Source organism: Rhodococcus mengyinensis, assembly GCF_048381435.1.
GTDB lineage: Bacteria > Actinomycetota > Actinomycetes > Mycobacteriales > Mycobacteriaceae > Rhodococcus_F > Rhodococcus_F opacus_D.
Map to the genome: position 1 here is coordinate 57,089 of NZ_JBLWIT010000115.1, position 57,077 is coordinate 114,165.

At 68.5% G+C, this 57,077-nt stretch carries 54 protein-coding genes (2 of these 54 running past the window's edge); 24 read left to right on the top strand and 30 right to left on the bottom strand.

All coding sequences use genetic code 11. The features are described from left to right. Positions 1–112, bottom strand: partial view of a DUF3710 domain-containing protein gene (locus ACNJ7E_RS24905; RefSeq protein ID WP_280783314.1) — the 5' portion only. Its footprint begins 749 nt before the window's first position; only the first 112 of its 861 coding nucleotides appear in the window; the start codon lies at positions 110–112; its stop codon lies beyond the left edge, outside the window. A gap of 2 nt (positions 113–114) precedes the next feature. Continuing rightward, positions 115–636, bottom strand: a complete 522-nt coding sequence (gene dut, locus ACNJ7E_RS24910; RefSeq protein ID WP_418341201.1) for a dUTP diphosphatase — start codon at positions 634–636, stop codon at positions 115–117. Between the two features lie 86 nt (positions 637–722). Between dut and ACNJ7E_RS24915 the strand changes: the two genes are divergently transcribed. Further along, positions 723–1,193: a DUF3093 domain-containing protein gene (locus ACNJ7E_RS24915; RefSeq protein ID WP_280783357.1), complete on the top strand. Its 471-nt coding sequence runs from the start codon at positions 723–725 to the stop codon at positions 1,191–1,193. Positions 1,194–1,239: 46 nt separating this feature from the next. On the opposite strand, the gene ACNJ7E_RS24920 is transcribed toward ACNJ7E_RS24915, so the two are convergent. After that, positions 1,240–1,542, bottom strand: a complete 303-nt coding sequence (locus tag ACNJ7E_RS24920; RefSeq protein WP_005240850.1) for a DUF4193 domain-containing protein — start codon at positions 1,540–1,542, stop codon at positions 1,240–1,242. A 480-nt stretch (positions 1,543–2,022) separates the two neighbouring features. Between ACNJ7E_RS24920 and cei the strand changes: the two genes are divergently transcribed. Then, entirely contained in the window at positions 2,023–2,712 is a 690-nt protein-coding gene (gene cei / locus ACNJ7E_RS24925) for an envelope integrity protein Cei (RefSeq protein ID WP_105414591.1), read from the top strand. 7 nt (positions 2,713–2,719) lie between these two features. On the opposite strand, the gene ACNJ7E_RS24930 is transcribed toward cei, so the two are convergent. After that, the gene (locus ACNJ7E_RS24930; RefSeq protein WP_283331909.1) at positions 2,720–3,622 is read right to left on the bottom strand and encodes an inositol monophosphatase family protein; all 903 of its coding nucleotides are present in this window, start codon (positions 3,620–3,622) and stop codon (positions 2,720–2,722) included. A gap of 156 nt (positions 3,623–3,778) precedes the next feature. Here ACNJ7E_RS24930 and ppgK point away from each other — a divergent pair, with 156 nt between their 5' ends. Both ppgK and ACNJ7E_RS24940 read left to right on the top strand, forming a co-directional pair. After that, positions 3,779–4,531: a polyphosphate--glucose phosphotransferase gene (gene ppgK, locus ACNJ7E_RS24935; RefSeq protein WP_283331910.1), complete on the top strand. Its 753-nt coding sequence runs from the start codon at positions 3,779–3,781 to the stop codon at positions 4,529–4,531. Between the two features lie 121 nt (positions 4,532–4,652). Continuing rightward, complete coding sequence (locus tag ACNJ7E_RS24940) at positions 4,653–6,026, top strand: RNA polymerase sigma factor (protein ID WP_105414588.1); 1,374 nt, start codon at positions 4,653–4,655, stop codon at positions 6,024–6,026. Between the two features lie 62 nt (positions 6,027–6,088). Here the strand turns inward: ACNJ7E_RS24940 and ACNJ7E_RS24945 are convergent, their stop codons facing one another. From ACNJ7E_RS24945 to ACNJ7E_RS24955, 3 genes are read right to left on the bottom strand one after another with little or no spacing between them, the layout of a single operon-like run. Beyond that, on the bottom strand, positions 6,089–7,261 hold the full coding sequence (locus tag ACNJ7E_RS24945; RefSeq protein WP_005261095.1) for a cation:proton antiporter: 1,173 nt from the start codon (positions 7,259–7,261) through the stop codon (positions 6,089–6,091). Positions 7,262–7,268: 7 nt separating this feature from the next. After that, positions 7,269–7,751: a cation:proton antiporter regulatory subunit gene (locus tag ACNJ7E_RS24950; protein WP_005240833.1), complete on the bottom strand. Its 483-nt coding sequence runs from the start codon at positions 7,749–7,751 to the stop codon at positions 7,269–7,271. 47 nt (positions 7,752–7,798) lie between these two features. Continuing rightward, positions 7,799–8,152 (bottom strand): DUF952 domain-containing protein, encoded by a 354-nt coding sequence (locus ACNJ7E_RS24955; RefSeq protein WP_418341202.1) that lies wholly within the window; start codon positions 8,150–8,152, stop codon positions 7,799–7,801. A 260-nt stretch (positions 8,153–8,412) separates the two neighbouring features. Between ACNJ7E_RS24955 and ACNJ7E_RS24960 the strand changes: the two genes are divergently transcribed. Further along, entirely contained in the window at positions 8,413–8,607 is a 195-nt protein-coding gene (locus tag ACNJ7E_RS24960) for a DUF7455 domain-containing protein (protein WP_005240831.1), read from the top strand. Between the two features lie 107 nt (positions 8,608–8,714). Here the strand turns inward: ACNJ7E_RS24960 and ACNJ7E_RS24965 are convergent, their stop codons facing one another. Beyond that, a complete protein-coding gene (locus ACNJ7E_RS24965) occupies positions 8,715–10,475 on the bottom strand; it encodes a DEAD/DEAH box helicase (protein ID WP_280783356.1) in 1,761 nt (586 codons plus the stop codon). A 255-nt stretch (positions 10,476–10,730) separates the two neighbouring features. Here ACNJ7E_RS24965 and ACNJ7E_RS24970 point away from each other — a divergent pair, with 255 nt between their 5' ends. After that, on the top strand, positions 10,731–11,903 hold the full coding sequence (locus tag ACNJ7E_RS24970; RefSeq protein ID WP_418341203.1) for a YihY/virulence factor BrkB family protein: 1,173 nt from the start codon (positions 10,731–10,733) through the stop codon (positions 11,901–11,903). Here ACNJ7E_RS24970 and ACNJ7E_RS24975 read toward each other — a convergent pair. Continuing rightward, the gene (locus tag ACNJ7E_RS24975) at positions 11,876–12,112 is read right to left on the bottom strand and encodes a DUF3039 domain-containing protein (protein WP_005240826.1); all 237 of its coding nucleotides are present in this window, start codon (positions 12,110–12,112) and stop codon (positions 11,876–11,878) included. The two genes, ACNJ7E_RS24970 and ACNJ7E_RS24975, sit on opposite strands and share 28 nt — an antisense overlap. A gap of 77 nt (positions 12,113–12,189) precedes the next feature. On the opposite strand from ACNJ7E_RS24975, the gene ACNJ7E_RS24980 reads away from it, so the two are divergent. From ACNJ7E_RS24980 to ACNJ7E_RS24990, 3 genes are all read left to right on the top strand, one after another. Continuing rightward, positions 12,190–12,549, top strand: coding sequence for a DUF3099 domain-containing protein (locus ACNJ7E_RS24980; protein WP_005261100.1), 360 nt, complete (start codon positions 12,190–12,192; stop codon positions 12,547–12,549). A gap of 30 nt (positions 12,550–12,579) precedes the next feature. Continuing rightward, positions 12,580–14,058: a DUF7782 domain-containing protein gene (locus ACNJ7E_RS24985; protein WP_418341204.1), complete on the top strand. Its 1,479-nt coding sequence runs from the start codon at positions 12,580–12,582 to the stop codon at positions 14,056–14,058. 166 nt (positions 14,059–14,224) lie between these two features. Continuing rightward, positions 14,225–15,196, top strand: coding sequence for a sigma-70 family RNA polymerase sigma factor (locus ACNJ7E_RS24990; RefSeq protein WP_005261102.1), 972 nt, complete (start codon positions 14,225–14,227; stop codon positions 15,194–15,196). 87 nt (positions 15,197–15,283) lie between these two features. On the opposite strand, the gene ACNJ7E_RS24995 is transcribed toward ACNJ7E_RS24990, so the two are convergent. Beyond that, positions 15,284–18,046: a bifunctional acetate--CoA ligase family protein/GNAT family N-acetyltransferase gene (locus ACNJ7E_RS24995; protein WP_418341205.1), complete on the bottom strand. Its 2,763-nt coding sequence runs from the start codon at positions 18,044–18,046 to the stop codon at positions 15,284–15,286. After that, complete coding sequence (locus ACNJ7E_RS25000; protein ID WP_105414580.1) at positions 18,039–19,310, bottom strand: acetoin utilization protein AcuC; 1,272 nt, start codon at positions 19,308–19,310, stop codon at positions 18,039–18,041. Before ACNJ7E_RS25000 ends, ACNJ7E_RS24995 begins: the two co-directional genes overlap by 8 nt. A gap of 134 nt (positions 19,311–19,444) precedes the next feature. Between ACNJ7E_RS25000 and ACNJ7E_RS25005 the strand changes: the two genes are divergently transcribed. Beyond that, positions 19,445–20,137, top strand: coding sequence for an iron-dependent transcriptional repressor DtxR (locus tag ACNJ7E_RS25005; protein WP_005240804.1), 693 nt, complete (start codon positions 19,445–19,447; stop codon positions 20,135–20,137). 3 nt (positions 20,138–20,140) lie between these two features. Continuing rightward, positions 20,141–21,133, top strand: coding sequence for a UDP-glucose 4-epimerase GalE (gene galE, locus ACNJ7E_RS25010; protein WP_005261105.1), 993 nt, complete (start codon positions 20,141–20,143; stop codon positions 21,131–21,133). A gap of 19 nt (positions 21,134–21,152) precedes the next feature. Here the strand turns inward: galE and ACNJ7E_RS25015 are convergent, their stop codons facing one another. The 3 genes from ACNJ7E_RS25015 to ACNJ7E_RS25025 all read right to left on the bottom strand — a co-directional run bounded on the left by ACNJ7E_RS25015 (position 21,153) and on the right by ACNJ7E_RS25025 (position 23,886). Continuing rightward, a complete protein-coding gene (locus ACNJ7E_RS25015; protein WP_418341206.1) occupies positions 21,153–22,292 on the bottom strand; it encodes a DUF4192 domain-containing protein in 1,140 nt (379 codons plus the stop codon). A 159-nt stretch (positions 22,293–22,451) separates the two neighbouring features. Beyond that, the gene (locus tag ACNJ7E_RS25020) at positions 22,452–23,117 is read right to left on the bottom strand and encodes a DUF5642 family protein (protein WP_283353160.1); all 666 of its coding nucleotides are present in this window, start codon (positions 23,115–23,117) and stop codon (positions 22,452–22,454) included. A 142-nt stretch (positions 23,118–23,259) separates the two neighbouring features. Beyond that, entirely contained in the window at positions 23,260–23,886 is a 627-nt protein-coding gene (locus ACNJ7E_RS25025) for an MBL fold metallo-hydrolase (RefSeq protein WP_283331915.1), read from the bottom strand. Between the two features lie 285 nt (positions 23,887–24,171). On the opposite strand from ACNJ7E_RS25025, the gene ACNJ7E_RS25030 reads away from it, so the two are divergent. From ACNJ7E_RS25030 to ACNJ7E_RS25040, 3 genes are all read left to right on the top strand, one after another. Further along, on the top strand, positions 24,172–25,140 hold the full coding sequence (locus ACNJ7E_RS25030; RefSeq protein WP_418341207.1) for a proteasome assembly chaperone family protein: 969 nt from the start codon (positions 24,172–24,174) through the stop codon (positions 25,138–25,140). Between the two features lie 144 nt (positions 25,141–25,284). Beyond that, complete coding sequence (locus ACNJ7E_RS25035; RefSeq protein ID WP_418341208.1) at positions 25,285–26,322, top strand: alpha/beta fold hydrolase; 1,038 nt, start codon at positions 25,285–25,287, stop codon at positions 26,320–26,322. A 40-nt stretch (positions 26,323–26,362) separates the two neighbouring features. After that, positions 26,363–28,867 (top strand): DEAD/DEAH box helicase, encoded by a 2,505-nt coding sequence (locus ACNJ7E_RS25040; RefSeq protein ID WP_283331916.1) that lies wholly within the window; start codon positions 26,363–26,365, stop codon positions 28,865–28,867. Between the two features lie 3 nt (positions 28,868–28,870). Here ACNJ7E_RS25040 and ACNJ7E_RS25045 read toward each other — a convergent pair whose 3' ends face one another. Next, entirely contained in the window at positions 28,871–29,275 is a 405-nt protein-coding gene (locus ACNJ7E_RS25045) for a DUF5997 family protein (RefSeq protein WP_005240786.1), read from the bottom strand. Positions 29,276–29,333: 58 nt separating this feature from the next. On the opposite strand from ACNJ7E_RS25045, the gene ACNJ7E_RS25050 reads away from it, so the two are divergent. Further along, positions 29,334–30,083 carry a LysR family substrate-binding domain-containing protein gene (locus tag ACNJ7E_RS25050; protein WP_280783300.1) on the top strand — a complete coding sequence of 250 codons (750 nt, stop codon included), beginning with the start codon at positions 29,334–29,336 and terminating at the stop codon, positions 30,081–30,083. Between the two features lie 9 nt (positions 30,084–30,092). On the opposite strand, the gene ACNJ7E_RS25055 is transcribed toward ACNJ7E_RS25050, so the two are convergent. Continuing rightward, a complete protein-coding gene (locus tag ACNJ7E_RS25055) occupies positions 30,093–31,016 on the bottom strand; it encodes a hydrogen peroxide-inducible genes activator (RefSeq protein ID WP_418341209.1) in 924 nt (307 codons plus the stop codon). 111 nt (positions 31,017–31,127) lie between these two features. Between ACNJ7E_RS25055 and ACNJ7E_RS25060 the strand changes: the two genes are divergently transcribed. Next, a complete protein-coding gene (locus tag ACNJ7E_RS25060; protein ID WP_418341210.1) occupies positions 31,128–31,808 on the top strand; it encodes a PhzF family phenazine biosynthesis protein in 681 nt (226 codons plus the stop codon). Here the strand turns inward: ACNJ7E_RS25060 and ACNJ7E_RS25065 are convergent. Beyond that, the gene (locus ACNJ7E_RS25065) at positions 31,794–32,510 is read right to left on the bottom strand and encodes a C40 family peptidase (RefSeq protein ID WP_418341211.1); all 717 of its coding nucleotides are present in this window, start codon (positions 32,508–32,510) and stop codon (positions 31,794–31,796) included. The two genes, ACNJ7E_RS25060 and ACNJ7E_RS25065, sit on opposite strands and share 15 nt — an antisense overlap. A 66-nt stretch (positions 32,511–32,576) precedes the next feature. Between ACNJ7E_RS25065 and ACNJ7E_RS25070 the strand changes: the two genes are divergently transcribed. Continuing rightward, positions 32,577–32,831 carry a hypothetical protein gene (locus ACNJ7E_RS25070; RefSeq protein WP_418341238.1) on the top strand — a complete coding sequence of 85 codons (255 nt, stop codon included), beginning with the start codon at positions 32,577–32,579 and terminating at the stop codon, positions 32,829–32,831. Here ACNJ7E_RS25070 and ACNJ7E_RS25075 read toward each other — a convergent pair. Beyond that, positions 32,795–34,027: an aminotransferase family protein gene (locus ACNJ7E_RS25075; RefSeq protein ID WP_283331923.1), complete on the bottom strand. Its 1,233-nt coding sequence runs from the start codon at positions 34,025–34,027 to the stop codon at positions 32,795–32,797. The genes ACNJ7E_RS25070 and ACNJ7E_RS25075 overlap by 37 nt on opposite strands. A 63-nt stretch (positions 34,028–34,090) precedes the next feature. Next, a complete protein-coding gene (locus ACNJ7E_RS25080) occupies positions 34,091–35,455 on the bottom strand; it encodes an MFS transporter (RefSeq protein ID WP_280783294.1) in 1,365 nt (454 codons plus the stop codon). Between the two features lie 156 nt (positions 35,456–35,611). Between ACNJ7E_RS25080 and ACNJ7E_RS25085 the strand changes: the two genes are divergently transcribed. Continuing rightward, positions 35,612–35,995, top strand: a complete 384-nt coding sequence (locus ACNJ7E_RS25085; RefSeq protein ID WP_280783293.1) for a VOC family protein — start codon at positions 35,612–35,614, stop codon at positions 35,993–35,995. Here the strand turns inward: ACNJ7E_RS25085 and ACNJ7E_RS25090 are convergent. Then, on the bottom strand, positions 35,957–37,036 hold the full coding sequence (locus tag ACNJ7E_RS25090) for an alpha/beta fold hydrolase (protein WP_418341212.1): 1,080 nt from the start codon (positions 37,034–37,036) through the stop codon (positions 35,957–35,959). The two genes, ACNJ7E_RS25085 and ACNJ7E_RS25090, sit on opposite strands and share 39 nt — an antisense overlap. A gap of 97 nt (positions 37,037–37,133) precedes the next feature. Next, positions 37,134–37,778, bottom strand: a complete 645-nt coding sequence (locus tag ACNJ7E_RS25095; protein WP_283353137.1) for a Pr6Pr family membrane protein — start codon at positions 37,776–37,778, stop codon at positions 37,134–37,136. 70 nt (positions 37,779–37,848) lie between these two features. Here ACNJ7E_RS25095 and hrpA point away from each other — a divergent pair, with 70 nt between their 5' ends. Continuing rightward, positions 37,849–41,739, top strand: coding sequence for an ATP-dependent RNA helicase HrpA (hrpA, locus tag ACNJ7E_RS25100; RefSeq protein WP_418341213.1), 3,891 nt, complete (start codon positions 37,849–37,851; stop codon positions 41,737–41,739). Positions 41,740–41,777: 38 nt separating this feature from the next. On the opposite strand, the gene nrdR is transcribed toward hrpA, so the two are convergent. Together nrdR and ACNJ7E_RS25110 are read right to left on the bottom strand one after the other, a co-directional pair. After that, positions 41,778–42,242 carry a transcriptional regulator NrdR gene (gene nrdR, locus ACNJ7E_RS25105; RefSeq protein ID WP_015890458.1) on the bottom strand — a complete coding sequence of 155 codons (465 nt, stop codon included), beginning with the start codon at positions 42,240–42,242 and terminating at the stop codon, positions 41,778–41,780. Between the two features lie 180 nt (positions 42,243–42,422). After that, complete coding sequence (locus tag ACNJ7E_RS25110) at positions 42,423–42,920, bottom strand: LysM peptidoglycan-binding domain-containing protein (protein WP_280783290.1); 498 nt, start codon at positions 42,918–42,920, stop codon at positions 42,423–42,425. Between the two features lie 291 nt (positions 42,921–43,211). Between ACNJ7E_RS25110 and lexA the strand changes: the two genes are divergently transcribed. Beyond that, positions 43,212–43,943: a transcriptional repressor LexA gene (gene lexA, locus ACNJ7E_RS25115; RefSeq protein ID WP_009480043.1), complete on the top strand. Its 732-nt coding sequence runs from the start codon at positions 43,212–43,214 to the stop codon at positions 43,941–43,943. An 88-nt stretch (positions 43,944–44,031) separates the two neighbouring features. On the opposite strand, the gene ACNJ7E_RS25120 is transcribed toward lexA, so the two are convergent. From ACNJ7E_RS25120 to ptsP, 3 genes are all read right to left on the bottom strand, one after another. Continuing rightward, the gene (locus tag ACNJ7E_RS25120) at positions 44,032–45,174 is read right to left on the bottom strand and encodes an acyl-CoA dehydrogenase family protein (protein ID WP_418341214.1); all 1,143 of its coding nucleotides are present in this window, start codon (positions 45,172–45,174) and stop codon (positions 44,032–44,034) included. A 111-nt stretch (positions 45,175–45,285) separates the two neighbouring features. Beyond that, positions 45,286–46,614 carry a uracil-xanthine permease family protein gene (locus ACNJ7E_RS25125; RefSeq protein ID WP_418341215.1) on the bottom strand — a complete coding sequence of 443 codons (1,329 nt, stop codon included), beginning with the start codon at positions 46,612–46,614 and terminating at the stop codon, positions 45,286–45,288. Positions 46,615–46,683: 69 nt separating this feature from the next. Continuing rightward, on the bottom strand, positions 46,684–48,354 hold the full coding sequence (gene ptsP / locus ACNJ7E_RS25130; protein WP_105414561.1) for a phosphoenolpyruvate--protein phosphotransferase: 1,671 nt from the start codon (positions 48,352–48,354) through the stop codon (positions 46,684–46,686). A 197-nt stretch (positions 48,355–48,551) separates the two neighbouring features. Here ptsP and ACNJ7E_RS25135 point away from each other — a divergent pair, with 197 nt between their 5' ends. The 4 genes from ACNJ7E_RS25135 to ACNJ7E_RS25150 are packed head-to-tail and all read left to right on the top strand — an operon-like array spanning position 48,552 to position 52,725. Next, the gene (locus ACNJ7E_RS25135) at positions 48,552–49,319 is read left to right on the top strand and encodes a DeoR/GlpR family DNA-binding transcription regulator (protein WP_105414635.1); all 768 of its coding nucleotides are present in this window, start codon (positions 48,552–48,554) and stop codon (positions 49,317–49,319) included. Continuing rightward, positions 49,316–50,296 carry a 1-phosphofructokinase gene (gene pfkB, locus ACNJ7E_RS25140; protein ID WP_280783287.1) on the top strand — a complete coding sequence of 327 codons (981 nt, stop codon included), beginning with the start codon at positions 49,316–49,318 and terminating at the stop codon, positions 50,294–50,296. Before ACNJ7E_RS25135 ends, pfkB begins: the two co-directional genes overlap by 4 nt. 16 nt (positions 50,297–50,312) lie before the next feature. Continuing rightward, positions 50,313–52,418, top strand: a complete 2,106-nt coding sequence (locus tag ACNJ7E_RS25145) for a PTS fructose transporter subunit IIABC (RefSeq protein WP_418341216.1) — start codon at positions 50,313–50,315, stop codon at positions 52,416–52,418. Between the two features lie 49 nt (positions 52,419–52,467). Beyond that, a complete protein-coding gene (locus ACNJ7E_RS25150) occupies positions 52,468–52,725 on the top strand; it encodes an HPr family phosphocarrier protein (protein WP_418341217.1) in 258 nt (85 codons plus the stop codon). Between the two features lie 14 nt (positions 52,726–52,739). Here ACNJ7E_RS25150 and ACNJ7E_RS25155 read toward each other — a convergent pair whose 3' ends face one another. From ACNJ7E_RS25155 to dapF, 4 genes are all read right to left on the bottom strand, one after another. Beyond that, the gene (locus ACNJ7E_RS25155) at positions 52,740–54,062 is read right to left on the bottom strand and encodes an alpha/beta hydrolase (protein WP_418341239.1); all 1,323 of its coding nucleotides are present in this window, start codon (positions 54,060–54,062) and stop codon (positions 52,740–52,742) included. A gap of 68 nt (positions 54,063–54,130) precedes the next feature. Further along, on the bottom strand, positions 54,131–55,261 hold the full coding sequence (locus tag ACNJ7E_RS25160; protein WP_418341218.1) for a hypothetical protein: 1,131 nt from the start codon (positions 55,259–55,261) through the stop codon (positions 54,131–54,133). Further along, the gene (gene hflX / locus ACNJ7E_RS25165) at positions 55,254–56,708 is read right to left on the bottom strand and encodes a GTPase HflX (RefSeq protein ID WP_283353130.1); all 1,455 of its coding nucleotides are present in this window, start codon (positions 56,706–56,708) and stop codon (positions 55,254–55,256) included. The genes ACNJ7E_RS25160 and hflX overlap by 8 nt, the downstream gene beginning before the upstream one ends. Before the next feature lie 58 nt (positions 56,709–56,766). Then, positions 56,767–57,077 carry the 3' end of a diaminopimelate epimerase gene (gene dapF, locus ACNJ7E_RS25170; protein WP_280783282.1) on the bottom strand. The gene runs 559 nt beyond the window's last position, so 311 of the gene's 870 nt are visible here — the last part of the coding sequence; its start codon lies off the right edge, out of view; the stop codon is at positions 56,767–56,769.

Consider the following 57,077-nt stretch of genomic DNA (forward strand, 5'->3'; position numbering starts at 1 on the left):
CGTCCTCGTAGTCCGCCTCCTCGTAATCCGCGTCGGCGTCGCCGGCCTCGGCGTCCTCGAAGAAACCGGGCCGGTCGTCCTCGGCTTCCTTCTTCTTACGACGTCCGAACATGATCAGGCTCCTTCACTGGCATTGCCGACGAGGCTCGCGTGGCCTCCGCTCGACCCGTGTCCGTCACTGCCGCGGGTGGTGCCGTCGAGCGACGGGACCTCGACGAACGACACCAGTTCGACCCGCTGGACGAGCAGTTGGGCGATCCGGTCGCCCCGGCGGATCTCGATCGGGGTCTCGAGGTCGTGATTGATCAGGCACACCTTGATCTCGCCGCGGTACCCGGCATCGATGGTGCCGGGGGTGTTGACCACCGACAGACCCGACTTCGCGGCCAGCCCGGATCGGGGGTGGATCAGCCCGACCGTGCCCAGGGGCAGCGCGATCGCGATGCCGGTTCCGACGAGGACACGGCGCCCCGGCTCGATGGTCACGTCGACGGTGCTGCACAGGTCGACACCGGCGTCGCCGTCGTGCGCACGCTGCGGTACCGGAATGTCGGGGTCCAGCCGCTGAAGGGCGACGGGCGGAAGGGCGGGGGTCGCGGCGGAAGAAAGGCCGGGAGATAGGTCGCTCACGTGCACCGAGCCTACTCTCAGACACCGACTATCCTGGTCGGGTGTCACAAACGTCCCGGCCCGAAGTCGCGCCCACCGATAACACCTCGCCCGTGCTGTACTCCGAGCGCCTGTGGGTGCCCGTCTGGTGGTGGGCAGTGGGCTTGTTCGTCGCCGGTCTGCTCGCCGCGGAGGTGCACATGGGTGCGCCGGGCCTGCGCGCGTGGCTGCCGTACGTCCTTCTACTGCCCCTGCCCGTGTGGGGACTCGTCTGGCTCAGCCGTCTCCGCGTCGAGGTCGTCGAGGAACCGGACGGTGTCCACCTGCGGGTCGGACAGGCGCACCTGCCGCTGGATGTCATCTCGCGGGTCGCCGAGGTACCCGGTTCGGCGAAGAGTGCGGCGCTCGGTCGTCAGCTCGACCCCGCCGCCTTCGTGCAACACCGGGTGTGGGTCAAGCCGATGGCACTGATCGTGCTCGACGACCCCGAGGACCCGACCCCCTACTGGTTGATCAGCACACGACGGCCGGCCGAATTGCTGGCCGCCGTCAACCGTGCCCGCCCGCATACCGACGGAGACTGATCGGACGGTGGGCCTCCCACCGTCCGCCTCTCGTACTCGCCGCCGCTCAGGCTGCGCAGTCCCTGCACACCAGTACTCCGCCCGCGTCGCTGGCGAGTCGGCTGCGGTGGTGCACCAGGAAACAGCTCGAACACGTGAACTCGTCGGCCTGCTTCGGCACGACCCGCACCGAGAGCTCTTCACCGGACAGATCCGCGCCGGGCAGTTCGAACGATTCCGCGGTGTCGGACTCGTCCACGTCGACAACAGCCGACTGAGCCTCGTTGCGTCGCGCCTTCAGTTCCTCCAGCGAATCCTCCGAAACCTCGTCGGACTCTGTTCGCCGCGGTGCGTCGTAGTCAGTTGCCATGTCGCCTTCCCCTCATCCTCTTCGGTGTATCCCGGCCCGTGCGGTACGTCGAACCGATTGCTGGTCGACCGTCCACACGAAAACCGCCTCGGCGCAGATCACACCCTGCGGCTGCACAACGCTGCAGCGGATGGGTTCGTGCCCGGAACCAGGCTCCGGAAATATGATCTACGCCTCATTTGTCATCTTCTGCCGACCCTCGTCCTGCACGCTTTGAACGACTGGGGCCGCCAGACAGTAGCCGAAGGAAGTACAAAAGTCGTAACCGAATCGACCGTTCGCGCAAATTGTCTGCTAATCGTCACCAACACCACAGCAAGCTGTGACATTCCACAACGGGGACGGGTTCGGGGTTATGACGTGCCCGGGATCTAAGGTAGGTGCCGAACCTGCGCCACGACGTGTGGCCGGGCCCTGTATCGGTGCGCTGTACGGGTGCAACGTACGAAGCGCAGTTCGTAGGAGAGGTCGAGGCACACTGTGGTTTCACTGATCACCGAAGGCAGCCCGCTCGACGACAAGGGTCGTCCGTTCCGGCGGCGGCGGGCGCTGCCGATCCTCGTGGTGTTCGCGGTCCTCGCCCTGCTCGGGGCCGTCGTGTGGGCCGGCGTCCTCGGCGACGACGAGGATCTGGCCACCACGGTCGACTGCAACCCTCCGCAGCCGGCCGCGCAACCCGTCGACCCCGCCGCCCCGCCGCAGCAGGCGCTGGGCGAAAAGGTCGACGGTTCGACCCTGCGGGACGTGGAGCCTGCCGCGCTGTCCGCCACGAAGGTGCGTGTGTTCAACGCCAACGGCGAGCACGGCCAGGCGGCGCAGGTGGCCGCACAGCTCAGCGACTACGGGTTCGCGAGCGCACCCGACGTCCAGGCGGGCAACGACCCGGTCTACGTCGACCAGAACATGCAGTGCCAGGGCCAGCTGCGGTTCGGTCCCAACGGTGCCGCCGCCGCCAGCGCGCTCTGGCTGGTGGCCCCGTGCGCCGAACTCATCCAGGACACCCGCACCGACGACACGGTCGACCTCGCGCTCGGCACCTACTTCCGCAAGATCTCGCCGAACACCGACGCCGAAGAGGTCCTGCGGTCCCTGAAGGATCCGCCGCCCGGAAGCCAGCCCGCCCCCCTCGACATCGACCTGCTGAAGGCGGCGCGCACCGCCCGCTGCTGACCGGCGGTCACCGTTCCGGGATCGGGGCGTCCACCCCGATCTCGGCGAACAGCGCGTCCAGCGCGTCGGCGATGCCGGGGGCCGCGGCCACCACCACGTCGCCGTCCGCACTCGACGTCTGCGGGGAAGGGATTCGCACGCGGGCCCCCGCCTCGGTCGCGATCAGCGACCCCGCGGCCCAGTCCCACGGGCTCAGCCCGTGTTCGAAATGCGCGTCGACCCGGCCGGCCGCGACCATACACAGATCGAGGGCCGCCGAGCCGATCCGGCGGATGTCCCGCACCCTCGGCAGGATGTCCGCGATGAGGGCGCCCTGCGCCTTGCGCCGCGCTGCGCCGTACCCGAATCCGGTGGCGAGCAACGCCATCGACACGTCGGTGACCGGGTTGCACCGGAGGTCGCTCACCCGCCCGTCCGCGTCGGTGAGGGTGGCCCCGCCGCCGCGTGCCGCCGCGTAGGTCGATCGGGCCGCCACGTCGACCACGGCCCCGGCGACGGACACCCCGTCGATCTGGGCCGCCACGGAGACCGCGTACGCGGGGACGCCGTACAGAAAGTTCACGGTGCCGTCGATCGGATCCACGATCCACCGCACCTCGGCGACGGAATCCTCCTCTCCCCCACCTTCTTCGCCGAGGATCGCGTCGTCGGGGCGAAGCTCCGCGAGCCGGTCGCGGATGACCTGCTCGCTCTCGGTGTCGACCACCGTGACCGGGTCGGTCGGGGTGCTCTTCGAGGCGACGGAATCTCCGGATCCCGCTCGCTTCCCGACGATTCCGAAGACCTCGGGCCGTCGCGCCCGGACGTGGGCGGCGGCTTCCTCGGCCACCGCCACGGCGACCTCGAGCAGTCGCCTGGGGTCGGTGCCGACATGGCCTGGCGCGGACTCTGAACTCTGGGGTGCATGCACCCACCCATCGGAACACACTTTCGCTGCCTCACACCACCGCTGACGGTTCGCACGGCTGGTGTCATCGCCCACCGAACACGCGTCGACACACTAGTGTGACGAGCAGCAGAAGAGCGCCGGAGAACACGTCGTCGTCGACACGAAGGAGCACACGCCATGACCAAAACGGGGTTCGGTGTCGACGTCGGAGGCAGTGGCGTCAAGGGTGGCGTCGTGGATCTCGAGACGGGCCAGCTGGTCGGGGACCGCATCAAACTCCTCACTCCCCAGCCGTCCACTCCGGAGGCGGTCGCGGAGACCGTCGCCGAGATCATCCGCCAGGCAGAATGGGACGGACCGGTCGGTATCACCCTGCCGAGCGTCGTCACCGGCGGTGTGGCGCGATCCGCCGCCAACATCGACAAGAAGTGGATCGGGACGGACGCCCGCGCGCTGTTCTCCGAGGCACTCGGCGGCCGGCTCGTTACCGTCCTCAACGACGCGGATGCGGCGGGGATCGGGGAGGACGCGCTCGGCGCAGGCAAGGACGCGAAGGGGGTCGTCATCCTCCTCACGTTCGGCACCGGCATCGGCTCGGCGATCCTCCACGACGGCGTCCTGCTTCCCAACACCGAGTTCGGGCACATGGAGGTGGACGGCAAGGAAGCCGAGCACCGGGCGGCGTCCTCGGTCAAGGAGAAGAAGGACCTGTCGTACAAGGAATGGGCCGGCGAAGTGAGCCGCGTCCTCACCCGGTTCGAGAACCTCCTGTGGCCGGATCTGTTCATCGCCGGCGGCGGAATCAGCCGGAAGAACGAGAAGTGGATCCCGCATCTGACCAACAGGACACCCGTCGTACCTGCTGCGCTGCTGAATACGGCGGGCATCGTCGGTGCTGCGCTCGCAGTGGAAACGGGCATCGCTCCGTAACTAATTCGGATGGGTCGTTACAATGGAAGAGCCCGGCTGCGCGCCGGCGAAACCAGTAGACCTCTCCGCCGGATGACCACTCTGGCGTGACGCCGCACGACACCGTCACGAAAGGGCGTACGTGGCAGCCACCGATACACGTCAGACTGCTGATTCGACTTCGGAGTCAGGACCGGAAGCACCAGTCGGAGCGGCAGCCACCGGCACCGCTCCGGCAGCCGAGGAAGCTCCCGCGAAGAAGCCGGCGGCCAAGAAGGCTCCCGCCAAGAAGGCAGCAGCGAAGAAGGCCCCCGCCAAGAAGGCGGCGGCCAAGAAGGCGGGCGGCAAGAAGGCCACGGCCGGTAAGGGTGCGGACGGCGAAGACCTCGACGAAGACTCCGCCGACATGGAGGACATCGACATCACCGAGGGCGATCTCGCCGAGGTCGAGTCCGATGTCGTCGAGGTCGTCGCAGTCGGCGAGGACGAGGAGACCGAGGAGCCGTCCGAGAAGGACAAGGCCTCCGGCGACTTCGTGTGGGACGAGGAGGAGTCCGAAGCGCTCCGCCAGGCCCGCAAGGACGCCGAACTGACCGCGTCCGCCGACTCGGTCCGTGCCTACCTCAAGCAGATCGGCAAGGTCGCCCTCCTCAACGCCGAAGAGGAGGTCGAGCTCGCCAAGCGGATCGAGGCCGGGCTCTACGCGACCCAGATCATGCAGGAACTGTCCGATTCCGGCGAGAAGCTCCCCGCCGCCCAGCGCCGGGACATGAGCTGGATCTGCCGCGACGGAAACCGCGCCAAGAACCACCTCCTCGAGGCGAACCTCCGCCTCGTCGTCTCGCTCGCCAAGCGCTACACCGGCCGCGGCATGGCCTTCCTCGACCTGATCCAGGAAGGCAACCTGGGCCTCATCCGTGCCGTCGAGAAGTTCGACTACACCAAGGGCTACAAGTTCTCGACCTACGCCACGTGGTGGATCCGTCAGGCCATCACCCGCGCGATGGCCGACCAGGCCCGCACCATCCGCATCCCGGTGCACATGGTCGAGGTCATCAACAAGCTCGGCCGCATCCAGCGTGAACTCCTGCAGGACCTGGGCCGTGAGCCCACTCCCGAAGAGCTCGCCAAGGAAATGGACATCACGCCCGAGAAGGTGCTGGAGATCCAGCAGTACGCTCGTGAGCCCATCTCCCTCGACCAGACGATCGGCGACGAGGGCGACAGCCAGCTCGGCGACTTCATCGAGGACTCCGAGGCCGTCGTCGCCGTCGACGCCGTGTCGTTCACCCTGCTGCAGGATCAGCTGCAGTCGGTGCTCGAGACGCTCTCCGAGCGTGAAGCGGGCGTCGTGCGCCTGCGCTTCGGCCTGACCGACGGTCAGCCCCGCACCCTCGACGAGATCGGGCAGGTCTACGGGGTCACGCGTGAGCGCATCCGTCAGATCGAGTCCAAGACCATGTCGAAGCTGCGCCACCCGTCCCGGTCGCAGGTGCTGCGCGACTACCTGGACTGACGAACACACCTCGATGCCCCCGGACTCCGAGCGAGTCCGGGGGCATCGTCGTCCGTGTCTCGCTACGCGCTGGTGCGGACCCGGATCCAGGCCCCTGCCACCGGTTCGACCACCCGTGCCGCCACCGGGCCGATGACGGCCATCAGGAGCACGTACGCGGTGGCGAGTGCCACGAGTTCGCTCTCCACCGCTCCGGCCGACAATGCCAGGCCTGCGATGACGATGGAAAACTCGCCGCGCGCGATCAGCGCGACCCCCGCCCGGGCCCGGCCCAGCCGCCCGACGCCCTGCTGTTTCGCCGCCCAGGCGCCGGTGACCATCTTCGTCAGCGCGGTGACCACGGCGAGCAGGACGGCCCAGCCGAGAACCGGTGGAATCGCCCGGGGGTCGGTGTTGAGTCCGAACACCACGAAGAACATCGCGGCGAACAGATCGCGGAGCGGTTCGAGGACGCGGCTCGCGTTGTGGGCGGTCGTACCGGAGATCGCGATCCCCAGCAGGAACGCCCCCACGGCGGCCGACACCTGCATCGCCGAACTGATCCCCGCGACGAGGAGCGCGGCGCCGAGCAGTTTCAGGAGCAGCGTCTCGCTGTCCGGGCTGTCCAGCAGGGCGGACACGTAGCGGCCGTACCGCAGTGCGATCACGAGGACGACCGAGATGACGACGAGGGAGATGCCCACCGCCTCGAGTCCACCGGCGAAACTGACGCCGGCGAGCAGCGCCGTCAGGATGGGCAGATACACGGCCATCGCGAGGTCCTCGAACACGAGAATCGAGAGCACGACCGGCGTTTCACGGTTGCCGAGCCGACCCAGGTCGCTCAGCACCTTCGCGATGATGCCCGACGACGAGATGTAGGTGACGCCGGCCATCACAACCGCGCCGGTGGGTCCCCACCCCAGCATCAGTGCGACGACCGCTCCGGGCGCGGCATTGAGAACGGCGTCCACGACCCCGGCCATCCACGACCGTCGCAGCCCGGTGACGAGTTCCGACGCGGTGTATTCCAGCCCCAGCAGCAGCAGGAGGAGGACCACCCCGATCTCGGCCGCCAAGTGACTGAACTCGCTGATGTCGCCGAGGTTGACGAATCCGCCGCTGCCGAAGCAGAGTCCGCCGAGGAGATAGAACGGGATCGGTGACATGCCGAACTGAGCTGCCAGGCGGCCCAGCAATCCGAGCGCGAAGAACACCGCGCCCAGTTCGATGAGCGCGAGCGTGGTGGTGTTCACGGGAATGTCAGCCGTTGGCCAGGAGCTTGGCCGACGCGTCCAGTCCGTCTGTGGTTCCGACAGCGACCAGGAGGTCGCCCGAGGTGAGCAGGAAGTCGGGCTTCGGTGACGGGTAGACCTGACCGGCCCGCATGACCGCGACGATCGAGACCCCGGTGCGGGTGCGCATCGCCGTGTCGCCGAGCGGGCGGCCGTCGAACCGGGAGTCCTCCTTGATGTACAGCTGCTTGGTGCGGATTCCGGGCAGGTCCCGGTGCTCCTCCTCCAGCTGCGCCACCAGTTGCGGCGCCCCTAGCAGGTTGCTGAGGACTGCCGCCTCCTCGGTGGTGAGCGGCACCGACGCAGCGCACGCATCGGGATCGTCGGCCTTCGAGACGATCAGATCGGTGCGACCGTCGCGATGGGTGATGACACCGATGCGGCGACCGGCGGCGAGTTCGAAGTCCTTACGCACCCCGATACCCGGTAGTGGCGTCACTTCAACGTTCATGCCTCCACGGTAGACCGATCGGTGTGACCAACCGCGCAAGGCTCGCGTCAGTGCCGGGCCGGGAACGTTCCGTCGGCGTCGGGGCGGTAATCCTCGACCGCGGTAACCGCCGTGACGGGCAGCGTCCCGTACAGGTGTGGGAACAGCATCGACGCCGGATCGGCCGGCACGCCCGGCTCCCACTTCACCGGCGCATCAAGCGCGGCGGGGTCGAGCCTCAGCAGGACGAGGTCCGTACGCCCGGCGAACAACCTGTTGGCGGGCAGATGCACCTGAGCCGGCGTCGAGAGGTGCACGAAACCGTCCGCGGCGAACGTCGCGGGCACGCGACTGCCTTCGCGTTCCGCGGTGCGCCATTCCTCGCGACTGCAGATGTGGACCAGCTGGTCTTCTGATTTCACACGGTGAGACTAGCGTCACGCCCCGGAACGAATCAGCTGTCAGCGAACTCGGACCGCGCGGTCTGTTCACATCTGCGCTCGTCACGTCCCTGACGGCGCGTTTCCGGCCGGTTTCGTGTGTGATGCAACACTGAGAAACGCCGACGGGAACAACGCGTAAACCCCAAACGTCTGACAGAGTAGATCCACCGCGCCACCCCCGACGCGGCGGACCAAGGCCCCAGGCACTCGGCATCAGTCGAAGCCAGTACGGAGGAGTCATGCCCGGAACACTGACCAGCCCCCCGTTGACCGCAGCCGACCGGTGCGACCGGTGCGGTGCGGGAGCCCGCGTTCGCGCGGTTCTTCCGACCGGAGGAGAGTTGCTCTTCTGCGGTCACCACGCCAACGAGCACGCAGACCGCCTTCGCGAGATGAACGCCACGATCGTGTCCGAAGCCGAAGCTGCAATCTGATACGTCAGCCCGGGTGACCCGTCCCAGGCTCACCTCTTCAGCACAGAGACCGGCGAGTGCGATGCACTCGCCGGTCTCTTCACGTTCCCGTCACCGGGTGACGGCGGTCACCACTGCCGCAGGGTGGAGATCCGCTCGGTGAGCTGCTCGACGGTGGCGATCGCCGTGGGCGGTCCCCCGCAGACGCGGCGCAGTTCGCCGTGGATGGTCCCGTGCGGCTTGCCCGTCCTGTGGTGGTGCATCGCGACGAGACTGTTCAGTTCCCGGCGCAGCTGCGCGAGCTGTCCGGCGGCAGCCACCCGGTCCGCGACCTGGGGCACGGGCGTGTGCACGGGCGCGGCCGCCGGCTCGGCCTTGTCCAGCTGCTCCGACTGACGCTGACGCAGCAGCGCGCGCATCTGATCGGCGTCGAGCAGCCCGGGCAGACCCAGGTAGTCGGCCTCCTCGTCCGAACCCGAGAACGTGGCCGTCCCGAAGGACGAACCGTCGTAGATCACCTGATCGAGCTCAGCGTCCGCGCCGAGCGAGGTGAACGCCTTCTCCTCCTCGCCGAGCTCATCCTTCTGCTTGTTCGCGTCGGCGAGAAGATCGTCATCGAAGCCGTCCTTCTCCCGGTGCGGCTTGCCGAGCACGTGGTCGCGCTGCGCCTCGAGCTGGCTGGCCAGATCGAGCAGCACCGGAACCGACGGGAGGAACACGCTCGCGGTCTCGCCCTTGCGGCGGGACCGCACGAAACGCCCGATCGCCTGCGCGAAATAGAGCGGGGTGGACGCACTGGTGGCGTACACACCGACGGCCAGGCGGGGAACGTCGACGCCTTCCGACACCATGCGGACGGCGACCATCCACTTCTGGGTGCTCGCCCCGAACTCGGCGATCCGCTTGGACGCCGTCGGGTCGTCGGAGAGCACCACGACCGGGTCTTCCCCGGTGACCGCCTTCAGGGTCTGCGCGTACGCGCGGGCCACGGTCTGGTCGGTGGCGATCACAAGACCGCCGGCGTCGGGCATGCCGCCCGTGCGCAGCTGGCCGAGCCGGGTGTCCGCGGCGTGCAGGACCGCGGGAATCCAGTCGCCCGACGGATCCAGGGCCGTTCGCCACGCCCGGGCCGTCTGTTCCGCGCTGAGCGGCTCACCGAGTCGCGCGGAGAACTCCTCGCCCGCGTTGTTCCTCCAGCGTGCCTCGCCGGAGTACGCGAGAAACACGACGGGCCGGACGACGCCGTCGGCGAGGGCGTCCGAGTACCCGTAGGAGTGATCCGCCTTCGAGCGCATCAGACCCTCGCGATCGGGCTCGTACGTCACGAACGGGATCGCACTGTCGTCGCTGCGGAACGGCGTACCGGTCAGGGCGAGGCGGCGGGTGGCGTCACCGAACGCCTCCCGAATGGCGTCACCCCAGCTCTTCGCGTCACCACCGTGGTGGATCTCGTCGAGGATGACCAGCGTGCGGCGGCTCTCGGTACGGACCCGGTGCTTGAACGGGTGCGAGGCGACCTGCGCGTACGTCACCACGACACCCTGGTAGTCGCTGGACGTCTGCCCGGTCGAGTTCGAGAAGTACGAGTCCAGCGCGATGCCGTTGCGCGCGGCGGACTCGGCCCACTGGTGCTTGAGGTGCTCGGTCGGCGCGACCACGGTCACCTGATCGACGGTGCGATCGCGCAGCAACTCCGACGCGACCCGCAGCGCGAACGTGGTCTTACCGGCGCCCGGCGTCGCGACCGCGAGGAAGTCCTGCGGTCCGGTGGACAGATACTTCGTCAGCGCACGACGCTGCCAGGCACGCAGGGATCCTGCGGGTCTGGCCGGTTCCGTCTGTGCGAGGTAGGCCTCGGTGCCCACGATCTGCGCGGCCTCGGTTTCCACTCTCGGCGCCGACTGGGAGCCCACTGTCTCAGCACTCACGGGCTGCCCTCCGCTGGCATGGCACTGTTTGCTCGCACTCCTCGGTATTCGATCGACATGTCCGGGTCCAGACCCGAAGGCGCTGTCCGTCAAGGAGCCTAGCGTCCGGATCCGACGCGAACCGCATTCGCGACATCCGATAGTGACAGATTTGTCGCGACACGAGGACAGCAGCGGTGGGCAACCGGGCGTGTCGTCAGGGATGCTGGAAACATCATGACCGAAACACCCTCGACAACGCCGCAGAGTGGCGGTGACCCACCCCGGTCCGGGTGGCATCCGCTACGTCGCACACTGAGCGTGATCGGTCGCACAGCGAGCAAGGCCTGGGACGATTCCATCTTCGGAAAGGCGGCCACGGCAGCGTTCTGGCAGACGCTGTCGCTGCCCCCGCTCCTGCTGGGGCTCCTCGGAATGCTCGGCTACGTCGGCGGCTGGTTCGGGCCCGACACCGTCGACATCATCCAGTCGAAGATCATCAATTTCAGCGGGACGGTGTTCAGCGACAGCGTCGTCGAACAGATCATCCGCCCGACGGTCGGCGACGTACTCGAACGCGGACGTCCCGAGATCGTGTCACTGAGCTTCCTGCTGTCCCTGTGGGCCGGCTCGTCCGCCATTTCCACGTTCGTGGACTCGATCGTCGAGGCCCACGGCCAGCAGGAGGCGCGGCACCCGGTGTGGCAGCGCGTGTTCGCGTTGCTGCTGTACGTGATGTTCCTGATCCTCGCCGTGTTCACCCTGCCGCTGGTCGCGCTGGGTCCGACGCTCGTCGGCAGGGTGCTCCCGGAGGCGTGGCGCACGATCGGGACGGAGATCGTCGACACGTTCTACTACCCCGGCGTGGGACTGCTGCTCATCGTCGGCCTGACGACGCTGTACAAGGTGGCGCTCCCCCGATCGCTGCCCTGGCACCGGCTGCTCGGCGGCGCACTCGTCGCGGGGGTGTTCTTCCTCGGAGCGAGCACCTGCCTGCGCCGCTACCTTTCCTGGGTGGCCGGAACCGGGTACACGTACGGGGCGCTGGCCACGCCGATCGCGTTCCTGCTGTTCACGTTCTTCCTGGGGTTCGCGGTGGTGCTCGGTGCCGAGTTCAACGCCACCGTCCAGGAGTTCTGGCCCGCCCGTGCGACGCGCATCGACCAGATGCGGGATTGGATCGCCGCGCAGGCCGAGAGTTCGCCGTCGACGGGTCCGGTGACCAGCTTCACACGTCGCATCGCCACCGGTCCGATCAAGGTCGTCGGAGACCGGGCCCGTCCGGATGCGGCAGAGACGGAGTCCGGGAACGACGACGAGCCCGACGGCCCGGTACGAGAATCCCCCGAGCCACCGGGTGTGCGACGAGCGCCGGCGAAGCCTCAGTCGCCCTTGCGCAATCCTTCGTAGATCTTCTTGCAGTCGGGGCAGACCGGCGATCCCGGTTTCGCGGACTTCGTCACCGGAAACACTTCGCCGCACAACGCGACGACGTGAGTGCCCATGACGGCACTCTCCGCGATCTTGTTCTTCTTGACGTAGTGGAAGAACTTGGGAGTGTCGTCATCGGTCGACTCGTCGGTGGTGACGTCGGGCCGTTCCTTGGTTTGAGTGCTCACCCCTCAATAATGCCGCAACCGGCCGACTATCCCACCCCCTGTGTGCATTTGCCGCCCGACAGTGGAACAGTGGAGGCATGGCACGAAGTGCAGGGTTCGGCGGGTCCCACGACGCCGGCTCCCCGAGCAATCCGGTTCTCATCACCGAGGCAGCGCGATCCATCGAGGATCAACATCGCGCCCGTGTCCGCAAGTACCTGCTCATCATGTCCTTCCGGTTCCCCGCGCTGATCTTCGCGGCGGTGGCGTACGGCATCTGGGAGAACCCGTGGATCTCGATGGCGATCATCGGCGTGTCGATCCCGCTGCCGTGGATCGCGGTTCTCATCGCCAACGACCGGCCGCCGCGCACCAAGGACGAGCCCAGCCGGTACGACCACCGCGAGTCGCCCTCCACCGCGCTCCCCGCGCCGCCGCACCACACGATCGAGGGCTGACGCGGTCGGGCGTGCTGCAACAATGCACGGGTGAACCGTGACGAGCTGCTGTCGATCTGCCCCTCTCTGCGTGAGGCCCTCCGCCGCAACCGGTACGACACGGACACCCTGCTCGATGCGCTGGGACCCGAGGTCCATGCGGCGCTGAGCCGCAACGAGCCGGTCCCGGTGCGCCGGGCCAGCGCCGGCTGCGGCGAACTCGGCACCCTGATCCGCCTGTTCCTGCTCACCGACGACTGTCCCGTCGGCGAGGTGGCCGCGGCGCTCTCCCCGCTCCCGGTCGAGGACGCTGTGGCAGCAGGCCTGCTCGAATCCGACGGTGACGTCGTCCGCGCGGCCCTCGACCTCCGTCCGATGGACATCGGCGGGGGCAACCGCTGGGTGCTCTCCGACCTCGACGGCTCCCTCCGCCCCCGCGAGACCCCCGTCGACCACGTCATCGGCGTCGGACACGCGTCGCTGTCGCTGCTGCAGGCCACCCCGACCGCGCCGGTCGGGACACTGCTCGACGTCGGGACCGGTTGCGGCATCCAGGCCCTGCACGGCACGTCCTACGCCGACTCGGTGACGGCCACGGACCTGAATGTCCGTGCCGTCGATCTGGCGGCAGTCACCGTGGCGCTCAACGAGGAGCAGGTGGAACTGCTCGCCGGCTCGTGGTTCGAGCCGGTCGAGGGCCGCACGTTCGATCAGGTGGTGGCCAATCCGCCGTTCGTCGTCAGCCGCGCCCGGGTGGGTCACACCTACCGAGACTCCGGACTCGACCTCGACGGCGCGAGTGAACTGATGATCTCCCGCGTGGCGGACTACCTCGCGCCCGGCGGCACGGCGGCGCTGCTGGCGTCGTGGATCCACGTCGAGGGCGAGGACTGGCGGGCCCGGGTGGCCTCCTGGCTTCCCGCCCACGGGATCGACGCGTGGGTGGTTCAGCGGGATGTCGCGGACCCGGCCCTGTACGTCGGCACCTGGATGCGGGACGGCGGCCTCGACACCCGGGACCCGGCCACCGCGACTATTGCCGAGGACTGGCTGGATCACCTCGCGAGCGCGAACGTCGAGGGGGTCGGCTTCGGGTTCGTCTACCTGCGCCGGACCGACGCACCCACCGATCTGATGGCGGAGGATCTCACCCACGGCTTCAGCGACCCCTTGGGCGCGGAGGCGCTCGCGTACTTCGAGCGAGTGGCGTGGCTGCGCGAGCACGACGTGCTCACCGCACGTTTCCGCGTGGAGGAGAGCACCGCCCTGGAGCGGGTGTTCCTGCCCGGCGACGAGGGATGGACCCAGGTGGTCGCCCGGTTGCACCGCGGGAACGGCCCGGCGTGGCAGCACGAGATCGACGATCTCGTCGCGTCGCTCGTCGCGGGCATGCGCGGCGACGGCCTCGTGCTGGGCGAACTGATCGAGCTTCTCGCCGCCGCCCACGGCGTCGACGCCGAGGACCTCGCGCAGTCGGCCGTGCCACTCGTGCACGCCCTCGTCCGGCACGGACTCGTGCTTCCCGCGTAGCCGTCGGGTTCCCGATCCGTCCCCCTTATACGTGTTCTCAGCAACTTCTCAGGACCGAATCGAGGAACCTGCAGGTCACAGCCTCTTCGCAAATTACCGGCCGGGAACTTTCCCAGGCCTTCGGTGCGTTGATCCATATGAGACACCACCGATGAGGAGGCAAGTCATGACAAGCCCCAGCACCACTACTCGCATTCGCCCCAGCGCTGCCGATCTGGACGCCCAGAGCCCCGCTGCCGACCTGGTCCGGGTCTACCTGAACGGAATCGGCCGCACGGCTCTGCTGACGGCCGCAGACGAGGTAGAACTGTCCAAGCGAATCGAGGCTGGGCTGTACGCCGCGCACATCCTGGAGACCGGGAAGCGACTCTCCCCCGCCAAGAAGCGCGACCTCGCGACGGTCGTCCGTGAAGGACAGTCCGCCCGCGCGCACCTCCTCGAGGCCAACCTGCGGCTCGTCGTCTCGCTCGCGAAGCGGTACACCGGACGCGGAATGCCACTGCTGGACCTCATCCAGGAGGGCAACCTGGGTCTGATCCGCGCGATGGAGAAGTTCGACTACGCGAAGGGGTTCAAGTTCTCGACGTATGCCACCTGGTGGATTCGTCAGGCGATCACCCGCGGCATGGCCGACCAGAGCCGGACGATCCGGCTCCCAGTGCACCTCGTCGAGCAGGTCAACAAGCTGGCCCGTATCAAGCGTGAGCTGCATCAGCAGCTCGGGCGTGAGGCGACGGACGACGAGCTGGCCGAGGAGTCGGGCATCCCGGCGCACAAGATCGCGGATCTCCTCGACCACAGCCGCGACCCGGTGAGCCTCGACATGCCGGTCGGTAACGACGAGGAAGCTCCCCTGGGCGACTTCATCGAGGATTCCGAGGCCACGTCGGCGGAGAACGCCGTGATCGCGGGTCTCCTGCACAGCGACGTGCGCAGCGTGCTGGCCACCCTCGACGAGCGTGAGCAGCAGGTCATCCGCCTCCGTTACGGTCTGGACGACGGTCAGCCGCGCACTCTCGACCAGATCGGCAAGCTCTTCGGGCTCTCCCGTGAGCGTGTCCGTCAGATCGAGCGCGAAGTGATGGGCAAGCTGCGTCAGGGCGACCGCGCCGAGCGGCTGCGCTCCTACGCCAGCTGACGAGAGTCTCCCACCCGGTATCAGCGCCGGTGCCGGTCGTACGCGACCGGCACCGGCGTTGCGCTGTCTGCGGGACCGGGTGACCGGTCAGCGCAGGCGGCGGGGGCCGAGGTCGGCGACGCTGGGTTCCGGGCCGATCCGCACGCGCGAATCGGTGATCTGCGCGCCTTCGGCCGACGCGAGCACGGGTTCGCAGGCCAGTTCCCGTACCTCCGGGAGGTCGTCGGCGAGGGCGGAGATCCGCTGCACGAGGTCGACGAGAGCCGATTTGTTCACCGGTACCGCACTCCGGTAGCCGGACAGCAGCGGCGCCGCTTTCGGTGCGTCGATCAGTTCCGTTGCGGCGTCTTCGGTGAGGGGCAGCACCCGGTAGGCACGGTCGCCGAGGAGATCGGAGATCACGCCGGCAAGTCCGAACGAGATGAGCGAACCGAACGACGGGTCGTCCTGCACGCCCACCACACAGCCGATTCCCTTGGTGGCCATCCGCTGCACGTGGAGTAGCGGTTCACCGGACGCGGCGGCGAGGTCGCGGTAGGCCCAGCGCACCGAATCGGGTCCGACCAGATCGAGGCGGACTCCACCGAGGTCCGGCCGGTGTCGCCACTGCTCCCCCGTCGCCTTCACTGCGACCGGGTATCCCAATTCCTCGGCGGCCTGCACGGCCTCGTCTTCGGTGGTGGCGGAACGGAATTCCACGACGTTCACGCCGTAGCACGCGAGGAGTTGCGATGCCTCGAAGTCCGACAGCCAGCGTCCGGACGACGCCGCGAGCCAGCCGTCGATCATCGCTTTCGCCCGCTCCGGATCGATCCCGTTGGGGCGCACCACTTTCGAGGACGGCTTGCTCTTCCACGCCGAGTACCGCCACGCGCGCGCCAGCGCCAGCGCCGCGCGCTCCGGACCGGGATAGGAGGGAACCGAACCGCGTGTCGGGTGCCCGTCCTCACCCCGGACCGCCAGGACGTCGGGCACACCCTCCGCCGCGAGGAACGTCGTGAGGACGGGCTTGTCGGCTTCCCGCACCGCCTCCCGCAGCGCCTGGGCATAGGGTTCGACCGGAACGGCGACCGGCGGGACGAACACGGCAATCACCGAATCGACGTCGAAGGACGTGAGGGCCGTCCGCACGGCCGCCGCGAACTCCTCGGGACCGGCCTGCGGACCGAGGTCGACGGGGTCGCCGACCTGCAGACCCTCACTGCGCGCCGCATCCGCGGCGAGCACACCGAGCGCGGTGGAGTTTCCGACCACGGCGAGCCGGGGGCCCGCGGGCAGCGGCTGATACCCGAACAGCAGCGCACAGTCGAACAGCTGGGAGATCGACCCGACCTGCACCACACCGGCCTGCTCGAAGAGGGCACGGACGATCGAATCGTCCATCTCGCCACCGCTGGCCGCCAATGCGGGCGGGACGGCGTGCCTGCCGCTCTTGACCGCGACGATCGGCTTGTTCCGCGCCACCCGGCGCGCGATGCGCGAGAACTTGCGGGGATTGCCGAAGCTCTCCAGATACAGCAGCACCACCTCGGTGGCCGGATCCGAATCCCAGTACTGCAGGAGGTCGTTACCGGAGACGTCGGCGCGGTTGCCCGCGGAGACGAAGGCGGACAACCCGATGCGGCTCCGTGCGGCCTCGTCGAGGATGGCGATGCCGAGTGCCCCGGACTGGCAGAAGAATCCGACGTTACCGGGGCTCGGCAGCACCGGTGCGAGGGTGGCGTTCAACGAGACCTCGCTGTCGTTGTTGGCCACGCCGAGCGCGTTGGGCCCGATCAGCCGCATCCCGTGCGCGCGGGCGGCGTGGACGAGGCGACGTTCGGATTGCCGTCCGTCCATGCCGGTTTCACTGAATCCCGAAGACACGACGACGAGGGCCTTCACCCCCTTGACCAGGCAGTCGTCGAGGACGGCATTGATCGATTCAGCGGGTACAGCGACGACGGCGAGATCCACCTCGTCGGGGATGTCGCGGACCGACGGGTACGCGCGCACACCGTGGACCGAACGGTGCTCGGCGTTGACCGGATACACCGGGCCGGTGAATCCCGCCCGCAGCAGGTTGGTCAGCACGGCGTTGCCGACCTTCGCGCGGTCGGTGGACGCGCCGATCACCGCGACCGACCGTGGACTGAGCACGTTCCGCATGCTGCGCGCCTCGGCGGCCCGCTCGCGGGAATTGCGCACGGACACCATCGCTTCGGTGGGGTCGATCGCGAACTCGAGCTTGAGCACTCCGCCCTCGAAACTGCGGCTCACCTGATAGCCCGCCTCACGGAAGACCGTCACCATGTTCCGGTTCTCCGCGAGGACCTCGGCGACGAACATGGTCAGGCCGTTCTCCGCGGCCGCCGCGGCGAGATGCTCGAGCAGAATGGGCCCGAGTCCGCGGCCCTGATGCGCGTCCGCGACGACGAACGCCACCTCGGCGGACTTGCCGTCCCCCTCACCGATGAGTCGCTCGTATCGGCCGACGGCGATGATCTCGTCCCCGAGCAGCACCACGAACGCCACCCGGTCGTGGTGATCGACCGTGGTGAAGTGAACGATGTCCCGTTGCGACATGGTCGGGTAGGGGCCGAAATACCGGAGATAGCGGGTGCGTTCGGAGAGCTTCGAGTGGAACGCGACGAGTTTGTCCGCGTCCTCGGGGACGATCGGCCGCAACGCCACTGCCCCGCCGTCCGCCGCGAGCACGTCGGCGACCCAGTGCCGCGGGTAGTTGTGCGCTGCGTCGGGGGTCCCCTTCGCCTCGGTCGTGACAGCCGCCCCGGCGCTACCCGACGTCTCGGCGCCGTTCGACGCCTCGGCGCCGCCGGTGGTCTCGCTGCCGTGCGTCGGCTCAGTCACGGGGATCCTCCGGGTCGAGTCCGAGTAGGGGGAAGCAGGCGCGGCGAGTGGCGATGACGGCCGAGTCGATCCGCGTCAGGGCGCGGTCGATCGACGGGACCCCGGTTTCCGGTGTGCCACCGGGACCGTCCCAGGGCAGGTAGTCGACCTCGCCGCCGTCGCCCATCGTGTCCGGCAGGTCCACGCTGGGCGCGAGCGCGTGCGCGCGTTCCTGCCAGGCCTCGGGTACGGCACGGCCCGTGTCGATCTCGCGGTCGAGCGCCGCGGCGATGAGGTGGGTCCACGCGCGCGGGACCACCCGGACGAGGCCGTAACCGCCGCCGCCGACGGCGAGCCAGCGTCCTTCGGCGTAGCGGTCGGCGAGATCGCGCATGGCGAGGAACGCGGCCCGCTGGCCGTCGACCGTCAGCGCCAGGTCGGCCAGCGGATCTTCGCGGTGGCTGTCGACACCGCACTGGCTGATCACGATCTGTGGCCGGAACGACGCGAGGGCGCCCGGCACGACGGCGTGGAAACCGCGCAGCCACAACGCATCGACGGTCCCGGGGAGCACGGGGAGGTTGACGGCGGTGCCCTCCCCCGATCCCTCGCCGACCTCGCTCGACCATCCCGTGTTGGGCCAGAGCGTCGCCGGATGCTGGTGGAGCGAGATCGTGAGGACGCGGGGGTCGTGCGCGAACGCGTGCTGCACCCCGTCACCGTGGTGCGCGTCGACGTCGATGTAGGCGATCCGGTCGAACCCGTGGTCCAGCAGCCAGGAGATCGCAATGGCGACATCGTTGTACACACAGAAGCCGGAGGCCCAGTCGGGCATCGCGTGGTGCATGCCGCCGCCGATGCTCACGGCGCGGCGTGTGCGTCCCGCTGCGATCTCCTGCGCCGCGGCGAGGGAACCGCCCGCGAGGATCGCGCTCGCCTCGTGCATCTGGGGGAAGACCGGATTGTCCTCGGTGCCGAGCCCGTGCGGGGCTTCCGCACCGAGCACGCCCGACGTCGCCGAGTGCCCGGCCTGTTTGACTGCTTCGACGTACGCGGGAGTGTGGATCCGCAACAGATCCGCGTCCGAGGCGGCGGCGGGCCGCAACAGTTCGACGCCCTCCAGAATCCCGAGGCTGCGGGCGAGCGACATGGTCAGCTCGAGCCGGGTGGGATTCATCGGGTGGTCCGCACTCCACCGATAACTGAGATAGTCCGGACTCCACACGACTGCACGGTGCGATACCAGTGCAGCCGAATCCTCCCCGGAACTGAACGACGCGGTCATGAACTCACGCTACTGGTCCCCCGCGGAGGGTGCGAGCAGACCCCGGCACGACCGGCACCGACGCGCTGCGGGGACGGACGGCGCCGGTGGCGGGCAATCACCGGTAGAATCAACCGAGACGAAGGGGTGTGAGTGTGAAGGATCTGGTCGACACCACGGAGATGTACCTCCGGACGATCTATGACTTGGAAGAAGAGGGCGTCGTCCCACTTCGAGCACGTATTGCCGAACGACTCGAGCAGAGCGGTCCGACGGTCAGCCAGACCGTCGCCCGGATGGAGCGTGACGGTCTCCTCCTGGTCGCCGGTGACCGCCACCTGGAACTGACGGAGAAGGGCCGCGAACTCGCGGTGTCGGTGATGCGGAAGCACCGCCTCGCCGAACGACTGCTGGTCGATGTCATCGGCCTCAAATGGGAAGAGGTCCATGCGGAGGCGTGCCGGTGGGAGCACGTCATGAGCGAGGAAGTCGAGCGGCGCCTCGTAGAGGTGCTCAACAACCCCACTACCTCGCCGTACGGCAACCCGATTCCGGGGCTCGCGCTGCTCGGGCTGGACCGCCCGGTGGACGCCCCCGAGACGCTCATCCGGCTCACGGACGTGCCGCCCGGCAAGCCGACCGCTGTCGTCGTCCGGCGTCTCGCGGAGCACGTGCAGTCTGATCCGGACGTCATCGGACAGCTGCGCGAGGCGGGTGTCGTCCCGGACGCGCGCGTCACCGTCGAGACCAAGCCCGGTTCGGTCACCATCACGGTGCCCGGCCACAGCGGGTTCGATCTGTCCGAGGAGATGGCACACGCCGTCCAGGTGAAGCAGGTTCAGGGATAGTCGATGAAACTTCTGGTCACCGGCGGCGCCGGCTATGTCGGCAGCGTCTGCAGCACGGTCCTGCTCGAACGCGGGCACGAGGTCGTCATCATCGACGACCTGTCCACGGGTAACGCCGACGCGGTGCCGCTCGGTGCCGAGTTCGTCGAGGGCGACGTCGCGGAGGTGGTGTCGGACGTGCTCGGCACGAGCGGCACACCCCGCTTCGACGGCGTCCTGCACTTCGCGGCGCAGTCGCTCGTCGGCGAGTCCGTCCAGTACCCGGAGAAGTACTGGCGCGGCAACGTCGTCACCACGCTCGAACTTCTGGAGGCCATGCGGCATTCGGGGACGCGGAAACTCGTGTTCTCGTCGACAGCCGCGACGTACGGCGAGCCCGAGCACTCGCCGATCACGGAGGCCGATCCGACCCGTCCCACCAATCCGTACGGGGCGACGAAACTCGCGATCGACCATGCCATCACGTCGTATTCGGTGGCTCATTCGCTCGCGGCGACCAGCCTGCGGTACTTCAATGTCGCGGGAGCGTACAAGTCGGCCGGCGAGAACCGGGTCGTCGAAACGCATTTGATTCCTCTCGTGCTCCAGGTGGCGCTCGGTCAGCGGGAGAAGATCTCGATCTTCGGAACCGACTGGCCGACTCCGGACGGCACGGCGATCCGCGACTACATCCATGTGCTCGACCTCGCCGAGGCACACGTGCTGGCACTGGAGTCGTCGATCGAGGGCAGGCACCGCATCTACAATCTCGGCAGCGGTGCGGGTTTCAGTGTGCGCGAAGTCATCTCGGCGTGCGCGCGGGTCACCGGGCTTCCCATCGCGGTCGAGGACGCACCGCGCCGGGCAGGCGATCCCGCCGTGCTGGTGGCGTCGAGTGATCGGGCGATCGCGGAACTCGGATGGCGGCCGGAGCACACCGACCTCGACGAGATCGTCGCCGACGCCTGGGCCTACCTGCAGGAGCTGGGCGACCGGTCGCACGCGGCACGTCGGTGACGCCGGCGCGGTCCGCGATCTAGCGGGGCAGCACGACACCGCTCGCTTCGGCTCGCTCGTAACCGACGTCGGCCAGGCCCCGCACCTCGGTCGGCCGGAGACCGGAGTGCAGTGCACCGTCGAGCAGGGTGGCCAGTACGTGCCCCGGCTCCGAGTCCAGTGCGGCGGCCAGCGCGATGCCGGCGAACGGCCCGTCGCCACGAAGATAGGCGCTGTATCCGAGCAGCGCCGCCGCGTTCGCGCGTTCCGGGTCCGGGAGGTTGCGGGCGAGGAGAATCCACAGTTGCTCCGCGTCGTCGGCGTACGGGCCGACGGCCAGAGCGAGCGCGCTGTCCCGGACGGTGACATTGTCCAGTGCGAGCGCGAGTTCCGCGTACTCCGGCGCGAGGAGCCGCTCCCCGGACGACACCCGCGCGACGTGCGTCAGCACCAGTTCGAGCTCGAGACGGTGACCACGCTCCGGCGTGGCCGACCGTCCAGCCAATTCCCTTCGCAGAAGCGATGATTGACGACCACGTTCGATGAGGGCGGCGATCTGCATCCGTTCGAGCACCGGGCCCACCTCGATCGTGGCTTCCAGTTCCTCGCGCGAAGAGCGGATGGCCCTGCCCTCGACGACCCGCGCGAGCGCGACCCGCGACGACGTCGGATCGGACTGGACTCCGCACCCACCGCCGCCGAGGAGGCTGAACCATTCGCGGCCGGCGGCGATCTCCGCCGTGACGAACACGTCGAGAAGTTCGGCCGGCGTGAAGTCGAGGAGTTCCTCGAATTCCTCGACGATCGCGGACAGCTCGTCCAGGGAGATCGAGGCCGGGTCGGTGAAGCGGTCGTCGACGAGCACCAGGAGCACCCCGGTGGCCTGCTCCCTCTCGCAGACGGTGGCGAACTGACCCAATGCCGCGTACATCGGCGGGGTCGGCACGTCGCCGCCGCTGAGGACGAGGTCGTGTCTCATGACGGCTCCGACCGACGGGTTGCGCTCCCCGGACAGGCACACCGCCACGATCGACCGGGCAGGCCGGAATCCGAGCAGTGCGGGCACCGAGGCGAGAAGGTCGCCCGGGGCGGACAGCGTGACGGTGTGCTGGTGCGGGGGCGGTCCCCCGCCGGGATCGTCGGAGAATCCGGAACCGTGCGGGAATGCGGGTGTCGTCATGCACCAGACTCTGACGGGTCGACGCGACGGCGCGGGCGGGCGAACTGGGGAAACACAGAGGGCTGTGGATGGCCCGTCGGTTGTGGACAACCGGGTCGCCGCGCCGCACGGACGCGCCGAGCGACCGAGAAGTCGTCGGACCCCTGTGCTAGGGCGCGCTCAGCTGTTCTGCACCTTCTGCACCGCGGCGGTGAACAACTCGTCGAGCGCGACGGTATCGGCCTTCGCGTCGCCGAACGACATGAAGGTCGCAGACACCCGCACGTCGCCCACCTGCGCGATCAACGTGACCATCGACTGGGTGACCTTGTCGCTCCCGTTACCGGACTTGACAGTCCGCCGGAGCGCGAGGGTGTCGTCGGCCCGGACGGGAGGGGCAGGTGTGACCTCGGTGGTGACGGTGGACTCGGCCCCACTGTCCGTCACGGTGACCTCACCGCACTTCTTCGTCTGCGCCGCCAGTTCGTCGAGGAGCGTATCGGTTCTGGTGAGCTCGACCGAGATCGTCGAACGGCTCGCGTTGTCCGTGCCCACCGCCATGACGGTGCCGGTCGGTCCGTAGTCCTGCGCGGGCGGCGCGCAGTCCGCGGGGTCGACCACCGCGCCTTGCGGTACGCCCGTCAGGTCGGGTGCCGCCATCGACACGGCCTGGGCGGGCAGCACGATCGCCTCGTATCGGGCCGGGAAGTCGGCCGGATCCACCAGAAGCTTCGACAGTCCCTTGCCCGACGGCGACCCCGCCGCGATCGTCGTGCTCGGCTGCGCGTCACCGGAGACCGTCGAGGAACATCCGGAGAGAATCGTCACCGCGGCCAGCGAGACCACCGGGACAACCATGGCCGTCCGTACCGCTGTGCGCCGAGACCTCACCGTCGACCTCCCGTGTCGGATGTGTGGTGCTCCCACCCCGGGGAGCCTTTTCCGCCACTCTGCCACGCCGGCGCGCCGACAGCGGGGAGGCTGCGGCTCAGCTGCCGCGGGCGATCCACTCCTCCAGGTGCGGGGATTCGGTCCCGATGGTGGTTCCGTCGCCGTGCCCGGTGCGGACCGTCGTCGACGGCGGCAACGCGAACAAACGGTCGCGGATGGACCCGATGATCGTCGGGAAGTCCGAGTAGGAGCGCCCGGTGGCTCCCGGACCGCCCGAGAACAGGGTGTCGCCACTGAACAACTCCCCCGCCTCCGGCAGAAACAGGCAGCAGGAGCCGGGCGAGTGGCCGGGCGTGTGGAGCACGCGGACGTCGGTCCCGGCCACGGCGATCTGCTGCCCGTCCTCGATCGGCGTGTAGGCGACGGCGGGGTGAGTCTGCCGCCACAACACGTCGTCGGCAGCATGGAGGTAGATCGGGGCGTCCAGCGCCGTAGACAGTTCGGGCGCCACGGTGACGTGGTCGTTGTGGCCGTGTGTGCAGACGATGGCCCTCACGTGCCTGCCGCCGACAGCCTCGACGATCGGGGCGGCGGTGTGGGCGGCGTCGATCACCACCACCTCGGTGTCGTCGCCGACGATCCACACATTGTTGTCGACGTCCCAGGTGCCCCCGTCGAGACTGAAGGTGCCGGAGGTGACCACCCGGTCGATGCGCACGCTCACGACGCGACCGTCGATCGTCGAACCCGGTCCGCATATCTTCGTACCCGTGCCGACATCGCGCACCTCCAGGATCTCGTCCGTCTGGGACCGTGCCGTTCCTCACATTGCCACAGACCGTGCGCGGGATCTCGCTGTGGGCGAACACCGGAACGCCGCAGACGGGAATTATCGGTCGCCCACGCCGTGTTCCCCCAGAGCAGGACCTCCGAGAGCAAAGTCCGACGTATCGATGCCGGAGACGATAGGGGACACTGGAGGCCAGGCACGAAGGAGAAGAGGTCTGTAATGGACGAACAGTCGAAGATGTACGAGCTGGAGTTCCCGGCACCGCAGCTGTCCTCCGCGGACGGCCAGGGACCTGTACTGATCCACGGACTCGAGGGCTTCTCCGACGCAGGCCACGCCGTCAAACTCGCCACGACGCATCTCCGGGAGAGCCTGGAGAGCGAGCTGGTCGCCTCCTTCGCGGTCGACGAACTCGTCGATTACCGCTCACGGCGGCCCACCATGACGTTCAAGGCCGATCACTTCTCGGACTACGACCAGCCCGAGCTGAACCTGTATGCGCTGAAGGACACGGCGGGCACCCCGTTCTTGCTGCTGGCCGGCATGGAGCCCGACCTGCGCTGGGAGCGGTTCACCACGGCGGTCCGCCTGCTGGCCGAGCAGCTCGGTGTGCGCCGGACCGTGGGCATCAATGCCATTCCGATGGCCATCCCGCACACCCGCCCGCTCGGGGTGACCGCGCATTCCACCAACAAAGACCTGATCAAGGATCACCAGCGCTGGTCCGGCGAACTGCAGGTTCCCGGCAGCGCGTCCTCGCTGATCGAGTTGCGGATGGCGCAGCACGGGCACGAGTCGGTCGGGTTCTCGGTTCACGTCCCCCATTACCTGGCTCAGACGGACTATCCGGGCGCCGCCGAGACCCTCCTCGAGAATGTGAGTGACGTCACCGACCTGGACCTGCCGCTGGCCGCGCTCGGCGAGGCCGCCGCACGCGTCCGCGAACAGGTCGACGAGCACATCGCGGGTAACGAGGAGGTACAAACCGTCGTCCACGCCCTGGAACGCCAGTACGATGCGTACGTAACGGCTCAAGAACAGCAGTCCACGCTCCTGGCCAGCGAAGAAGACCTGCCGAGTGGTGACGAACTCGGTGCAGAATTCGAGCGTTTCCTCGCCGAACAGGCCCTGCAGGACGGCGAGGGCGGCGACTCCGACGAGGAGGGGGGATCACCGAACGGGGCGTGACCGAGGAGCTGTTGTGCGGTCGCCACGAGGACACTGTGCGACCGCACGGTCCAGTTGTTCGGCCGAGAGCGGTGCAATAGCGTCGAGATGAAGCGGATGATTGAGCTGTCAACATTCGGGAGTGCACCTAGTTCAGGAGGCGACATGAGCGACACTCGCATTCGTAAGCTCAGGCCCGTTCCGAACGCCGAAACCCGCATGATGTTCCGCACGATCCACGGCTACCGCCGCGCGTTCCGCATGGCAGGCGCGGGTCCCGCACTTCTGCTGATCCACGGCATCGGCGACAACTCGTCCACCTGGACCGAGATCATCCCGCACCTCGCCAAGAACTACACCGTCATCGCCCCCGATCTGCTGGGCCACGGACGCTCCGACAAGCCGCGGGCCGATTACTCGGTCGCGGCGTACGCCAACGGCATGCGCGACCTGCTCTCCACCCTGGGCATCGACAAGGTCACCGTCGTCGGCCACTCCCTCGGCGGCGGTGTCGCGATGCAGTTCTCCTACCAATTCCCGCAGATGGTCGACCGGCTCGTCCTGGTCTCGGCCGGCGGCGTCACCAAGGACGTTCACCCGCTGCTCCGGCTCGCGTCGGTTCCGGTGGTCAACGAGGCGCTGAAACTGCTGCGCATTCCCGGCGCCATGCCCACCGTGCGTCTGGTGGGCAACGTGTTGAGCCAGCTGAACGGAACGCGGTTGCGTCCCGGTGCGATGCTGCACGACACACCCGACCTGGTACGGGTGCTCGCGGAGCTGTACGACCCCACCGCCTACGAGGCGTATCTGCGCACCCTGCGCGCGGTCGTCGACTGGCGCGGCCAGGTCGTCACCATGCTCGACCGATGTTATCTGACCGAGAACCTCCCGGTGCAGCTCATCTGGGGCGATCAGGACGCCGTCATCCCGGTGAGCCACGCCCACCTCGCACACGCGGCGATGCCCGGATCACACCTCGAGATCTTCCGCGGCGCAGGCCATTTCCCGTTCCGCGACGACCCGATGCGGTTCCTGCGCACCATCGAGAAGTTCCTGTCCGTCACTCATCCCCTGCAGTTCGACGAAGCGAAGTGGCGGCAGATGCTCGTCACCGGCGTCGGTGAGAGCACCATCACCGGCAGCGCGTCCACCCGGATGGCGGTTCTGGACGCGATGGGATCGGACGAACGCAGCGCAACGTAGGCCCGGCAGCGGCGCACCGCGTTCCGGCTAGCCTGTAGCAGTGCTTCTCTCCGACCTGCTCCCCGAGAACGCGGATTCCGATTCCGTTTTCGACGCCTTCACCTCCTGGACCGAAGAACGGGGTCTGACGCTCTACCCCGCCCAGGAAGAATCCGTGATGGAGCTGGTGTCCGGGGCCAACGTGATCCTGGCGACGCCCACCGGATCCGGCAAGTCGATGGTGGCGGTCGGCGCCCACTTCTACGCCATGGCCACCGGCAAGCGCACCTTCTACACGGCCCCGATCAAAGCCCTTGTCAGCGAAAAGTTCTTCGCTCTGTGCGAGGTATTCGGCGCGGAGAACGTCGGCATGATGACCGGCGACGCCGCCGTCAACTCACGGGCGCCGATCATCTGCGCGACCGCCGAGATCGTCGCGAACCTCGCACTGCGCGAGGGCCCCGACTCCGACATCGGTCAGGTCGTGATGGACGAGTTCCACTTCTACTCCGAGCCCGACCGGGGCTGGGCGTGGCAGGTCCCCCTGGTCGAACTCCCCCACGCCCAGTTTCTGCTCATGTCGGCCACCCTCGGTGAGGTCGACTTCTTCTCGTCCGACCTCACCCGCCGGACCGGCCGGCCCACCACCGTGGTGGCGGGCACCGAGCGTCCCGTCCCCCTCATGTTCTCGTACGCCACGACACCCGTGAGCGAGACGATCGAGGAACTGGTGACCACCAATCAGGCCCCGGTCTACGTGGTCCACTTCACCCAGGCCGCCGCCCTGGAACGCGCGCAAGCCCTGACCAGCGTCAACTTTTGTTCGCGCGAGGAGAAGGACGCCATCGCCGAAGCGCTCGGCGGCTTCCGGTTCACCACCGGATTCGGCAAGACCCTCTCGCGCCTCGTCCGGCACGGTATCGGCGTCCACCACGCGGGCATGCTGCCGAAGTACCGCCGCCTCATCGAGAAGCTGGCGCAGGACGGTCTGCTGAAGGTCATCTGCGGCACCGACACCCTCGGTGTAGGAATCAACGTGCCCATCCGCACCGTGCTCCTCACCGGGCTGACCAAGTTCGACGGCACCCGCACGCGGCACCTCCGTGCCCGCGAGTTCCACCAGATCGCGGGACGCGCGGGACGCGCCGGCTACGACACGCTGGGCACCGTGGTCGTGCAGGCCCCCGAACACGAGGTCGAGAATCTGCGTGCACTCGCCAAGGCGGGCGACGACCCGAAGAAGCGCCGGAAGGTGCAGCGCAAGAAGGCGCCGGACGGCTTCGTGTCGTGGAGCGAGGCCACGTTCGATCGCCTCGTCGCCGCGTCACCCGAACCGCTCGTCTCCCGGTTCTCCGTGTCGAACTCCATGCTGCTCAACGTGATCGCGCGACCGGGCAACTGCTTCGAATCCATGCGGCACCTCCTCGAGGACAACCACGAGTCGCGGCCCGCACAGCGCAAGCACATCCTCAAGGCGTTGTCGTTGTACCGCGGGCTGATCGACGCCGGGGTGGTGCAGAGACTCGACGAACCCGACGCCGACGGCCGCATGGCCCGGCTGACGATGGAACTCCAGCGGGACTTCGCGCTCAATCAGCCACTGTCCCCGTTCGCCCTGGCCGCCCTCGAACTCCTCGACGTCGAATCCGATTCCTATGCACTGGATGTGGTGTCGGTGATCGAGTCGACCCTCGACGACCCGCGGCAGGTCCTCATGGCGCAGCAGCACTTCGCCCGCGGTGAGGCGGTCGCGCAGATGAAGGCCGACGGGATCGAGTACGAGGAACGTATGGAACTGCTCGAGGAGGTCACCTGGCCCAAGCCTCTCGCAGACCTGCTGTTCCCGGCGTTCGAGATGTATCGCGGTGGGCACCCGTGGATCACGGAGTTCGCGCTGTCGCCCAAGTCGGTCGTGCGCGACATGGTCGAGCGGGCGATGACGTTCGCCGAAATGGTCAGCCACTACGGTCTGGCCCGTTCGGAGGGGCTCGTACTGCGGTATCTCGCGGACGCGTATCGAGCCCTGCGCCAGACCGTTCCGACCGAGGCCCGGACGGAGGAGCTGGACGACCTCATCGAGTGGCTGGGCGAGCTGATCCGCCAGGTCGATTCCAGCCTGCTCGACGAATGGGAATCCCTCACCGACCCCGGCGCCGAGGGAGACGACCAGCAGGTCGCGTTCGGCGCCGATGTGCCGCGCCCGATCTCGGCGAATACGCGAGCATTCCGGGTGATGGTGCGCAACGCCATGTTCCGGCGTATCGAACTCGCGTCGCGGCGGCGGTGGGCCGAACTGGAGGGACTCGACGACGGCATCGACGCCGACGAGTGGGAGGACCAGCTCCAGCCGTACTTCGACGAATACGACTCCCTCGGCACCGGCCCCTCGGCACGCGGCCCCCAGCTGTTCCAGGTGGAGACCGCGCCCGAGCTGTGGCGGGTGCGGCAGGTCCTCGAGGACCCGCAGGGCGATCACGGGTGGGCGTTGACGGCGGTCGTCGACCTTCCCGAGTCCGACGCGGCCGGCGAAGTGATCTTCGACGAGCTCAGCATCGTCGAGGGGTAGCGGTCAGGAACGCGGCCTGCGGGGCTGATCCCGCCGCGCCGCGTTCTTCTCCTTGATGCGGACGGTCTCCTTGCGGACCTCGGCCTGGGTGGCGCGTTCCTGCTGCAGCCATTCGGGACGATCCGCCATGAGCGCGTCGATCTGCTCGGTGGTGAGCGCCTCGGTGACGCCGCCCCGGGCGAGGCCCGCGATGGACACCCCCAGCTTCGCCGCGACCACCGGCCGCGGGTGCGGGCCGTTGCGGCGCAGCTCGAGCAGCCACTCCGGCGGATCGCTCTGCAGTGCACTCAGCTCGTCGCGGGAGACGAGACCCTCCTGGAACTCCGCGGGGGTGGCCTCGAGGTACACACCCAGCTTCTTCGCCGCGGTGGCGGGCTTCATAGTCTGGGGGCTCTTGTGCGACGTCATGGTGTCAAGAGTAACGAGCGTGTGCGGTGCCGTTGACCAAGGCCGGTAGCCTGACGGGGTGACAGACGCGGATGCATCCCCTTCGTTCCGGCTCGCGTATGTCCCGGGCGTGACCCCCACCAAGTGGGTGCGGATCTGGAACGAACGGCTGCCCGACGTCCCGCTCACCCTCGTCCCGGTGGCGGCCGCGGACGCACCCGACCAGTTGCGCGGCGGCGGCGCGGACGTGGGCCTGGTGCGGCTGCCGATCGACCGGACCGGTCTCAGCGCCATCCCCCTGTATACCGAGATCCCCGTGGTCGTGGCACCGAAGGACCACGTGGTGGCGGCGGTGGACGAGGTGTCGATCGCGGATCTGGCCGACGAGATCGTGCTGCACCCGCTCGATGACATCCTCGTCTGGGACAGCGTGCCGGGACTGCCCGCCCAGGACCGCCCGGCCACGACGGCCGACGCGATCGAACTGGTCGCCGCCGGGATCGGGCTGCTCATCGTCCCGCAGTCGCTCGCCCGGCTCCACCACCGCAAGGACCTCGTCTACCGGACGGTGTCGGACGGCCCGGAGTCACGGATCGCGCTGTCGTGGCCCGAGGACGAGACCACCGAACTGGTGGAGGAGTTCATCGGCATCGTCCGGGGCCGGACCGTCAACAGCTCCCGGGGTCGCACCCCGACGCCGGCTCAGCCGAAGAAGAAGCGTCCTGCCGCGGCGACGGCACGCCAGAAACCGGCCGCGGGTGCCAGGACGTCCCGGTCGAGCTCCGGAACGAAGGGCGGCAAGAAGGGCAAACCGCGACGACGGTCGTAGCTCCGACCGTCAGGCGGGCGCGGCGACCGACGCCGTCTTCGTGAGCAGGGCGGCGAGTTGCCCGTAGCCGTCCGCACGGGCACTGGACGAGCGGAACACGAGGCCGATCGTGCGGCCGGGCGCCGGAGCCGCGAAGCGGGCGGTCGCGAGCGGTCCCCGTCCGGTCTCCACCTGAACGGCGGATTCCGGCACCAGGGTCACGCCGAGTCCGCCGGCGACGCACTGCACCACCGTCGACAGCGACGTGGCGCGGGTGTCGCCCGCCACCGGGTGCGCGTCGACCGAGCGGCACAGATCGAGGGTCTGATCGCGTAGGCAGTGCCCCTCGTCGAGCAGCAGGAGGGGAAGCGCGTCCAGCATCTGCGGCGAGACGTCGGTGCGGCCCGCCAGCGTGTGCCCCTCCGGGACGACCATCACGAAATCTTCTGTGTACAAGGGAATGTCGACGAGACCGCTGACACCACTCGGCAACGCCAGCACCGCGACGTCGAGCGCACCCACACGCAACGCCTCCAGGAGTCGCGCCGTCTGGTCCTCGATGACCTGAGGCTCGAGGGCGGGCATCTCCTCGCGCAGCGCCGGCAACAGGGCAGGCAGCACGTACGGGGCCACGGTGGGGATCAGCCCGATACGCAGCGGTCCGGCCAACCGGTCGCCGACACCCGCGGCCGTCGCGACGAAACCGTCCGCGGCCTCGAGGATGACCTTGGCCTGACCGAGGAGCCGCTCCCCCGCCGTGGTGACGAGAACGCGTCGGGTGCTGCGCTCGATGAGCTGCACCCCGAGCCCGTTCTCCAGGGCGGCGAGCGACTGCGAAAGTGTGGGTTGACTCACACTCAAACGCGCTGCCGCCGTACCGAAATGGCGGTACTCCGCGACTGCCACGAACGCACGCAGCTGCGACAGCGTGGGTTGATAACTCTGATCAGCCATACCTATCAGTCTAGCGTCGTCCATCGCCCCTGCCTCTTGACCCGGGGCAGGTGGCGAACTCTCCCACCGTCGAGGCACTTCCTCGAGGTCGACGAGCGATAAGGTGCGTCAATGCCCATCCACGTAGACGTCGTCCGGGTGTTCACCGACGACAAAGGACGCCACGGCAATCCGCTCGGCATCATCGACTCCTCGGCCGTCCCGCCCGAGGACCGGCAGTCGGTCGCCGCCGCACTCGGATACAGCGAGACGATCTTCGTCGACGTGCCCGGACCCGGCGACGAGCACGCGCGCGCCCAGATCTTCACCCCCACCACCGAACTGCCCTTCGCCGGACACCCCACGGTCGGACTGTCCTGGTGGCTGCACGAGCGCGGCGCCGCGGTCACCACACTCGACGTGCCCGCGGGCCCGGTCGCCACCCGCCGTTCCGGCGCCTTCACCTGGGTGCGGGCCCGGCCGGAGTGGGCGCCCGAGTTCTCGCTGTACCCCATGAACAGCGTGCGCGAGGTTCAGTCTGCGGACCCGAAGAAGTTCGGTGCCGGACACCACTATCTGTGGGCCTGGACGGACAAGGTCGAGCACTCGATCCGGTCACGAATGTTCGCCCCGGACATGGGCATCACCGAGGACGAGGCCACCGGAGCCGCGGCCGTCCGGATCACAGCGCACCTCCGGCACGCCCTCCTGATCACCCAGGGCAAGGGATCCGAACTGCGCACCACCTACGATCCCGCGGGCTGGATCGAGGTCGGCGGACGAGTCCACCCTGAGAAGTCACGCACCCTCTGACGACGGCCGCCGACCTCGCCCAGCGGTGAGGTCGGCTTCGCTCAGAGTCACCTCGATCTCCCGGCCCAGCGTCACCCCGGGAGCGAGGGGAAGCCTGTCGCCGCTCCAGAACTTGCCGGGGTCGTACCAGTTGGTGCGCCTGCGCCCACTGATCAGCCCCATCTCCTCGTACGTCTGCGCAACCACCTCGGCGCAATAGGCACTTTCGAGGCCGCCCGATCTCTCCTGCCGGCGCCCCGTCCCGGGCAGGCGACCGCCGAACCACCGTGACGCGAGTTTCGCGGTGGACGGGAACGGGGTTCCGTCGAGCCGTGCGATCGTCCGCAGCAACGCATCCTCCTGCTGCGGCGTCGCGGGTTCGGCGAGCTGACGCAGCCATCCCCGCTGCCCGTACCGCGCACCCCACACCTGGACCGCGGCGCGCAGGTCGTGGAGTTGCACACCGCGCTGAAAGCGTCCCGTCCACATGTCCTGCAGCGAATGTCCGAGCTCGGCGTGCCACATCAGCGGCGGCAGGTCCTCGAGGACCACCGACATCCCGACGTGGTTGACCGGACTGTTCGTCAGCGTCTGAATGGCCCTGTCGGCCGGAGACTCTCCGCGGAAGATCCAGATGTCGCCGGTGCGGGTGACCTCGACCGCGGTGTCGAGGTCGATGGTGGAGCCGTGTCGTCGTGCGTCCGTGTGCCGTGGCGCGTCCATGGGCCCTAGCCTAGAAGGATGCGACCCCGTGGCAGGCAATGGTGGAAACTTCTCGGACTCGCCGGTGTGGTGGGTGTCGCCGCGACCGGGGTTGTCGCGGTGCGCGCGGATCGGCACCGCAAGGCGTACACGCCCGACGAGGTCCGGGCGCGTCTCCACGAGCGCTACACCCGCGCGTACGCGGTGCACGACGGGCAGAAGGAGATCGACCTGACCCCGCCCACCTGGCGGGACCGGGTCACCGGTGCCCTGCGCCGCCTCCGCAGGCGGGGCACCGGGACCGATCAGCCCAGGGCCCGGCGGATTCCGTCCGCGAGCTGAGCGACCTGCCCGTCCGTCATCACGAACGCCGGCGAGATCTGCATGGCACCCTGACCGGCCGCGCGCCCCGAGATCCCGTGTTCGCGCAACGTGTTCACGAACGGGAGCGCTTCCGCCGGATCGGCCAGCTGCACCGCCGCGACCGCACCGAGACCGCTGCGTACTTCCTCGACGCGCGGATGGTCGGCGAGGGGCGCGAGGTGCTCGTGCAGTGACGACTCGAGCCGCTTCGACTCCGCCAGCAGATTCTCGCGCTCGATGATGTCGAGGTTGGCGAGTGCCGCCGCGGCGGCACCCGCATGCCCACCGTAGGTGTAGCCGTGCCGCCACCAGACCCCGCCGGCGAAGAACGGCTCGGCCACGCGCGGGGCGATGAACACCGCACCCATCGGGACGTACCCGGAGGTGAGGCCCTTCGCCGTCGTCATCATGTCGGGCTGCAGGTCGAATCGCGTCGACGCGAACCACTCGCCGCCGATGCGGCCGAATCCCGTGACCACTTCGTCGACGACGAACAGGATGTCGTGCTCGCGGCAGATGTCGCGGACCTCCGCGAGATAGCCCTCCGGCGGCAGGTATACGCCGCCCGCGCCGATGACGGGCTCGCAGAAGAACGCGGCGATCGTGTCGGCGCCGATCTTCTCGATCAGTTCGAGCAGGCTCTTGGCGTCGTTCCAGGCGACCGTGGCGGCGTCCGCCATCAACTCGCCGTAACCCTCGCGGTTGGCGGGGATTCCCGCCAGCGCGGTGCCCGCCACATGCATCCCGTGATAGGCCTTCTGGCGGCCGACCACGATCGTCTTGGACGGCTTGCCCATCTCGTGCCAGTAGCGGCGGGCGAGCTTGGCTGCCGTGTCCACGGAATCCGAACCACCGGATGTGAGGAAGATCTTGCTGCCGGGCACCGGCGCAATGGTCGCGAGACGATCGGCCAGGGCCGCGGTCGTCTCGGGGACGAAGTCACCGAAGTTCGAGAAGTGGGCCACGGTCCGCAACTGCTGCGCGACGGCGTCCGCGATCTCCGCACGGCCGTGCCCCACGTTGGTGAACCACAGACCTGCTGTCGCATCCAGGTATCGGTTGCCGCGATCGTCCCAGATGTAGGCGCCCTCGCCGCGGGACACCACGAAGGCGCCCTTCTGTTCCACCGCGCCCATGTCCGCGAATCCGTGCCACAGTGCCGACGCCATGCTCATCCCTTCGTGAAACCCCGCCCGAAGGCGACTATGCCACGACGCCCCACAGAGGATCGTGCCGCGTCACTTCTCCGCAAGGGCGGTGGGGTGTGGCTCGGTGTCGACTCCCGGAATCCCGCGACCGCGGATGGACGCGCCCGCCGTCTCGGCCACGAAGTACAGCGCGACGAGGCCGATCGCGCACGCGGCCATCATGTAGAACGCCGGCATGAGTGTGTTGCCGGTCCATTCGATGAGCAGTTCGTTGACCGCGGGGGCGGTGCCGCCGAACAGAGACGTCGACACGTTGTAGGCGATGGCGAAACCCGCGAACCGCACATGGGTCGGGAACATCGCCGGGAACGTCGCCGAAATCGTGGACAGCTGCAGGACGTACAGCAACCCGAGTACCGCGAACGCGAGGATCGCCCATCCGAAACCCTGACGCATCAGCAGGTACATCGGGACGGCGAGCACGATCAATCCCACGAGCGAGCCGTACCACAACGGTTTGCGGCCGACCCGGTCCGACAACCCGCCGGCGAACGGAATGACTGCCATCATCACGAGCTGCCCGACGATGAACAGGGACAGCGACGCGGTGGACGTCAGACCGATCTGTGTCTCCAGATATGTCGGCATGTAACTGAGCAGGGTGTAATTGGTGACGTTCAACGCGATGACGAGGCCGCCGAGCAGCAGCAACGGCTTCCAGTACTCGGTCACCAGATCCTTGAACTCGTGGGTCGGCGTCGACTCCACCTCGCCCTCCGCGTCCAGTTCCCGGAACACGGGGGTCTCCTCGAGCTTGGTCCGCAGGTAGAGGCCGATCAGACCCATCGGTCCGGCGATCAGGAACGGGATACGCCAGCCCCAGGTGGACATGAACGGATCGCTGGAGAACAACTCGACCGCCAGGACCACGATCGCACCCAGCGCATACCCGCCGAGCGTGCCGAACTCGAGGAAGCTTCCGCAGAAACCGCGCTTGCGGTCCGGCGAGTACTCGGCCATGAACGTTGCCGCGCCGCCGTATTCGCCGCCCGTCGAGAAGCCCTGGATCATGCGCAGCAGCACCAGCAGCAGGGGCGCCCAGAAACCGATGACGTCGTATCCCGGCACGAGGCCCACGCAGAACGTCGCACCCGCCATCAGGATGATCGTCAGTGCCAGAACCTGGCGGCGTCCGAGCCGGTCACCCAGCGGACCCCACACGAGGCCGCCGAGCGGTCGTACGACGAACGACACCGCGAACACGAGCAGGGCGTACAGGGTGGCCGAACCGGTGTCGCCGGGGAAGAACGTGGCCGAGATGTACGACACTGTGAACGCGTAGACGCCGTAGTCGAACCATTCGGTGGCGTTACCCATCGCCGACGCCGCGATCGCGCGACGGAGAACACCTGGTGGGAGGGTTTCCTGCTCGGCTGACGAACTCGCAGATGCCATGTGATCCCGTCTCCTCGGGCCGGTTTCGCGTTCACCCATTGTGGCCCGAGTGGCACGTGTTGTCGCGCGTTTGCCGGTTACAGACACGCTACGGAGGCGCGCCCGAGCCGTTCCCGTGACAGTGTGCGACCACCGTCGCGCGGGTATCCGCAGCCCATGACCAGCCGAATCATCGCCATCGCCGTCGACTGTCGTGACGCGGAAACACTGTCACGATTCTGGTGCGACGCCCTGGGCTATCCGTCGACCCGCCGATGGAAGGACTTGTACGGGCTCGAGTACGTCGAATCGAACGCACCGGGGTCCCCGTCACTGGTGTTTCAGCCCGTCGACGGCCCGAAGTCCGAGAAGAACCGCCTGCACCTCGACATCGCGCCGTCGTCCGGTACCCGCGACGAGGAGGTCCGGCGGCTCCTCTCGCTCGGCGCACGCCGGCTGAGCGACGACCCGAACGTTCCCTGGGTGGTCCTCGCAGACCCCGAGGGTAACGAATTCTGCGTGCTACCGGAACGTGGGGCCGACGACGGGACGACCACGTAGCCCTCGCCACCAGGCGGCGGGCCCGCCGTGGGCGACCCAGTGCCGTGCGTGGTCCACGTAATCCGTCGCCACCCGGACCCACTCACTCCAGGCACTCGGCGTGGGCAGGGTTTCGACCGAACGGGTCAGGAGACGATCGATCGCGTCCGAGACGAGTTCTGCGCGCTCCAACTGCACCATGTGCCCCGCACCGGGGACCTTCACCAGTTCCGCGTCGGGCAGATGCCCGGCGATCGCCTTCGAGTACCGGAAGGGGGTCAGGAGGTCGCGGTCGCCGCACACCACCAGCGTCTCGATGGGTGCGAGCAACGGCACCGCCGCCGTCTCGTCGTGATTCTTGAACGACGGCAGGAAGTCGACGAGGGTCTTGAGGGACGTGTCGTTGATCATCTGCTCGGAGTGCCACATGATCGCCGGGCTGATGCTGCGGTCACCGAACGACGCCGACCTCAGGATCGGCGCCAGCACCCTCTTGCTCGCGCCGCGACCGCCCTGGACGACCCGGGGCAGGTGCCGGGCCGCGGTGCTGAATCCGGCAACGACCGGCGTGTTGAGGGTCCGCGCGAGCCCCACGTCACCCAGCTTCTCCGCCGCGGTGGCGATCAGGCCCACCCCGACGACGCGGGACCCGATCAGATCGGGATGCTGTCCGACGTACGACAGGACCGCCATACCGCCCATCGAATGGCCGACCAGCACGATCGGCCCCTCGGGCACGAGCGCACGGATCACGGCGTCGACGTCCCGCGCGAGATGCGGGATGGTGCAGGTGTCGCGACGCGGGACCCCGGAGTCGCCGTGCCCCCGCAGGTCGAAGAACACCATGCGGATCGTCGAGCCCCACGCCTCCTCGAGCTGAACCCGCTGGAAGTGCCACCCGGTCATCCGATTGCAGAAGCCGTGGACGAACACCACCGTCAAGGGCGCGAACGCCGGACCCACCTCGCGCACCGCGAGGGGCACACCGTCGTCGGCCGCGACGACACTGCCGCGGTCGCGGCCGAGCAGGTCGAAGTTCTCGCCTGCGAACTCGTCGAACATAGTCTCCCAGCCGTTGCCGAAGTCACGGATGATCGCGCGGACGCCTGTCGTGTGGAGGATAGCGCGGTGCGCGAATCGTCTGCGCGCAGCTTCGCCGCTACCGGTCCTCGCCGTACCGCCGGCGCGCACCCAGACGTCCCACCGCGTTCACGGCGAGCGCCATCAACGCCATCGCCAGCAACAACACGACCGCCGTGACGGCGAGCTGGAGGTACCCCTGCTGTCGGGGGTCCAGGAACGGATACGGGTACCAGTCGACGATCGGACCCCGGATCAGGGAATAGGCGCCATACACGGCCGGGAAGACCAGCCAGCCGAGGCTCTGCGCCTCGGAGATCCGTACCCGGGACGGGGCCACCACCCAGTCGAGCAGCAGTACGAGCGGCAGCAGACGGTGCAGGGCCGTGTTGATCCAGGCGTCCTGCAGCATGACGTCGATGTTCGCCAGCAGCACCGCGTACACGATTCCGGTGATGACCATGTACAGCGTGGTCGCGCCGCGGAACAGCTGCCAGCCCCGCGACTGCGGATCCCGGATCGCGCCGACGAGCAGGACGACGGCGGCGAGGATGTTGCTCTCGATGGTGAAGTAGCTGAGGTAGTTGGCCAGGGAGAAGTCGTCGCTGCCGGCGCTGCGGAGGGGAATCCACAGCAACGCGATCAGACCGTAGACGGCGAAGACCGCCCGCAGAACCCGAACGATCCTCTGACCTCGCAGGTCCGTGACGACGGCAGCGCCCATCCGCCGATATTCGCACACGGGCGGGCGCGGCACAGGGCGATCCACCGGGTTGGCTAGGCTGGGGTCCAGCATGTCCACCACAGCACCCAGCCGGCGGGAACTGAAGAACAGCCTCGGCGAACTCACTCTGCGCGACGAACACCGGCTCCGCCGGCGACTCGACCGTGCGCGCACACCCGACGCACTCGCATCCCTGTCCGACGAGATCGCCGCCGCGCGCGGACGCATCGCACGAAGACTCGACAGCGTCCCTGTCATCGACTACCCCGACGCGCTGCCGGTCAGCCAGCGCCGCGACGACATCGCGAAGGCGATCGCCGAGAACCAGGTCGTCATCGTCGCCGGCGAGACGGGCTCGGGCAAGACGACGCAGATCCCGAAGATCTGCCTCGAACTCGGCCGCGGCGTCCGCGGCCTCATCGGACACACCCAGCCCCGCCGTCTCGCGGCGCGGACGGTTGCCGAACGCATCGCCGAGGAACTCCGCAGCGAACTCGGTGAGACCGTCGGCTACACCGTGCGATTCACCGACCAGGTGTCGGACGGCACGCTGGTGAAACTGATGACCGACGGAATCCTGCTCGCCGAGATTCAGCGCGACCGGATGCTGCGCCGGTACGACACGCTCATCATCGACGAGGCCCACGAACGCAGTCTCAACATCGACTTCATCCTCGGATACCTGCGACAGCTACTCCCCCGCCGGCCCGATCTGAAAGTGATCATCACCTCGGCCACGATCGATCCGGAACGCTTCGCGCAGCACTTCGCCACCGACGACGGGGTGCCCGCACCGATCGTCGAGGTGTCCGGACGCACCTTCCCCGTCGAGATGCGTTACCGCCCACTCACCGTGGAAGTGGGCGACCAGACCTTCGACCGCGACCCCGTCGACGCGGTGTGCGAGGCGGTCGAGGAATTGTCCGGCGAGGGCGACGGCGACATCCTGGTCTTCCTCTCCGGCGAACGGGAGATCCGCGACACTGCCGACGCGCTCCGCGACCGCAGACTGCGCGGCACCGAGATCGTGCCCCTGTACGCCCGGCTGTCGGCGGCCGAACAGCACAAGGTGTTCACGCCCCACACCGGGCGGAGGGTCGTGCTGTCGACGAACGTCGCGGAAACCTCCCTCACCGTGCCCGGCATCCGGTACGTCGTGGACCCGGGAACCGCCCGCATCTCCCGCTACTCGGTGCGCACCAAGGTGCAGCGCCTCCCCATCGAACCGATCTCGCAAGCGTCCGCCCGCCAGCGTTCCGGGCGTTGCGGCCGTGTGGCCGAGGGCATCTGCATCCGCCTCTACTCGGAAGAGGACTTCGAGGCGCGGCCCGCGTTCACCGAACCGGAGATCCTGCGCACCAACCTCGCGTCCGTCATCCTGCAGATGACGGCGCTCGGCCTCGGCGACATCGCCGCGTTCCCGTTTGTCCAGCCACCCGACCCGCGGGCCGTCCGCGACGGCATCGGCCTGCTCGAGGAACTCGGGGCGATCGAACGGAAAGCCCAGAACGAGCAACCCGTCCTCACCGCGGTCGGACGCGAACTCGCGCAGATCCCCGTCGATCCGCGCATGGCCCGGATGCTCGTCGAGGCACACCGGAACGGCTGCCTGTCCGAGGTGCTGGTCATCGTCTCGGCCCTCTCGATCCAGGACGTGCGGGAACGTCCCGCCGAATTCCAGCAGGCAGCGGACGAGAAGCACGCCCGGTTCACCGTGGAGAACTCCGACTTCCTCGCCTTCCTCGAACTGTGGAAATACCTGCGCGAGCAGCGGAACGAATTGTCGTCCAACCAGTTCCGCAAGATGTGCCGAAACGAATTCCTGCACTGGCTGCGCATCCGCGAATGGCAGGACCTGCACGGCCAGCTCCGGCAGATCACCCGTGGGCTGGGCTGGGACACCACCGATACCCCGGCCGGCGAGGCGGCGATCCACCAGTCCCTCCTCGCGGGACTGCTGTCGCACATCGGACTCCGCGAGGGTGACAAGCGAGACTTCCTCGGGGCCCGCGGAAGCCGATTCGCGGTCTTCCCCGGCTCGAGCCTGTTCAAGAAGCCCCCGCGATGGGTCATGGCCGCCGAACTGGTCGAAACGTCCCGGCTGTGGGCGCGCATGTCGGCCAGGATCGAACCCGAGTGGGCGGAGAAGCTGGCGCCGCACCTCGTGAAACGCACCTACTCCGAGCCGCACTGGTCGTCGAAGCGCGGCGCCGCCATGGCCTACGAACGCGTGACGCTGTACGGGATCCCGCTCGTCGCCCGGCGTGCGGTCACCTACAGCACCATCGACCCCGGGACGTCCCGGGACCTGTTCATCCGCCACGCTCTGGTGCAGGGCGAGTGGCAGACGCAGCACAAGTTCTTCCACGCCAACCGCGCACTCCTCGAAGACGTCGAGGAACTCGAGCACCGCGCCCGCAGGCGCGACATCCTCGTGGACGACGACACCCTCTACGACTTCTACGACCAGCGCGTCGGCCCGGAAGCGGTCTCCGCCCGGCATTTCGACTCCTGGTGGAAGGTCGCCCGCCGCAAGAACCCCGACCTGCTCACGTTCACCCAGGCGACGGTCGTCAACGCCGAGTCCGCAGCAGTACTCGGCGGCGAGTACCCCGACTCCTGGCGTCAGGGCGACATGCAGTTCCCCCTCACCTACCAGTTCGAGCCCGGCACCGAGGACGACGGCGTCACCGCCCGCATCCCGATTGCGCTGCTGGCGGGCCTGCGCCCGGTCGGCTTCGACTGGCTGGTCCCCGGCATGCGCGTCGAACTGGTCACCGCCCTGATCAAGACGCTCCCGAAGACCCTTCGCCGACAGGTGGTTCCGGCACCGGACTTCGCGGCCGCCGCGCTTTCCGCCGTGAAACCCCGCTCCGAACCGCTCACCGCGGCGATGGCCCGCGAGTTGTCGCGGCTCGGCGCCTGTCGCATCGATCCCAAGGACTTCGACGTCACCGCGCTCCCCGACCATCTGCGCATGACGTTCGCTGCCGTGGACGAGAAAGGTGCCGTCCTCGGCCGGGACAAGGATCTCGTGTCGCTGCGCAAGTCGCTCGCTCCCCGCGTCCAGGTGGAGGTGGCGAAGGCGGCGTCGAATTCGGAGCGGCCGCCCGCACTCACGTGGACCCCTGCCACCCTCGGTTCGCTCGAGGCCACCGTGACACGCGAACTGGGCGGCCAGAAGGTCACCGGCTACCCCGCCCTGGTCCCGGAGGGTGACGGTGTCGCCGTCCGCGTGCTCAGCACCGCGGCGGCGCAACGATCCGCAATGCGCGCCGGAACGCGCCGGCTGCTGCTCGCCGCCGTTCCCACCCAGGCGAAGACGGTCACATCGGGCCTGAGCAACGCACAGCGACTTGCGCTCGGGCAGAACCCCGACGGCAGCCTCGACGCCCTGATCGACGACTGCCGCAACGCCGCCGCGAACCAGTTGATCGCCGCACACGGCACGCCGGTGCGCACCCCTCAGGAGTTCGACGCCCTCGTGGCGACGGCGCGCGCCGAGATGGCCCGGAACGTGGCGGTCCTCCTACGACTGGTGTCGCCGGTACTCGAAGCCGACCATCGGCTCGCCGTCGTGCTGGAACGCGCGGCTGGTGAGGCCGCCGACGACGTGCGCGAACAGCGGCAGTCGCTGCTGTTTCCCGGATTCGTCGCCGACATCGGTGCCACTCGCCTCCGTGAACTGCCCCGCTACCTCGCCGCCGCGGCGGCCCGTCTCGAAGCTCTTCCCGGGAGCGCACCGCGCGACCAGAAGGGGATGGACGTTCTCGACCGGGTGTACGCCGGATACGAACGCATGCTCGCGGGCCTGCCGGAAGAACGACAGCACACACCCGAAGTCGACGCCATTCACTGGATGATCGAGGAACTGCGCGTCAGCCTGTTCGCTCAAACACTCGGGACACCGATCCCCGTGTCCGAGAAGCGCGTGATCAGTGCCATGGAGAAGGTGCGCTGACGCGCAAGGCCATGGAGAAGGTGCGGTGACGCCTCGGCTCAGGCGTCGTCGCGGGATTCGCGGTGTTCGCGTAGCTCTTTGATCTCGCGGGCGAAGTCCTCGGCGGAGCTGAAAGACCGGTACACGGACGCGAAGCGCAGGTACGCCACCTCGTCGAGATCACGAAGCGGACCGAGAATGGCGAGGCCCACCTCGTTGCTCGGGATCTCCGCAGAACCCGACGCCCGGACCGCGTCCTCGACCTGCTGGGCAAGAAGATTCAGGGCGTCGTTGTCTACCTGCCGGCCCTGGCAGGCGCGGCGCACTCCCCGCACCACTTTCTCCCGGCTGAACGGTTCGGTGACACCACTGCGCTTGACCACCGACAGCACGGCCGTCTCGACGGTGGTGAATCGGCGACCACACTCGGGGCACGAGCGGCGGCGACGGATGGCCTGTCCTTCGTCGGCTTCTCGCGAATCGACCACACGTGAATCGGGGTGCCGGCAGAACGGGCAGTGCATGGCGATTCCTTCGTCGTAGCCGTCGTGGCCGCAACTGTTCGCCTCCCCCGATGGCGAACCGACGAAAACGGATTCACGCAGCGGATGCACGATCTCGACGCGACCACACGAAGTGGTGGGACTGACAGCATCCGAGACTACTCGGCCGCCCTGGGGGACAGACATGCAGAGCCACCCCCGTCACCGGGTAGAGGACGACGGGACGATCAGACTCTGGCCCGGGTGGAGCGCCGAATTGGACATGGCGTTCAGCTCCATGATCCGCTCGACCATCTGTGCCACCGGCAATTCCGGGGAGATCCGCGCCGCGAGCGCTGCCAGGCTCTCCCCCTGCTGCACCTGCACGACCTCCGTGGCCGCCGAATTGCTCACACCGTCGGTCGTGGCCAGCTGAGCCACCCCGACGAGCCCGCACAACACACCCGCCGTGATCACGACACTCGCGAGCACCATCCGCCAGCCGACGTCGTTCGCCCCGCGCGCGTGATCGGCACGGGAGACACCGGTGTGGGTGGGCCGGTACGCGACGGCGCCGGACGACGGGCGCCGCAGCTCGCCGTCGGTGCGCCGGCGGCGCGGCTCGGTCCGGTACGACCGTGCGGCCCCGGACCGGACGACACCCCGTTCGAGGGCCTGCCGGTTCAGCACTGCCTGCCGATGGAGAACTGCGTTGCTCATCGGTACCTCCGCTGCTCGTATCCGTTGTCAGATCCGTTGTCGTCAGATCCGTTGTCGTATCCGCTACCGACCCGGTCGGCGTCCGATCTCTCCGGGCGTTCGATCACGCGTTCGAAAGAACACATGTTCGATTTCTACCACGGCACTCCGACAATGTCTCTACTTCTCGCGACACGTGTCGAACAGATGTTTGAAACTCCGAGGAAAGCGGGATAGATTCGTGTCACGCGGCACAGCAGTCACATGCGACCCATACCGAGAAGATCCACATACAGACGGAGGCACCTCGCCATGAAGGACGACAGCTCGACCGACGGTTCGACTCCACGTGTGAGCGGTGGCTCCGCCGCCGGGTTGACCGACCGGCAGCGCCGTGTCCTCGAGGTGATTCGCACGTCCGTCAACGAGCGCGGATATCCGCCGAGCATCCGCGAGATCGGCGACGCCGTGGGGCTCACCTCCACGTCGTCCGTCGCTCATCAACTGCGCACGCTGGAGCGGAAGGGCTTCCTCCGCCGGGATCCCAATCGTCCCCGCGCCGTGGACGTGCGCGGCCTCGACGAGGTGGCGGCGGGAGCCGCGGCGAACGCGAGCGCCGCAGTCGGGTTGGCCGCGGTCAAGTCCGGCGCCGACGGCGCACCCCTGCCGGAACCCACGTTCGTCCCGGTCCTCGGCCGGATCGCGGCCGGTGGCCCGATCCTCGCCGAGGAAGCAGTCGAGGACGTGTTCCCGCTCCCCCGCGAACTGGTGGGCCAGGGCTCGCTGTTCCTGCTCAAGGTCGTCGGCGAATCGATGATCGATGCCGCGATCTGCGACGGCGACTGGGTAGTGGTCCGTCAGCAGAACGTGGCGGAGAACGGAGACATCGTGGCAGCGATGATCGACGGCGAAGCAACCGTCAAGACGTTCAAACGCACCGAGAACGAGGTGTGGCTGATGCCGCACAATCCGCTGTTCGATCCGATCCCCGGCAACGACGCGGTCATTCTGGGCAAGGTCGTCACGGTCATGCGCAAGATCTAGTCACCGCCGCGCGGAGACACGAGGAGGCCCCACGGCGATTGCCGTGGGGCCTTCTCGCATCCACCCCGGATACGCAGGTCGCGCCTCGTCAGAGATTGAGGCCGCGACCGATGATTTCCTTCATGATCTCGGTGGTACCGCCGTAGATGGTCTGGACACGAGAATCCATGTAGGCCTTGGCAATCGGGTACTCCTTCATGTATCCGTAGCCGCCGTGCAGCTGCAGGCACCGGTCGATCAGCCGGACCTGCGCCTCGGTGGTCCACCACTTGGCCATCGCCGCTTCCTGCACCGACAGCTTCTCGTCGTTGAGCAGTTCGATGAACTTGTCGACGAGCACTCGGACGGCCGTTGCCTCGGTGGCGAGTTCGGCGAGCACGAAGCGGGTGTTCTGGAAGCTGCCGATCGACTTGCCGAACGCCTTCCGGTCGCGGCAGTACTGGATCGTCATGTCGAGTGCCGATTCCATTGCGGCCGCGGCCACCACGGCGATCGACAGCCGCTCCTGGGGAAGGTTCTTCATCAGGTAGAGGAAGCCCATCCCCTCCTCACCGAGGAGGTTGGCGGCGGGAACGCGGACGTCGGTGAAGCTGAGCTCCGCGGTGTCCTGCGCCTTCATCCCGATCTTGTCGAGATTGCGGCCGCGTTCGAAGCCCGGCATGTCCCGTTCGACGACCAGGAGGCTGAATCCCTGCGCCCCCTTGTCGGGATCGGTACACGCGACGACGATCACGAGGTCGGCGTTGATGCCGTTGGTGATGAACGTCTTGGAACCGTTGAGGACCCAGTCGTCGCCGTCGCGCACGGCGCGCGTCTTGATGCCCTGCAGGTCGCTGCCGGTGCCCGGTTCGGTCATCGCGATGGCGGTGATCAGCTCGCCCGACGCGAAGCCGGGCAGCCAACGCTGCTTCTGCTCCTCGTTGCTCAGTTCGAGCAGGTACGGCGCGACGACGTCATTGTGCAAGGTGAAGCCGATGCCGCTGTACCCGCCGCGGGTGGTCTCCTCGGTGATTATCGCGTTGTACCGGAAGTCGCGCACGCCGCCGCCGCCGAATTCCTCCGGTACGGCCATGCCGAGGAAGCCCTGCTTGCCGGCCTCGACCCACAGGCTGCGGTCGACGATGTTCTGCTCTTCCCACTTGGTGTGGTTCGGCTCGGCGTGCTGTGCGAGAAACTTGCGGTACGACTCCCGGAACAGTTCGTGCTCCGGTTCGAACAGGGTGCGCTCCACGCCGACTCCTCGTATCAACTATCTGGGTACGTCTCGTTCGACGGTAGAGGCGAGGAACTCCGTGGTGAATGACCCAGGTGATCGGGATTCGTGACCCATCCGGTCACCGTGTCAGGGCTTGCGGAACCGCGCGAGCGAGCGCATCACCGGATAGGCGACGAGGATGCCGACCGAACCCCACGCGATGCCACCGAGTTCCACGGATCCGATCGTCAGCGTCAGGTCGCCGATGCCGGCGACGAGCGCCGCAGCGACCACGGTGAGGTTCACGGGGTCGGTGAAGTCCACCTCGGCGTCCATCCAGATGCGCACACCGAGGACGCCGATCAGTCCGTACAGCACGAGGGTTGCGCCGCCGATGACACCGTTCGGCACCGTGAACACGAGGGCACCGAACTTCGGTGAGAACGCGAGAACCACGGCGGTGGCGGCCGCGACCCAGTAGGCGGCGGTGGAGTACACCCGCGTCGCGGCCATGACTCCGATGTTCTCGGCGTACGTGGTGGTTCCGGAGCCGCCGCCGAATCCGGCGAGGGTGGTGGCCAATCCGTCCGCGACGAGGGCGTCGCCGGCGACGTCGTCGAGCGACCGACCCGTCATGGCCGACACCGCCTTGACGTGGCCGACGTTCTCGGCGATCAGGACGATGACCACCGGCAGGGTCAGCGCGATCACGGACCATTCGAACGTCGGTCCCCGCAGTTCGGGCACGCCGAACCAGGCCGCCTCCCGCAGCGCCGTCACCCGCTCCTCGGCGAGCCCGCCGATCACGGCGGCGAACACCCAGCCGACGACGACACCGACGAGAATGCCGAGACGGCCCAGCAGTCCCGGACCGAGCACGGTCACGAGCAGGATCGCCAGCAGGGTCACCCCGGCGATCAGCGGTTGCGATTCGAACGAATCCACCGCAGTGGGTGCGAGATTGAGCCCGATCAACGCGACCACGGCGCCGGTGACGACCGGGGGCATGACGGCGTCGATGACTCGCGATCCGGCCAGCTTCACTGCGATGCCCACCACGAGCAGCAACACACCCGCAGCGGCGACACCGCCGAGTTGCGCGGCGGGACCCGAACTCTGCGACGCCGTCAGCGGCGCGATGAACGCGAACGACGATCCGAGATAGCTGGGGATGCGGCCGCGGGTGATGAGCAGGAACAGGGCCGTCCCGATACCCGAGAACAGCAGTGTCGTCGTGACCGGGAACCCGGTGATGGTCGGCACCAGGAGGGTGGCGCCGAACATCGCGATGACGTGCTGCATCCCGATTCCGACCGTGCGCGGCCAGGTGAGGCGCTCGCCGGGAGCGACCACCTCGCCCTCACCGATCCGCCTGCCGTCACCGTGCAGCGTCCACCCGAACGCCCGCGTGGGGGTGGACGGGCCGGCTGAGCCGCCGGCCGGACCGTCGGGGGCGTCGGTTTCTCTTTTCGTCACAGTTCGCCAATAGTAGGCACGATCTGGGAGTTTCGCGCCTTCGGGACCGGATCCCGCAGCACACCGGGGCTACGCGCCCAGCACCCGGACCGCCGCGGCACGCGCCTCCGCAGGATCGCTCGTGGCGAGCACGTCCTCGGCGGCACGACGGCAGTCGTCCAGCGAGACCGATCCCACCTTCGCACCCACACCGGATACGGCGGCACCCGCGCAGGACAGCGACGTGACCCCGAGTCCGATCAGCACGCAGGCGAGCAGCGGGTCGGCGGCCGCCTCGCCGCAGACGCCGACCGGTTTGCCTGCCGCGATGCCCGCCGCGGCCGTGCGGGCGACGAGCGCGAGGACCGCCGGCTGCCAGGGATCGGTGAGCGATGCCAGGTCGGAGGACATCCGGTCGGCGGCCATCGTGTACTGCGCGAGGTCGTTCGTGCCGATGGACAGGAAGTCGACGTGGCGCAGAAGACGGTCGGCCAGGAGCGCGGCGGCCGGTACCTCGACCATCACGCCGGGCACGAGTCCGCGAGCCCGGACCTCCGCCGCGAAGGATTCGGCCTCGGCGGGAGTCGAGATCATCGGCGCCATCACCCACGGCTGCGACTGCGTCTGCTTCGCCGCGGCGGCGACGGCGTCGAGTTGCCTGCTGAGGATGCCCGGATTCTGTTCGGCGATCCGGATTCCGCGGACCCCGAGTGCCGGGTTCGCCTCTTCGGCGTGGTTGGCGAAGCGCAGCGGCTTGTCCGAACCCGCGTCGAGCGTCCGGATCACCACTTTCCGGCCGGCGAACGCGTCGAGCACCTCGCCGTAGATCTCGGCCTGCTCGTCGACGCCGGGCTCGGAATCGCGGTCCAGGAAGCACAACTCGGTGCGGAACAGTCCGACGCCCTCGGCGGCGGTCGTGGCGGCCGACCGCGCACCGGCCCCGTCCTGAACATTGGCCAGAATCGACACGGAATGTCCGTCGCTCGTGCGGCCGGGCCCCTCCCACGACTGGATGCGGATCCGTTCGGCGCGGCCGTGTTCCACGGCGGCGCGGGCCTCCACGGGGTCCGGTTCGACGACGAGTTCGCCAGCCGAGCCGTCGAGGAGGACGGGGGTGCCCGCGACGACGGATTCGAGGTCACGCACCGCGACCACACACGGAATGCCCAGCTGCCGCGAGATGATCGCGGTGTGGCTGGTGGGGCCGCCGAGGACGGTCACGAGTCCGACGATCAGCTCGGGATCTAGACCGGCGGTGTCGGCGGGTGCGAGGTCCTGGGCACACAGGATCGACGGTGTCGTGGGCACGGGGATGCCGGGTTCGGGCAGACCGAGGAGTTCGGACACCACGCGGTCCCGGATGTCGCGCAGGTCGGTCACCCGTTCGGCCATCAGCCCGCCCATCTTGGTGAACAGGGTTGCGAACTGCTCGGTGGCCTCGGCCGCCGCTTCCTCGGCCGGGGTTCCACCGGCGATCAGCTTCTGCGCTGCACCGAGCCAGCCGCGATCGGCGGCCATCGCCGCGTTCGCCTGCAGCACCTCTGCCGCGGCGCCGGACACGCTCGCCGCGCGGTCGCGGAGTCGTTGCGACACCACGGCGGCCGCTTCCTCGAATCGGACCTTCTCCGCGTCGCGCGACACCTCGTCGATCCGGGCCGAACCGGGCGCGACCTCCGGCCGCGGAGCCGGCCAGATCACCGGCGCGTAGGCAATGCCCGGTACCACCGGTGTACCTCGCACGATTTCACGGTTTTCGGTCATCGGGTCCTCCTGGCCGGTTCGTTCTGTCTTCGCACAGTCGGAAATGCGAATCGACTATGTGACGGAGATTACTCTCAACTCTTGACATGTCAACACACTCGGGCGTAAAACAACATGACACAACATTTCGTGTGATGCAGACCATAACGGATAGCGTCACCGAATACTTCATCGACGAGAACAGGAACGGGGTCACGGTGTATCCGGAAGAACGCCAGCAAGCGGTCACCACGCTGATCTCGCAGCGGGGACGCATGTCGGTCGCGGACCTCTCCGACACGTTCGGCGTCACCACCGAGACCGTGCGACGTGACCTCGCGCTACTCGAGCGTCTCGGCCACGTCCGCCGCGTGCACGGCGGCGCGGTGCCCGCGGGGTCCCTCACCGTCACCGAGCCCGGCATGACGGAGCGCGATCACACCCGCGCCGAGCAGAAGGACCGGATCGCCAAGCGCGCCGCCACCTACCTGCCGCCGTCCGGTGGCAGCGTGCTGTTCGACGCGGGAACCACGACGGGGCGCATCATCCCGGAACTCCCGTCCGATCTGGACCTCACCGTGATCACCAACTCGGTGCCGATCGCCGCCCGGCTCGCGGGACTCAATTCGGTGACGCTCCACATGCTGGGCGGCCGGGTGCGCGGCATCACGCAGGCCGCCGTCGGCGAGGAGGCGCTGCGCATCCTCGATGTCCTCCGCGTCGACGTCGCGTTCATCGGCACCAACGCGCTCAGCGTCGGCCACGGCCTGTCCACACCGGACACCGAGGAGGCCGCGGTCAAGCGCGCGATGGTCCGGTGCGCCAACCACGTCGTCGTGGTCGCCGACTCGTCGAAGGTCGGCCGCGAGCACCTCGTGAGCTTCGCCCCCATCCACAGCGTCGACATCCTCGTCACCGACGCCGACATCAGTTCCGCAGACCGAGCCCACTTCCACGACCAGGGAATCGAGGTGGTGATCGCATGATCGTCACGCTGACCGCCAATCCGAGCATCGACCGCACCGTCAACCTGGTGGGGCGCCTCGAACGAGGAACCGTCCTGCGCGCGGCCGCCACCCACAGCGACCCCGGCGGCAAAGGCGTCAACGTCGCCCGCGCACTCACCTCGGCCGGTGTCGCCGCTGTCGCCGTACTCCCCGGCAACGAGGGCGATCCCCTGCTCACCGCCCTGTCCGAGCACGGGATCGAGCACGTGACCGTGGCGACGTCCGGTCCGGCGCGCACCAACATCACCATCACCGAACCGGACGGCACCACCACCAAGGTCAACGAACCCGGCGTCGCGATGTCGGCCGAGTCCCTCGCCGATCTGCAGTCGGAGATCATCGAGCGCGGGTCCCGGGCCGAATGGGTGGTGCTGTCCGGGTCGCTTCCCCCGGGCATTCCCACCGACTGGTACGCCACGCTCGTCGAGGCTTTGCGCTCGGCGCCGTGCAAGGTCGCCGTCGACACGTCGGACGCCCCGCTGCTCGCGCTCGCGGACAGGTTCCCCGCGGCCGCTCCCGACCTCGTGAAACCGAACAGCGAGGAACTCGCGCAGCTCACGGGCGCCGACGGGCAGCTGCTCGAGGCGTCCGCGCTGCGCGGGGACCCGACGGCCACCGCCCATGCCGGCAGGCAACTCGTGGACCGCGGGGTCGAAGCCGTCCTCGCCACGCTCGGCGCCGCGGGTGCGGTTCTCGTGACCGAGGCCGGCGCCTGGTGGGCCACGCCACCACCGATCGTCGCCCGCAGCACCGTCGGCGCCGGCGACTCGTCGCTGGCGGGTTACCTGTCAGCGCACATGTCCGGTGCAACGCCCGCGGACTGCCTCCGATCCGCCGTCGCCTACGGCAGCGCAGCGGCAGCCCTCCCCGGCACCACCCTGCCGACCCCCGAACACGTCGACATCGACGCCGTCACCGTCACCGCCCTCAGCTCCCCCGCCCCCGATCCGGCCTGAACCAGAAGGAAACACCATGTCTCACTCGACACCCGACCGCGATTCGGGGCCGCAGATCATCAGCGAAGATCTGATCTCCCTGGACACCGACCTCGGAGCCTCCAAGGAGGACGTGATCTCCGCGCTCTCCCGGCGTCTGGCCGACGCCGGTCGCGCCACCGAAGCGGACGCTCTCCGCGACGCCGCACTGGCGCGTGAATCACAGTCGGCTACAGGACTTCCCGGCGGGATCGCGATCCCCCACTGCCGTTCCGAAGCTGTTGTGGCGGCGTCCCTCGGATTCGCCCGGCTCGCCCCGAAGGTCGACTTCGGCGCCCCCGACGGACCCGCAGATCTCGTGTTCCTCATCGCCGCACCCGAAGGTGCGGGCGCGGAGCACATGAAGCTGCTCTCCTCGCTCGCGCGGGCACTGGTGCGTCCCGCCTTCGTCGGCGCCCTGCGTGATGCGAAGACCCCCGCCGAGATCGTCACCCTGGTGAACGACGTCCTGGCACCCGCACCCGCCGCCACACCGGCTGCCGCGTCCCCCGCCACACCGGCTGCCGCTGCGGCAGCCCCCGCGGCAGCTGCCGCGGGGCCGGCTCCGAAGCCCGAACCGGTCACTCCGGAGAAGGAACCCGAGCCCGAGGCACCGAAGCACATCGTCGCGGTCACGGCCTGCCCCACCGGCATCGCCCACACGTACATGGCGGCCGACTCCCTCGTCGCCGCCGGCGAACGCGCGGGCGTCGTCGTCCACGTGGAGACGCAGGGTTCGAGCGGAAGCACACCGCTGGCACCGGGAGTGATCGCGGGCGCGTCCGCCGTCATCTTCGCCACCGATGTCGGGGTGAAGGGCAAGGAACGCTTCGCGGGCAAGCCGGTGGTGGCGTCGGGAGTCAAGCGCGCCATCAACGAGCCCGACACCATGATCACCGAGGCACTGCGCGCGGGCATGAACCCGTCCGCGGCCACCGTGGACGCGGGTAGTGCCGGCAGCGCGGCGGACGAGCCGGCCGGATCGATCGGCTGGGGCACCCACCTGCGTCAGGTGCTGCTCACCGGTGTCAGTTACATGATCCCCTTCGTCGCCGCCGGCGGTCTGCTGATCGCCCTCGGCTTCCTGCTCGGCGGGTACGAGATCTCCGGTCCCGCGGAGGACATCGTCCTCAGCAACTCCCTCGGCCAACTCCCCGACGGTGGCCTGGCGACGTACCTGGGCGCGGTGCTGTTCCAACTGGGTTCGCTGGCGTTCAGCTTCCTCGTGCCCGCTCTGGCCGGTTACATCGCCTTCGCCATCGCCGATCGGCCTGGTCTGGCGCCGGGCTTCACCGCGGGTGCCGTCGCGGTCTTCGTCGGCGCCGGATTCATCGGAGGCCTCGTCGGTGGTCTGATCGCCGGTGTGGTCGCGCTGTGGATCAGCCGGATCCCGGTTCCCCAATGGTTGCGCGGCCTGATGCCGGTGGTGATCATTCCGCTGTTCGCGACCCTGATCGTCGGCGCCCTCATGTTCCTGGTCCTGGGCCGTCCGCTCGCCGCGATCACGTCGGGCCTGACGAACTGGCTCAACGGTCTGTCCGGCAGCTCCGTCATCTTCCTCGGCATCATCCTCGGCCTGATGATGTGCTTCGACCTCGGTGGCCCGGTGAACAAGGCGGCGTACGCGTTCGCGGTGGCCGGCCTCAACGTCAACGATCCCGCCTCGCTGCGGATCATGGCTGCCGTCATGGCTGCGGGCATGGTCCCGCCGCTGGCGATGGCTCTCGCGTCGACCGTCCTGCGTCCCAGCCTGTTCAGCGAGGCGGAACGCGAGAACGGCAAGGCGGCCTGGCTTCTCGGCTCGGCGTTCATCTCCGAAGGTGCCATTCCGTTCGCCGCCGCCGACCCGCTGCGCGTCATTCCCTCGATGATGGCCGGCGGCGCCGTCACCGGCGCCCTGATCATGGCGTTCGACGTCACCCTCAGCGCACCGCACGGCGGAATCTTCGTCTTCTTCGCCATCGGCAACCTGCTGTGGTTCCTGGTGGCGCTAGCCGCCGGTGTCGTCGTCGCCGCACTGTGCGTCGTCGGCGCCAAAGAATTCATCAAGCCCGGCGCGTCCGACGCCGAACTCGACCCCGACGTTGCGACCGTCGCAACGTAAGAGAAACAGATCGCCCCGCATCAACCCCACCGACAGAGGAGAGAGTCCCATGCCCAGCACCACAGTCGCCGTCGGTTCGTCCATCGGCCTGCACGCCCGTCCCGCCGCCGTCATCGCCGAAGCGGTCGCCGCCGCCGGTGTGCCCGTCACGCTGGCCGTGGCGAACGGCGAACCCGTGGACGCCGGCTCCGCACTGCTCATCATGACGCTCGGCGCCACCAAGGGCACCGACGTCACGGTCACCAGCGACGACGCCGACGCCGTCGAGAAGGTGGCCCAGCTGGTGGCGGCCGACCTCGACGCCTGACCGGTATCCGGCCGTCAGCCGGTGACGCCCAGCTGACGGCCGGTCCAGTCCATCTCCCGTTCGAGCGCCGCACCCCAGGTGGCCCCCTCGTGGCCACCGGGGAGCTCGTAGTACCGCACGTGCAGACCGGCCGCCCGCGCGGCAGCGAACATCCGCTGCTGCTGCGGACGGTATTCGTCGTCCGCAGCCCCGGCGACGAACACCCCGGTCAATTCCGGGAACTGCCGCGTCCTCAGCACGTCGACCGGATTGACCGCCGCGAACGCACGCTCGTCGCCGGCGAACGTCGCCGCGACCGTCCCCGCGTGATCGCCCAGCGAGGGCTCGTCCTGACCGAGGAAGTCGAGAAACGTCGGGTAGATCGCCGGATAGTTCACGGCCAGCTGGATCGAACAGGTTCCCCCGTAGGAGAATCCGCCGATCGCCCACTGCGCAGGATCGTGCGACACCTGCAGAGACTTCTCGATCCAGGCGGGGACGTCACGGGCGACGTAGGTGGCGGCGTTCCCCAGTGCCGAATCCAGGCAGAGCGGATTCGCGTCCTGCGACCCCAGTGCGTCGACCACCACGACGACCGGTGCGAGGCCGTCGTGCCGTGCGGCGTACGCATCCACCGTGGACCCCAGGCGTCCGCTGCTGAACCAGTCCTGGGGGCGCCCCGGCTGTCCCGCGATCATGACCATGACGGGGAGCACGGCGCGGGGTGAGGTCAGGTACGCCGGCGGCAGATACAGCACGGCCGGCCGGGCCGGGAATCCGGATTCGGTGCCGGGGATCTCCACTTCCGTCACCACACCGGAGCCGGGTGTGCGCACCGGACGTGTCCACACCGAGTCCGCCGGGGTCCCGGACTGCACGGCGCTCTCGAACCCGGGGACGTCTCCGAACGACACCGGCTCGACGACCGTCGGCGGGGGGTGTCCCACCAGCGAACCGACGGTCGGGAAGACGCCGACCTCCGCGTTGACCTGCCCCACCGCCGCGGCCGCGACCACGGCACCTGCCGCCCCGACCGCCGCGGCGCGGAGGACACCGGGTTTCCGGAGCAGGATGGTGGCTGCGAGTACGAGGGTGCCGACGGCGAGCCAGATCCATGCGTAACCCGCCGGCGGTATCTGATTGGGAAGCGGCCGGTACCTCGCCCACACCGCTCCCCCGATCACCGCGGTCACGGGCACCGCGACCGCGGCGGCGCGGAGGATCGGCGCCCTTGCGGAACGCGACGCCGCGAGCATCACGACGACGCCCACCACCACGGCAACGGTCGATGCGGCCTGGGCGCGACCGTGCTCGAGCGACAGGTGGGCGATACGCGACAACAACTCGTGGGCCTGCACCCCGCCAGTATTCACACCGCGTCGGTCATCGAAAGAATCAGGCTCGCAACATTTCTCGCAAAACAGACCTATCGGGCACGGCGGCGGATCACGAAGCCGGCGACGACCACGAGCACGACCGCGCCGCCGGCGACGCCGATCCCCCACACCGTTCCCGGCGACTGCGCCGACGCCTCGTCGGCGGCTGTCTGCGCGCGGGCCTGCTCCTGCACCCTCGACACCGCCCTGGGCAACGCCTGAATCGGCGGAACGGGCCCCTCCCGCGCCTCGGAGGCGATCAGCAGGTCGCCGTTCTCGGTGAACGCGATCGACTCCCCCTGCGGCTGCTGCGGCACGTGCGCGCGCACCACGGGCCCCGCGGCGAACGCGGCGGCCAGGTCGCCGTCCGGGGCGGAGAACAGGAACACGTCGGAGTAGCTGCGGACGGCGGCCACGGTTCCGTCGGCGGACACGGCGCCGCCGGTGAACATCGTCGAATGCAGGGCCGGCGCCGTGGTGCCGCTCCCGGTGGTGGCGTCGTCGGCGCCGTTCGTCTCCGCGACGTCCAGCGTCCCCACCTTCTCGAGCGGGGTCGGGCCGGGGGTCGCGAGGTCACCCACGACGGCGCCCCCCGCAGGCCGGTACACGTTGCCCGCCCCGAACACTTCCTTCGTGACGATCAGCGGGGTGCCGTCGCGCTGGACGAGAACGGTCTCCGCGTCGTGCGAGCCGTCCGGATACGTCAGCCGATGCAGTTCTCCCGCACCGGTGTCGCGGTCCATCGCGATCAGAGCCACCGTGTCGCGGCGGCGTCCGTTGTCGCCGGTGTCGGCGAGCCACAGCCGGCCGTCGGGGCCGGACGCCATGTCCTCGACGTCGTACGGATCGACCGGCAGCGGAAGCCACCGCTGCACGGCGCAGTTCCCGTCCATCACCGCGACCGCGCGGTCGGAACCGCTGTCACCGACCGCATAGAGCAGTCCCCCGGCCGACACGAGCCCCGACAACTCTTCCAGCGAGGCCTCGTCCGGGGTTCCGGCCGCCGAATCGTCGGGAGTGCAGAGCGGACCGAATTCCGACGCATCGACGGCCGTCTGATCGCGGAAGAACGGCTCGGCCGATCCGGCGCCCGCCGCCGCGAGCGGTGTGCACGCAGCGAGGACTGCAACCGCGACTCGGAGCGACCACCGTGAGCGCGACCACCGTGAACGGTCAGGCACTGCCGTTGTACTGAACCAGTGCCGACGCCAGCGCTTCGGGCACCCGCGCATGGACGCGCGTGCCGTCCTCCTCGTGGGACGAGTCGAGGATCTGTCCGTCCGAGTGGATCCGGGCCATCAGATCTCCCCGGTTGTACGGGAGGAGCACGCTGACCTCGATCTCCGGGCGGATCAGGACGTCGCTGAGATGCTCGCGCAACTCGGCGATGCCTTCCCCGGTCCGGGCGGAGACGAACGACGCACCCGGCAGCAGGCCGCGCAACTGGGTCAACGTGACCGGGTCGGCCGCGTCGATCTTGTTCACCACGATGAGCTCCGGCGGCGCTGCGGCGTCGTTCTCCCGGATCACCTCCGTGATCACCTCGTGGACGGCCCTGATCTGATCCGTGGGCAGCGGATCGGAACCGTCGACGACGTGCAGCAGCAGATCCGCGTCCGTGACTTCCTCCAGCGTCGAGCGGAACGCCTCGATCAGCTGCGTCGGCAGGTGCCGCACGAACCCGACGGTGTCGGTGAGGACGTACTCGCGGCCGTCGTCCAGCGCCGCCCGCCGGGTGGTGGGATCCAGGGTGGCGAACAGCGCGTTCTGCACCAGCACCCCGGACCCGGTCAGCGCGTTGAGCAGGCTCGACTTGCCTGCGTTGGTGTAGCCGACGATCGCGATGGACGGGGTCTCGCTGCGCAGACGCCTGGTGCGTTTGGTGTCGCGGGCGGCCTTCATGCCCTTGATCTCGCGGCGCAGCTTCGCCATCCGCTCCCGGATTCGCCGGCGGTCCGTCTCGATCTTGGTCTCACCGGGACCACGCAGACCCACGCCGCCGTTGCTGCCGGCGCGACCACCCGCCTGCCGGGACATCGATTCACCCCAGCCACGCAGTCGGGGCAGCATGTATTCCATCTGGGCCAGCGCCACCTGCGCTTTGCCCTCCCTGGACGTCGCATGCTGAGCGAAGATGTCGAGGATGAGGGCCGTCCGGTCGATGACCTTGACCTTGACGACCTTCTCCAGCGCGGTCAACTGCGCGGGAGTGAGTTCACCGTCGCAGATGACGGTGTCGGCGCCGGTCGAGAGGACGACCTCACGGAGTTCCTCGGCCTTACCGGAGCCGATGTAGGTGGCAGCGTCGGGTTTGTCCCGCCGCTGGACGAGGCCCTCGAGGACCTCGGACCCGGCGGTCTCGGCCAGCGCCGCGAGCTCGGCCATGCTGGATTCGGCCTGCGCCGCGGTTCCCTGCGTCCAGACACCGACGAGCACCACGCGTTCGAGGCGCAGCTGTCGGTATTCGACCTCGGTGACGTCTGTGAGCTCGGTGGAGAGCCCGGCAACTCGGCGCAGCGCGCTGCGGTCCTCGAGTTGCATCTCGCCGACCGAAGGGCGCCCGTCGTCGTAGGCGAACTCAGTGGAGTCGGAGATCGGCGATTCTTCTGTGCGATGTGTTTTCGTCATACACCCTCATGATCCCACGGAATGTCGAGGGTGTGCACGTGCATTTCGCGCAGGGCGATCAGGCGAGGCCGTTCCACCAGCCGTCGTCGAGGTTCCCGGACGCCACCAGGACGGACGGTCCACGCAACGTCGCCCGGCCGCCGGACACCGCGACAGTGACCTGACCACCGGGAATACGGACGTTCACCTCACCGGAGTCGGCCCCCTCGAAGCGCAGCGCGGCGGTGGCCGCTGCCACCGTGCCGGTGCCGCACGACCGGGTTTCGCCGACCCCGCGCTCGTGCACCCGCATGTCCACGGCACCGGAATCGATGCGGGTGAGGATCTCCACGTTGACGCCGTGCGGGAAGAAGCCGGGATCGAACCCGG

Bases quoted from the DNA above. Each gene is read 5' to 3' on its own strand.
- galE (WP_005261105.1), top strand. From the start codon at position 20,141: ATGAAACTTCTGGTCACCGGCGGCGCCGGCTATGTCGGCAGCGTCTGC.
- ACNJ7E_RS24980 (WP_005261100.1), top strand. From the start codon at position 12,190: ATGGCACGAAGTGCAGGGTTCGGCGGGTCCCACGACGCCGGCTCCCCG.
- ACNJ7E_RS25075 (WP_283331923.1), bottom strand. From the start codon at position 34,027: ATGAGCATGGCGTCGGCACTGTGGCACGGATTCGCGGACATGGGCGCG.
- ACNJ7E_RS24950 (WP_005240833.1), bottom strand. From the start codon at position 7,751: ATGAACGTTGAAGTGACGCCACTACCGGGTATCGGGGTGCGTAAGGAC.
- ACNJ7E_RS24990 (WP_005261102.1), top strand. From the start codon at position 14,225: ATGACAAGCCCCAGCACCACTACTCGCATTCGCCCCAGCGCTGCCGAT.
- ACNJ7E_RS25085 (WP_280783293.1), top strand. From the start codon at position 35,612: ATGACCAGCCGAATCATCGCCATCGCCGTCGACTGTCGTGACGCGGAA.
- ACNJ7E_RS25065 (WP_418341211.1), bottom strand. From the start codon at position 32,510: ATGGACGCGCCACGGCACACGGACGCACGACGACACGGCTCCACCATC.
- ACNJ7E_RS25000 (WP_105414580.1), bottom strand. From the start codon at position 19,310: ATGACCGCGTCGTTCAGTTCCGGGGAGGATTCGGCTGCACTGGTATCG.
- ACNJ7E_RS25015 (WP_418341206.1), bottom strand. From the start codon at position 22,292: ATGACGACACCCGCATTCCCGCACGGTTCCGGATTCTCCGACGATCCC.
- ACNJ7E_RS25145 (WP_418341216.1), top strand. From the start codon at position 50,313: ATGTCTCACTCGACACCCGACCGCGATTCGGGGCCGCAGATCATCAGC.
- ACNJ7E_RS24920 (WP_005240850.1), bottom strand. From the start codon at position 1,542: ATGGCAACTGACTACGACGCACCGCGGCGAACAGAGTCCGACGAGGTT.
- ACNJ7E_RS24970 (WP_418341203.1), top strand. From the start codon at position 10,731: ATGACCGAAACACCCTCGACAACGCCGCAGAGTGGCGGTGACCCACCC.
- ACNJ7E_RS25095 (WP_283353137.1), bottom strand. From the start codon at position 37,778: ATGGGCGCTGCCGTCGTCACGGACCTGCGAGGTCAGAGGATCGTTCGG.
- hrpA (WP_418341213.1), top strand. From the start codon at position 37,849: ATGTCCACCACAGCACCCAGCCGGCGGGAACTGAAGAACAGCCTCGGC.
- ACNJ7E_RS24960 (WP_005240831.1), top strand. From the start codon at position 8,413: ATGCCCGGAACACTGACCAGCCCCCCGTTGACCGCAGCCGACCGGTGC.
- hflX (WP_283353130.1), bottom strand. From the start codon at position 56,708: ATGACGAAAACACATCGCACAGAAGAATCGCCGATCTCCGACTCCACT.
- ptsP (WP_105414561.1), bottom strand. From the start codon at position 48,354: ATGACCGAAAACCGTGAAATCGTGCGAGGTACACCGGTGGTACCGGGC.
- ACNJ7E_RS25060 (WP_418341210.1), top strand. From the start codon at position 31,128: ATGCCCATCCACGTAGACGTCGTCCGGGTGTTCACCGACGACAAAGGA.
- pfkB (WP_280783287.1), top strand. From the start codon at position 49,316: ATGATCGTCACGCTGACCGCCAATCCGAGCATCGACCGCACCGTCAAC.
- ACNJ7E_RS25090 (WP_418341212.1), bottom strand. From the start codon at position 37,036: ATGTTCGACGAGTTCGCAGGCGAGAACTTCGACCTGCTCGGCCGCGAC.
- ACNJ7E_RS25035 (WP_418341208.1), top strand. From the start codon at position 25,285: ATGAGCGACACTCGCATTCGTAAGCTCAGGCCCGTTCCGAACGCCGAA.
- nrdR (WP_015890458.1), bottom strand. From the start codon at position 42,242: ATGCACTGCCCGTTCTGCCGGCACCCCGATTCACGTGTGGTCGATTCG.
- ACNJ7E_RS25055 (WP_418341209.1), bottom strand. From the start codon at position 31,016: ATGGCTGATCAGAGTTATCAACCCACGCTGTCGCAGCTGCGTGCGTTC.
- ppgK (WP_283331910.1), top strand. From the start codon at position 3,779: ATGACCAAAACGGGGTTCGGTGTCGACGTCGGAGGCAGTGGCGTCAAG.
- ACNJ7E_RS25030 (WP_418341207.1), top strand. From the start codon at position 24,172: ATGGACGAACAGTCGAAGATGTACGAGCTGGAGTTCCCGGCACCGCAG.
- ACNJ7E_RS25110 (WP_280783290.1), bottom strand. From the start codon at position 42,920: ATGAGCAACGCAGTTCTCCATCGGCAGGCAGTGCTGAACCGGCAGGCC.
- ACNJ7E_RS25080 (WP_280783294.1), bottom strand. From the start codon at position 35,455: ATGGCATCTGCGAGTTCGTCAGCCGAGCAGGAAACCCTCCCACCAGGT.
- lexA (WP_009480043.1), top strand. From the start codon at position 43,212: ATGAAGGACGACAGCTCGACCGACGGTTCGACTCCACGTGTGAGCGGT.
- ACNJ7E_RS25045 (WP_005240786.1), bottom strand. From the start codon at position 29,275: ATGACGTCGCACAAGAGCCCCCAGACTATGAAGCCCGCCACCGCGGCG.
- ACNJ7E_RS25150 (WP_418341217.1), top strand. From the start codon at position 52,468: ATGCCCAGCACCACAGTCGCCGTCGGTTCGTCCATCGGCCTGCACGCC.